Origin of the sequence: Flagellimonas alvinocaridis, from assembly GCF_965248585.1 — a bacterium.
In the GTDB taxonomy this organism is placed as follows: domain Bacteria; phylum Bacteroidota; class Bacteroidia; order Flavobacteriales; family Flavobacteriaceae; genus Flagellimonas; species Flagellimonas alvinocaridis.
Genome location: NZ_OZ252111.1, coordinates 2,800,944 through 2,858,614, shown reverse-complemented (window position 1 = coordinate 2,858,614; position 57,671 = coordinate 2,800,944). Strand labels below are relative to the sequence as shown.

Below are 57,671 nucleotides of genomic sequence, written 5' to 3'. Positions count from 1 at the left end.
TCACAGCTGAGTCTATTCCACCAGAAACACCAATTACAAAACCCTTGCATTTGGCATTAGTGGCATATTCCCTGAGCCAATTTACTATATGGTCTATTACCTTTTCTGTTTGCATATCGTACTAATTAGATTCAATAAATTACCTTTGTGCCCTGTAAATTTAAACCCTGCTACCTTAAAAATGAAGTGCTTGCCAAAATACTTTCTTTTTTGCCTTTTGTGTTGCTCCCTTTTTTTTACAGTTGGATGCAAGGAAACCGATAAAGAGGAAGCGGAAATTGCCAAAGTTCAGGTTGATCTTGAGGTTTTTCGGTTTGATCGTGAGTTTGCCGAAGCAAGCCCCGAAGATATTTCAAGGTTAAAATCCAAGTACCCTTACCTGTTCCCAGGTCAATTCTCGGATAGTTTGTGGATTGCCAAGTTGACCGATACCCTTCAGGTTGAATTGTCTGAAGAAGTGAATAAGGTATTTGGAGATTTTGAGCAAGAATCTGAAGCATTGCAATCGCTTTTCAAACATATTACGTATTATTTCCCCAATGTTAGGGTGCCTAAAGTAGTGACCCTTACTTCAGATGTACGCTACAATGATCGCATTATTCTTACCGATACACTTTTGTTGGTAGGATTGGACAATTATTTGGGACAGGACCATCATTTTTATGAAGGCATCCAACGCTACATTTCGGCAGGATTGGATAAACAGTACTTGGCCTCGGATGTAGCCAGTGCCTTTGCCAAGAAAGTGCTCAACTATCCCAGAAATAGAAGCTTTCTTTCGAGAATGGTGTATTATGGCAAGGAACTATATCTAAAGGATAGATTGCTTCCGACCAATACGGATGCACAAAAAATTGGATATACCCAAGACCAAATGGATTGGGCCACGGCCAATGAAGAACAGATGTGGCGGTATTTTGTAGAGCGCGAACTGCTCTATAGTACCGACTCCCAATTGGATAGAAAGTTTTTGGACCCGGCACCCTTTTCCAAATTTGGTCTAGAGCTGGACAATGAATCTCCAGGGCGATTGGGTCGCTACATGGGATGGCAGATTGTGAGGGCCTTTATGGAAAACAATTCTGTTGGTCTCCAACAACTTTTGGATATGCCGGCCGACGAACTATTGAAAAAATCAAATTACAAACCCAGAAAATAAATGGCAGTAGAACATACTTCGGAAATAAAATTAACGGTAGGATTGGATGAGAACAGGGTTCCCGAAGAGCTCAGATGGTCGGCACAGGATGGCGGTATAGAAAATGAGGAGGCCAAAGCCATGATGTTGTCCGTTTGGGACAGTAAGAACAAAGAGTCCTTAAAGATTGATCTTTGGACCAAGGATATGCCAGTGGATGAAATGAAGCTGTTTTTCCATCAAACCTTGATGACCATGGCGGATACCTTCATGAAAGCTACCCAAGATGAAAAAATGACGGCGACTATGAAGGACTTTTGTGATTATTTCGCCGAGAAAATGGAGCTGAAATAAGCACTATTCATCCAAAGGTTGATCATATCGGTTAAATTTTGCTTTTTCTTCTCCCAAAAGGTCAAGATGACGTTCCACCTTATCTTTTGTAGGTTTTTGTAGAAAAAGATAGAAAATCAAAAAGGCGGCAATAATCAAGTGGGCAAGGTTTTGGGTATTTTGGAAAATCACGATGCTGAACAAGGCAGGACCTTCCAGAAAAGCATATTTGATGATACTGGCAGTTTGAAACCGAGCCAGTTTTTGGCGTAGACCAAGGTCTTTTGGAATGCTGCCGATCATTTTCTTGAAAATAAAACCTCCCAGAAAAATACCGGTGATGGCTATGAGGGGAATGATAGCCAAAAACACATCTCCCGAATCTGAAAAATCCAAATGGGGATTTTGCACCTGGGTGTAAAAGAAGATGCCCAAAACTACTGGGCCGGCCATGATACCCATGTGCAAAAAGGATAAGGTTTTGATAAAGCTATTGGGGGTGATATAGGCGGCGGTGTTTTTCATAACTTGGTTTGTTGTATAAAGAAACACAAAATACCGACAAATGTGAAGACCTGCAATTTTTCAGGTGCATTGGAATCTAAACTATGAAAAGCGAAATGCCAAGACTTTTGTTAGTCTACAATGCCGATTCAGGCACCCGAAATGCCATTTTGGACAGCATACACAAGGTGTTCAGTCCGTCTACCTATGAGTGCAACCTCTGCGACATCACCTATGGCTTGGTTTCAGAGAATAGGGTCTGGAAAAAATTCCGAAAGGAGAGGGGTGGGCAACTGGAGTTTTTGCACAGGGATGAGTTCAAAAAGCTATATGCCAGTAAGTTTGGGGCCAAATTCACATTTCCCATTGTCTTATTGGAAAGCCATACGGATTTGGAAGTGTTTATTGCCACGGATGAACTGTACCAGCTTCAAACGGCCAGTGAGTTGGTCGCCTTGGTGGAGCAACGCATAAAAAACGCCCCTTTAAAGGGGCGTGGTTAAGTGGTCTTTTGAATTATCCTATGGTTTCAAGCACCATGGGAACTTCCATTAATAGCACTCTACTGTCCGTTAGGGCGGTAAGGTCAAAGGAATCGGTTTCCCATAGACCATAGCCATCCCGTTTTTCCAACTGCTGTCCATTGATTTCTACTTCACCTTCCAAAACAAAGACATACACACCGTTGCCTTTCTTTTTTAAGGTATAGGTGTCCGAGGTATTGGTTTCAAATTTGCCCAAATGGAACCAAGCGTCTTGGTGTGCCCAAACGCCATCATCTTCTGGGTTGGGTGAAAGCACTTGATAGAAAGCATTTTCCTTGGCAATATCCCGAATGGAAATTTGGTCATATCGGGGCTCTACATTCCGCTGGTTGGGAAACACCCAAATTTGAAGAAACTTCACGTCCCTGTCCTCATTCTTATTGTATTCGCTATGGAAGATACCGGTCCCGGCACTCATTATCTGGACATCACCCTCTTTTATGGTAGTGGTGTTCCCCATACTGTCCTTGTGTTCCAAGTCGCCTTCCAAGGGAATGGAAATGATTTCCATATTGTCATGGGGGTGGGTGCCGAAACCCTTTCCAGGCGCAACCTGATCATCGTTCAAAACGCGGAGTACCCCAAAATGCATCCGCTCTGGATTTTGGTAACTTGCAAAACTGAATGTATGGTGACTGTTTAGCCAGCCGTGGTCGGCGTGGCCTCTTGTGCCTGCTTTGTGTAATACGGTTTTCATATCATCTTGTTTTTGTTCCTGACAAAGGTCCCAAGAAATTAAGGTTTGGGGAATATGGGAATACGGGGAAGGCGTATTAAAATCCGACATTAGGCGGTCGGTTTGAATTTACTGGGCGAAACTCCCGTGCAGGTTTTAAAGAACGAACTGAAATTGCCCGGTTCGGAAAATCCCAGTTCATAGGCAATTTCCTTGTTGGAAAGGGAGGAGAAATACAGCATTCGTTTGGCTTCGGTCGTCAACCTGCTTTGAAGATGCTCTTTAGCCGTTTTGCCCGTGAGGGATTTAACCACCCGGTTGAGGTGGTCTGGGGTAATGTTCAAAGCATCGGCATACATGGAGGTATGGTGCCATTCCTTGAATTTTTGATTGACCAACTGCTTAAAACTTCGCAACAAGGTCCCACCAGATTCAAGGGTCTGGGTGTCCAACTGGTTTAGGGAGCATAAGTTATGGCATGAAATCAATAGTAATTTGAGCAGGGCGCCAATGGCTTCAAACCGGTAGGATCGGTTGCTTTCAAAATAGGAGAGCATTTCCATGGCAAAGCTGTCCAATTTTTCCATGGCCTGATCATCAATCTGCAGTGGAGGGGCGTTTCCAAACTCATGAAACAGGTTGATATCCTCAATAAAATCTACTAGAATGTGGTTCAATGCCAGGAAGTCTTCAGAAAAAACAATGGAAAAGCCTATGGATGGACTCTCTTCGGACAATTGGTGCACTTGCCCAGGGCTAATAAAGTAAACCTGATTTTTGGATAGTGTATGGGTCTTAAAGTCGACAATGTGATTGCCCGTGGCCTGCTTTACCACCAGAATGGTATAGAAATCATGCCGGTGTGGCGCATCGGATTTACCCTTTCGTTTGGAATAAATATCCTCCATTTTGGAGATGCCAAAGCTCAAAGTGCTATCGGATTGATTTACTTGACGGTACGTTTTTACAGTATCCATGAAACCCTGATATGGAGTGAAAATACTGCTTTTGGGAAAATTGAGGTCAATTCCTTGGAGCCAACTTATTGGTTTTTGAAAAAATCCTGATTGATTTCATCAATAAACACCAACAGTTCTTCACGTCCCATTCGACTGGAAGATGATGTGGTAAAATGTGGAGGGACTTCTTCCCATGCGCTATCCAGTAGCTTTTGAAGATAGGCATTGGCCTGTTTCTCTATCACATTGGGTTTGAGCTTGTCCGCTTTGGTGAAAATTATGGCAAAGGGAACCTGGTTGGTTCCAAGCCATTCCATAAACTCAAGGTCAATGGGTTGGGGGTCATGCCGAATGTCTACTAAAACAAAACCGCATACCAGTTGCTTTCTTTTCTGAAAATATTCGGTGATGTATTTTTGAAAGGTCTTTTTGTCCTTTTTGGAGACCCGTGCATAGCCATATCCGGGCAAATCCACCAAAAACCAATTACTATTGATTTTAAAGTGGTTGATAAGTTGGGTTTTTCCAGGTTTTCCGGAAGTTTTGGCCAAACCTTTGCGGTCTACCAACATGTTGATCAAGGATGATTTTCCAACATTGGAGCGTCCAATAAAGGCATATTCGGGCAACGGTTCATTGGGGCACTTGGCCACACTGGAGTTGCTCATGATAAATTCCGCAGAAGTAATTTTCATGCTTAGAAGTTACGCTTTTTCAACCAAGCCTCAAGAATGCGGTTAAAGTCCTCGGGATGTTCCATCATGGGGGCATGCCCACATTTTTCAATCCAAAACAGGTCGGAGTCGGGTAGTAGCTCATGGAATTCCTTGGCTACGTTGGGAGGGGTTACCGTATCGTTTTCACCCCAGATAATACAGGTGGGTGTGTCCATATGGGGAAGGTCCTTGGACATGTTGTGCCGAATGGCGCTTTTGGCAATGGCAAGGGTCTTTACCAATTTCATGCGGTCGTTCACCGTGGCAAACACTTCGTCCACAATTTCCTTGGTGGCTACTTCAGGGTCATAAAAGACATCCTGGGCCTTCTTTTTTATGAACTCGTAATCGCCACGTTTTGGGTAACCATCGCCCATGGCACTCTCATAGAGACCGGAACTACCAGTGATAACCAACGCCTTGACCATTTCAGGGTACATTTTGGTGTGCAATAATCCAATATGTCCCCCAAGGGAATTTCCCAATAAAATTACATCCTTAAGCTTTTTGAACTCGATAAACTCCTCCAAAAACTTGGCAAAGTTCTTTACCGTGGTTTTAAGCAGGGGCATTTCATAAATGGGAAGTTCGGGAATCAATACCTGATAGCCCTTTGACGGAAAATAGTCAGATACACCTTGGAAGTTGCTCAACCCCCCCATGAGACCATGTAGGATGATCATAGGGGTGCCTTCACCCATTTCTATGTATCGGTATTTGCCATCCTTGATTATATGCTCTTCCATCAATAGTCAGTTGGTCGAGGGGCAAATATAGGCATTTCATATAACACAAAATCCAGGTTATGTTATCTCTAAATCATGTTTTTTTAATTCAAGCACTAGCTGAAGACCTAAGGTGCATTTTTATTGGGAGTGCATTTGGGTGCAAATTGTGGGCTTTTAATCGAAAAGTGGGGAATTTATTAACAAAAGTGTCTTTAAGTGGAGAAATGTGGAAATAAAATCAATATATTTGAGTTGTATTAAGTAACCAATTGATTTCTAGTGACCCATATCATCGGACAACATGATTGTAAAGCAGATTCAAAAGGAAGGGTTTTACTGCCTATTTCCTTGAAGAATCAGCTATTGCCTGTTTTGAAGGATGGGTTTGTCATTAAGCGATCTGTTTTTCAGCAATGTTTGGAATTATATCCCAAGCAGGAATTTGATGTTTTGATGCAGAAAGTCATGAAGAAGAGCAAGATCAACCGTAAGTATGATGCCTTCGTGAGGAACTTCGTGGCGGGTATGAAAGAAGTGGCAATTGATGGGGATTCGGGAAGGTTGCAGATACCCAAAAATTTGGTGGACTACGCCGGAATTGAAAAAGAAGTTGTGCTCAATGCGGTTTTCGATAAGATAGAGATTTGGGATAAGGACAAGTATGAAAAAGTCTTGGCCGAAGGTGAGAAGGATTATGCCGATCTAGCGGAAGAGATCTTTGCAGACGATGAGTAGTCCGTACCATAATCCGGTGCTGTTGCACGAGTCGGTGGACGGATTGAACATAAAGCATGATGGAGTGTATGTGGATGTCACCTTTGGTGGCGGAGGACACTCCAAGGAAATATTGAAAAGACTGGGAGAGGAAGGGAAGTTGTTTGCATTTGATCAAGATGAGGATGCCCTGCAGAATGCCATTGATGATGAAAGGTTTCAATTGATCAATCAGAACTTTCGGTACCTCAAGCAGTTTTTAAAGTTCTATGGCATTCGGAAAGTTGATGGAATCTTGGCAGACTTCGGGGTTTCCTCCCATCAGTTTGATGAGGCTGAACGTGGTTTCTCCATTCGTTTCAATGCAGATTTGGATATGCGGATGAACCGGAACAGCGAGTTGTCGGCATACGAGGTGGTCAATACCTATTCCCCTGAAGATTTAGCATCGGTACTGTTTCAATATGGCGAATTGCGAAATGCAAAGGCCATTGCAAAAACTATTGAGGCATCCCGGTCTGTTGCGCCGATAAAGACCACGGATGAATTAAAAGGTGTCTTGAGTCGGTTTCTGCCCAAGATGAAAGAAAATAAAATCCTGGCCCAAATTTATCAGGCCATCCGGATTGAGGTCAACCAAGAAATAGAGGTGCTCAAGGAGTTTTTGTTGCAAGTGCCCGATGTGTTGGATAAAGGAGGAAGGTTGAGTATGATCAGTTATCACTCCTTGGAAGATAGATTGGTGAAACGCTTCATCAGAGCGGGAAAGTTTGAAGGAGAACCTGAAAAGGATTTTTATGGGAATATAGAGGTTCCCTTAAAAAAAGTGGGAGGACTCATTGTGCCATCAGCAGAAGAAATAGCAAGGAACAATAGGGCGAGAAGTGCAAAACTCCGCATAGCGGAAAGAATATAGGGGACACGATGAGAAAAGGTTTGTTGGACATATTAAAAGGAAAGTTCTTGGTAAGCGGTGATGCTCCCAAGAACTGGTTGTTTTTACTGTTTGCATCTTTTCTGGCTGCCTTGATGATTTCAAGTAGCCATAATGCTGATAAAAAGGTACTGGAAATAGCTGCTTTGAACGAAGAAGTGCGAAAGCTTCGGAGTGAATTTGTGGAAGGCCGCTCCCACGTACAACAATTAAAATTGGAGTCCACTTTAAGAAAAACCGTGGCGGAAAAAGGGCTTGTGCCCTCCGAGAACCCACCGAGAAAGATTAAAGTTAAATCAACAGAATAAGACCAGTGGCCATTACTGAAAAAAATATCATGAACAGATTGTACCTCGTTGCCGGGGGACTTTGTGTATTGGCCATTGCCGTGGTGGTGAAGTTGGTAGATATCCAAATGGTGAAAGGGGAGGAGTATAAAGAACTTGCTTTGAGCAAGACTGAAAAAATGTTCACCATAGAACCCAACCGAGGAAATCTATATTCAGAAGATGGGAGTCTGTTGGCGGCATCTGTGCCTAAATATGAGATTCGGTTTGATGCCAAAACAGTTTCTGAAGAGAATTTTCAGAACAATGTGGCTGCACTCTCCGACTCATTGGGAAAATTGTTCGATAGGCCATCTTCCTACTATAGGCAATTGTTCAGGAAGGCAAGGGCCAACGGCAACCGTTATAAATTGGTGGCCCGCAATGTAGATTATCTGGATTATGTACGCATAAAACAATTCCCTTTGTTCAAATTGGGGCCATACAAAGGTGGATTTGTGGAGACGCATCGAGTTGTTCGGGAGTATCCTTTGGGTAAAATGGCGGCCAGAAGTATTGGCTATGAAAGGGTGGATGAAAATGGATACTATACCCGTGTGGGACTGGATGGTGCTTTTGGAGAGCCGTATTTGAGAGGAAAAGAAGGCAAGCGTTTGAAACAAAAAATTGCCAAGGGTCAATGGAAACCCGTTGGTTTGGACAATATAGTGGAGCCTCAAGATGGATTGGATGTAGTTTCTACGATTGATATCAACATTCAGGATATTGCCCACCATGAACTTTTGGCCCAGTTGGAAAAATATAAAGCAGATCACGGTTGTGTGGTGGTTATGGAAACCAAAACGGGAGAAGTTAAGGCCATTTCAAACCTTGGTCGCACTTCCGAAGGGAAATATTACGAAAAACTAAATTATGCCATTGGAGAGTCCCATGAACCGGGCTCTACTTTTAAATTGATGTCCTTGGTGGCAGCTTTGGAGGACAAGGTCATAGATACCAGTACGGTAATCGATACGGAAAAAGGAAGGTATCGTATTTATGATGGGGTGGTAAGGGATTCCAAATGGGGAGGTTATGGTAAGATATCTACCGCCAAAGCCTTTGCTGTTTCATCAAACACCGCATTTGCCAAAATCATCAATGAAAATTACAAAGAGCAGCCCGAAAAGTTCGTGAACCGCCTAATGAATATGGGACTTCATAAAAAATTGGGAGTTCCCATCAAAGGGGAAGGTGCGCCAGTAATTAGATACCCTGGGGATAAAGGGTGGTCTGGAATTTCTTTGGGATGGATGTCCTACGGATATGAAGTATCCTTAACTCCTTTACAGACCTTGGCCTTTTATAATGCCATTGCAAATGACGGCGAAATGGTAAAACCAAGACTGATCAAGGAAGTAAGGGAAGGGAGCAAGGTGATCAAGAAGTTTGATAGACAAGTGTTGAATCCATCCATCTGTTCCGAAGAGACCGTGGTGAAAATGCAACAACTCATGAAGGATGTAGTCGAGAAAGATTATGGGACAGGGCATAAACTGTACTCCAAAAACTTTTCCATGGCAGGAAAGACGGGAACCTGTCAGAAAAACTATGAAGCCAAAGATCCAGATAAACTGGCCTATATCTCAACGTTTGCAGGGTATTTTCCGGCAGAAAATCCAAAATATTCCTGTATTGTGATCATTCACGAGCCCGATAAGAGTGTTGGGTATTATGGTGCAGATGTGTCAGGACCAGTGTTTAAGTCGATGGCACAAAAAATACATGCAATTTCTCCATTGGTAGATGAGGTGGATGAGAATATCCCAGATCATAAAATACTGGATGAAAAATACCAACAGTATTACGCCCAAGCACAAAAAAAATACAGCACCATACCCAATGTGAAGGGAATGAGTGGGATGGACGCAGTTTCCTTATTGGAAAATTTGGGACTGGAAGTGGAGGTGCATGGCAATGGAAAGGTAAAAGGGCAATCCATTGAGCAAGGAACAGATATCAAGCAAGTTAAAAAAATAGTACTCGAACTCTCATGAAGTTGTTGAAGGACATATTGTACGGGGTAAGCCTTTCAGCGGTAAGTGGCGACACCAACGTATTGGTGAACCAAATCCATTTTGACTCTAGGAAGGTAGAAATGGATGATGTCTTTGTGGCGGTTAGGGGAACCATTACAGATGGCCATGAGTATATCCAGAAAGCAGTTGATTCAGGAGCAAAAGCCATCGTGTGCGAGGAGCTTCCAGAGTTATTGATCAATGGGGTCACTTATAGTAAGGTGTCTGATTGCAACAGCGCATTGGCTATCATGGCTGCCAATTTTTTTGATAACCCTTCCAAGAACCTTAAGCTGGTCGGGGTAACGGGAACCAATGGAAAGACCACGGTGAGTACATTATTGTACAATCTGTTCAAGAAGGCAGGATATAAGGTCGGACTTATTTCCACGATCAAGGTTATGGTGGATGATACCGAGCATGCTACAAGCCACACTACACCAGATGTGATTACCATTAATAAGTATCTATCCCAAATGAATAGTATTGGTGTGGAGTTTTGTTTTATGGAAGTCAGCTCTCATGGTATCCATCAAAAAAGAGCTGAAGGACTCCATTTTGCAGGGGCCATTTTCACCAATCTTTCACATGATCATTTGGATTACCATAAAACCTTTGCGGAATATCGGGATACCAAGAAAAAATTGTTCGATGGCCTTCCAAAGAGTGCCTTCGCATTGGTGAATATTGATGATAAGAATGGATTGGTCATGTTGCAGAATACCAAGGCCAAAAAATATACCTACGCCTTAAAATCCTATGCAGATTATAGGGCCCAGATTTTGGAAAAACAATTCAATGGGCAGTTGTTAAAACTGGAAGACAATGAACTGTGGTCCAAATTAATAGGGGATTTCAATGCCTATAACCTGTTGGCCATTTATGCCACTGCGGATATTTTGGGCTTGGAAAGAATAGAAACCTTGCGCTTGATGAGCGAGTTGGAAAATGTGGATGGAAGGTTTCAATACTACATATCAAAAAATAAAATAACGGCAATTGTTGATTATGCCCATACTCCGGACGCACTAAAAAATGTGTTGGTTACGATCAATGCATTGAGGACTGGAAATGAAAACGTCATCACCGTAGTGGGGTGTGGTGGTGACCGTGATAAGTCTAAGCGTCCGGTTATGGGTCATATCGCATCCGAAATGAGCAATCAGGCCATTTTTACCTCGGACAATCCGAGAACGGAATCCCCAGAGGCCATCATTGCTGATATGGAAGCTGGGGTTGAGGCCCAGAACACCAAAAAAATATTGTCCATCGAAAACCGGAGACAGGCCATAAGAACGGCTTGCAAGCTTGCGGTGGCCAACGATATAATCCTTGTGGCCGGAAAAGGACACGAAACCTATCAGGAGACCAATGGTGTCCGGGTAGATTTTGATGATTTTAAAGAAGTTAAAGAGGCTTTGGATAGCCAAAATTAATTTGTAGTCCATGCTATATTATTTGTTCGAATACTTAGAGAAACAATACCAACTGCCAGGAGCAGGACTTTTTCAGTTCTACACTTTTCGTGCGGCCATGTCGGTCTTGCTCTCTCTTTTGATAGCAATGGTCTATGGAAAACGCATTATTCTGTTTCTTCAAAAACAACAAATTGGGGAGACCGTCCGTGATTTAGGATTGGAAGGCCAGAAGCAAAAGGCCGGAACACCAACCATGGGAGGGGTTATCATCATAATTTCAACCCTGCTTCCTGTGTTGCTGTTTGCCGATATCAAGAACATCTATATCATCCTATTGATTGTTACCACCGTTTGGATGGGCATTATTGGCTTTGTGGATGATTACATCAAAATATTCAAAAAAGACAAGAAGGGACTTAAGGGAAGATTCAAGGTCATAGGCCAAGTGGTGTTGGGATTGATTGTAGGTACGGTCCTTTATTTTCATCCCGGAGTGACCATTAAAGAAAAGGATACTACCCGAATCAATGAGAATTTTAGAGTAGAAAAGGTGTTTGGTGAAGAAACCAAGGCGGTCCGTACCAATGTCCCCTTTTTCAAGGATAACGAATTGGATTATGCGGATTTGATTACATGGGCGGGTGAAGGTATGGAACAATATGCCTGGATCATATTTATTCCAGTTGTGATTCTTATCGTTACGGCAGTGTCCAATGGAGCCAACCTAACTGATGGAATAGACGGGTTGGCGGCAGGGTCTTCGGCCATTATTGTGTTGACCCTAGGGATTTTTGCCTGGGTTTCGGGCAATGTGCAATTCTCCAATTACTTGGATATTTTCTATTTACCAAGGGCAGGGGAGTTGGTCGTGTTCATCGCGGCATTCGTAGGGGCCTTGGTAGGATTTCTATGGTACAATGCCTATCCGGCACAAGTATTTATGGGAGATACGGGAAGTCTCACGATTGGTGGGGTCATTGCCGTGATTGCTATCATCGTTAGAAAGGAACTATTGATTCCCATTTTGTGTGGAATCTTCTTTGCCGAATCCCTGTCGGTCATGTTGCAGGTGGGGTATTTCAAACATACGAAGCGAAAATACGGTGAGGGAAAACGCATATTTCTGATGGCGCCCTTGCACCATCACTATCAGAAAAAAATGTATCACGAGAGCAAAATAGTGACCCGGTTTTGGATCATTGGAATTTTGCTCGCTATAGTGACCATTGTCACCTTAAAGATTCGATAAATGGCTCGCTTGGTGATATTGGGAGGAGGAGAAAGTGGTGTGGGAACCGCCATTTTGGGAAAACAAAAAGGATTTGAAGTCTTTGTTTCGGATAAAGGCGAAATAAAGGAAAACTATAAAAAAGTTCTTGAACATTTTGAGATTGAATGGGAGTCGGGCCAGCATACCGAAGCCAAAATCCTGAATGCCGATATGGTCATGAAAAGCCCTGGGATTCCGGACAAGGTGCCCTTGGTGAAACAATTGGTGGCAAAAGGGATTCCGGTGATTTCGGAGATTGAATTCGCTTCGAAATATACGGATGCGACATTGATTGGCATTACGGGAAGCAATGGAAAGACCACTACCACCATGATGACCTACCATCTGTTGAAAGAAGGAGGATTGAACGTGGGTATGGCCGGAAATATTGGCGATAGCTATACCAAAATGGTGGCGGAAAAGAATTATGGCCAGTATGTGTTGGAAATCAGCAGTTTTCAACTGGATGGAATCGTGGACTTTAAACCCCACATTGCCGTGATCACCAATATTACCCCCGACCACTTGGACCGATATGACTATCAATTTGAAAATTATATCGCCTCCAAGTTCCGCATCGCCATGAATCAGGATGAAAAAGATTACCTGATTTATGATGCAGATGATGAAGTGATTGGGGATTGGCTCAAAAAGAACCCCGTTCGATCCAAATTGGTTCCATTTTCCTTAAAAAGGAAAGTAGAGGAAGGAGCTTGGTTGGAAGAGAATACGATACATATAAAATTAGAACATAAAACCTTGGAGATGAGTACAGATATTTTGGCCTTGGAAGGGCAACACAATGTAAAGAACACCATGGCCGCCAGTATGGCCGCCCTATTGGTGAAAGTGAGGAAGGAGACTATACGTCAGAGTATCCAGTCGTTCCAAGGGGTGCCCCACCGATTGGAGAAGGTGCTGAAAATCAACCACGTGGAGTATATCAACGACTCCAAGGCCACCAATGTAAACGCCACCTACTATGCCCTTGACGGCATAAAGCGGCCCATTGTTTGGATCGTAGGTGGAGTGGACAAGGGCAACGACTATTCTGAACTGATGCCGTTGGTCCGGGAAAAAGTGAAGGCCATTGTCTGTTTGGGAATGGATAACTCCAAGTTGAAGTCAGCTTTTGGCAATGTTATCGATCTTATGGTAGAGACCTATTCCATGGAAGAGGCCGTAAAGGTGGCCTATAAGATTGCCGAGCGCGGAGATGCCGTGTTACTGTCTCCGGCCTGTGCCAGTTTTGATCTGTTTGAAAACTATGAAGATCGAGGAAATCAATTCAAGGAAACTGTAAAAAACCTGTAAACCGTGAAAACCGTGTTCAAAAATTTGAAAGGAGATAAAGCCATTTGGGGTGTAGTGGCCCTGTTGGCCCTTTTCTCATTTTTGCCGGTTTATAGTGCCAGTACCAATTTGGTATATGTAAATGGCGATGGAACCACCTTTGGTCACTTGGTAAAGCATGCCGTGTTGTTGTTTTTGGGATTTGGTATTATTTATGGAGTGCATCGCGTGCCAACACACTATTTCAAAGGACTTTCCATTATCGCCATGCCTATTGTATTGATTCTGTTGGGCTACACGCTTACAGTGGAGACTGAAATTGGAGGGGTAACTGCAAATCGCTGGATTAAGATACCGTTCGTTGGGGTCAATTTCCAGACATCGACCTTGGCGTCGGTGGTGCTTATGATTTGGATTGCGAGATACTTAACTAAGATTAAGGACACCAAAATAACTTTTAAGGAAAGTATTCTACCCTTGTGGTTGCCCACAGCCTTGGTGGTATTGTTGATACTGCCCGAAAACTTTTCAACCGCGGCCATCATCTGTTTTTTGGTGCTGGTGCTGTGTTTTTTGGGCGGATATCCCCTAAAATATTTGTTTGCCATGGTAGGGGCAGGGATTGTACTGGCAGGAATGTTCCTTTTTGTACTGTTCAAAGCCCCAGAAGCGTTGCCTCAACGGGCAGGCACATGGAAATCCCGGATTGAGACTTTCATCCATCCTGAAAAGGCAGATAAAGATGATTTGCATCAGTTGACCTTGGCCCAGATTGCCATTGCAGAAGGCGGTGTAGTGGGCAAAGGCGCAGGGAAAAGCGTCATGAAGAACATGTTGTCTCAAAGTACTTCGGATTTCATTTTTGCCATCATTATTGAAGAATATGGACTGTTGGGAGGTGGAGCTTTGTTGTTTTTCTATTTGCTGCTATTGTTCAGGATAGTGGTGGTGGCCCATTCGGCCAAGACGGTGTTTTCAAAATTATTGGTGATTGGCGTTGGATTGCCCATTGTTTTTCAGGCCTTTATCAATATGGCCGTTGTGGTACAGTTGTTTCCAGTAACAGGTCAGCCGTTACCACTGATCAGCATGGGGGGTACTTCCATTTGGATGACCTGTATGGCGATCGGTATAGTGTTGAGCGCAAGCAACAAGAAAGAGAATTTAGAGGAGCAATCCTATGATATAGATGAGACCAATCCTTTAGAAGTATTGAGTGGACAGATATAGGTTTATACTTTCTGGAGGAGGAACGGGCGGCCACATTTATCCGGCCATAGCCATAGCCAATGAGCTAAAAAAAAGGCATCCCAATGCGGAATTTTTGTTCGTGGGTGCCAAGGATAAAATGGAAATGGAAAAAGTGCCGCAGGCCGGATACGAAATTAAAGGCTTGTGGATTAGTGGAATACAGAGGAAACTGACATTGAAGAATCTCATGTTTCCCTTTAAACTGATAAGTAGTTTGTTGACAGCACGCAAAATAGTGAAGCAATTTAAACCCCATGTGGCCATAGGTACTGGGGGGTTTGCGAGCGGACCATTGTTAAGAATGGCTGAAAGCTCAGGTGTTCCCTGTGTGTTGCAAGAACAGAATTCCTTCGCGGGGATCACCAACAAACTATTGGCTGGGAAGGCCAAAAAAATATGCGTGGCCTATGACGGTATGGAGCGGTTTTTTCCAAAGGAAAAGATTGTGAAGACCGGGAACCCCATCCGAATGGATTTGGTGGATTTAAAATCAACCAAAGATGAAGCTGGTACTTTCTTTGGATTGGACGCCCCGAAAAAAACGGTTTTGGTGCTGGGGGGCAGTTTAGGTGCGCGTCGCATCAATCAATTGATTGAAAAAGAACTCGGTTTCTTTGAAAAAAGAGGGTTGCAAGTGCTGTGGCAATGTGGGAAACTGTACTATGAGGAGTATAAAAAATACGATTCGGATACGGTGAAGGTGTTGGCTTTTGTCAATCGGATGGATTTGGCCTACACCATGGGAGATGTTATCATTTCCCGGGCGGGTGCCGGTTCAGTATCAGAGCTGTGCTTGGTAGGAAAACCGGTGGTCTTTATTCCATCGCCCAATGTGGCTGAGGACCATCAGACCCAAAATGCAAAGGCGTTGGCGGCAAAAGATGCGGCCATCATGCTCAAAGAGGATGAACTGGATAGCACATTTGAAAACGCATTCTCGGGTCTGTTGGATTCAGAAGAAATGCAGCTAAAACTGGGGATCAATATTAAAAAATTGGCCATGCCAAAGGCTACGGAAAATATTGTTGATGAAATTGAAAAGTTGTTGAAGAAGTGAGATTGCAATTGAAAGAACAAATAAATAAAGTATGTCACCTCGAGCGGAGTCGAGAGGTAATTGCTGTTCTCTACTGCGCTCGAACTGACAAATTTGAAAAATGAATGTAAAGGATATCCATAGCGTCTATTTTATCGGAATCGGAGGTATAGGTATGTCCGCCTTGGCCCGATATTTCCACTTTATTGGAAAGGATGTGGCCGGATACGATCGTACATCCACCCCTATTACCGACGGATTGGTGGAAAAAGGTATTCCTGTGCATTTTGAGGACAACGTAGAGGTTATCCCTGAAAACTTCAAGCAAAAAGGGACTCTTGTGGTGTATACCCCTGCGGTGCCCAAAAGTCATTCGGAGCTGCAGTTTTACAAAAACAATGGCTTTGAGATTAAAAAGCGCTCCGAAGTATTGGGAATCATTACCAAGGATACTTTTTGCCTAGCGGTTGCAGGTACACACGGAAAGACCACCACATCCTGCATTTTAGCTCATTTACTAAGGGAATGTGGCTTGCCCTTTACGGCATTTTTGGGAGGTGTTTCTGAAGACTTTGGCAGCAATTTTGTGTTGGACGGAACCGAATATTCTGTGGTGGAAGCCGATGAATTTGACCGTTCCTTTTTGCAATTGTTCCCCAATGTGGCCTGTATAACTTCCATGGATGCCGATCATTTGGATATTTATGGGACCAAGGAACAGCTGGAAGATTCTTTTAGGACATTCGCAGGTCAAATTAAAACGGGTGGAAGGCTCTTTGTCCGTCAAGGACTTCCTATGGAAGGAATTACCTACGGAATTGAAGATGGGTCGGATTATTGTATAGAGAATATCAGGACAGAACAAGGTAGTTATTTATTCAACTTGTTGACGCCTTCTGAAGTTATTGAGAACGTAACATTCAATAAACCGGGAAGGCACAATCTGCTCAATGCTTTGGCTGCTTTTGCCATGGCGGCACAGACAGGTTGTTTGCCACAACAGTTGGCCAAGGCATTGGAAAGTTTTAAGGGAGTGCAACGAAGATTTTCCTATCAGATAAAAGAAAAAGACTTTGTTTTTATAGATGATTATGCGCACCATCCCACAGAAATCGATGCTGTTCACCAAGCGATACGGGAAATGCACCCAGAAGAAAAGGTAACGGCGATATTTCAGCCACATCTTTTCTCAAGGACCAAGGACTTTGTGGATGATTTTGCGGCGAGTCTTTCCCAATTTGATGAGATTTTGTTGTTGGATATCTACCCTGCTCGTGAAGAACCTCTTCCTGGGGTAACTTCTGCTTGGCTGTTGGAAAAGATTGCGAATCCGAATAAAAAATTGATTTCAAAATCAAATTTGATTCATGAAATAAAAAAAAGTAAAACAAGGATTTTGGTTACCATTGGAGCAGGAGATATAGGATTGGAAGTGCCCAAGATCAAAAAAGAATTGGCCTATGCGAGTTAATTGGAATTACATAAAATTGGCATTCCTGTCTGTATCGGTAGTGGCCCTTTATGGTTTTGCCGATGCGCGCAGCAAAAAAAGAACGGTCAGCGATATTTCTATTAAGTTTTTGGGCGACAATAACTTATACCTTACGGAAGACGCAGTTAATAAATTGTTAATACAAAATTACGGTCCTGTAAAAAATAGGCCTAAAGAACAATTAGTTTTGAATACCATAGAGGAGGTAATTCTATCTGACGATATGGTGAAAAACGCCCAAGTCTATCTTACTGTGAACGGAGAGCTTATCTCTAAGATTGTTCAGCGTAAACCGATTGGTAGAGTGGAGGGAATCTCCAAATTTTATTTGGATGATTTGGGGAAACGCATGCCGCTCTCAAAGCATCATTCAGCAAGGGTGCCCATAATCACTGGTGAGATTACGGGAAAGACCCTAGAGGATGCCTATGTGATATTGAACTATATCAACGAAGACGATTTTCTCCGGAAAAATGTCATCGGAATACATATTGAGTCCGAAGGAAAATACCAATTAAGGTTTCGTATGGAAAACTTTGTGGTGAACCTTGGGGGAGTGGACAATCTGAACGAGAAGTTTAAAAATTTCATGGCTTTTTATGCCAAGGCGACCAAGGACAATTCCTTGGAAAATTATGCAATAGTGAGTTTAGAATTCAGCAATCAAGTGGTTTGTACCAAAATTTAAGATATGGCACAGGGTAATTATTCAGTTGGTTTGGACATTGGAACTACCAAGATCGTAGCAATCATTGGAAGGGAAAATGAGTATGGGAAAATTGAGGTTTTGGGTATGGGAAAATCCAAAAGCTTGGGAGTGCACCGGGGTGTGGTAAACAACATCACGCAGACCATTTCCTCAATTCAACAAGCCGTGGAGCAGGCAGAAGTCAATTCAGGAGTTAAAATCGGTTCGGTTGTGGCAGGAATTGCCGGGCAACATATCCGTAGCCTTCAACATAGCGATTACATTACACGACCAAATTCCGAAGAGGTCATCAATAATGATGATTTGGACAAGCTTTGCAACCAAGTTTACAAATTGGTTATGCTTCCTGGGGAAGAAATCATCCATGTATTGCCCCAAGAATATAAAGTGGACGGGCAATCTGAAATTAAAGAACCCCGAGGAATGTATGGTGGCCGTTTGGAGGCTAATTTCCATGTGGTGGTAGGTCAGGTGTCCTCCATCAAAAACATTGGAAGATGTATTAAAAGCTCAGGATTGGAATTGGGCAATATTACGTTGGAGCCTTTGGCTTCTGCAGAAGCTGTTCTGAGCCAAGAAGAAAAGGAAGCTGGTGTCGCACTATTGGATATAGGTGGTGGAACCACTGATTTGGCCATTTTTAAGGATGGGATTATCCGTCATACCTCTGTGATTCCTTTTGGTGGGAACGTTATCACTGAAGACATTAAGGAAGGCTGTTCCATAATAGAAAAACAGGCCGAGCTGTTAAAGATAAAGTTTGGTTCGGCATGGCCCGGAGAGAACAAGGACAACGAAATTGTTTCCATTCCAGGACTTCGCGGTCGCGAACCAAAGGAAATTACCCTGAAAAATCTTTCCAAGATTATCCATGCAAGGGTGGTTGAAATTATAGAACAAGTGTACGTGGAGATAAAAAACTACGGACACGAAGAACAAAAGAAAAAACTAATTGCCGGTATTGTGCTAACTGGAGGTGGAAGCCAGTTGAAGCACTTGAAGCAATTGGTGGAATATATAACGGGGATGGACACCCGAATCGGATATCCCAATGAGCATTTGGCCGGAGATTCCGATGAGGAAGTGGCAAGTCCACTATATGCCACAGCGGTAGGATTGTTGATGAAAGCACTGGAATCCAAGACAAGACCAGTTGAGGTTGAGATGGGAGAGGCCCACGAAGAGGAGAAGGTTTTGGTTGGACAAGAACAAATGGCGGGCACCGGAAATGTGTCATCGCACAAGGAACGAAAATCCATTTTTGATAAATGGTCCGAGAAATTAAAGGACTTTTTGGACAACGCAGAATAATAACCCCATAAAGAAACACAACTGTCATGAGTAAGAACACTGAATTTGACAACATCGCTTTTGATTTGCCCAAGAACAAGAGCAACGTAATCAAGGTAATTGGAGTTGGTGGAGGAGGCAGCAATGCCATCAACCACATGTTCCAGGCCGGTATCAACGGAGTGGATTTTGTAATCTGCAATACCGATTCCCAAGCGTTGCAGAACAGTTCCGTGCCCAATAAAATTCAATTGGGTGTGTCCCTTACAGAAGGACTTGGGGCTGGAGCCAACCCTGAAGTTGGGGAACAGGCTGCCTTAGAGAGTATGGAAGATATCAAGGGTATGTTGGAGCATACCACAAAAATGGCCTTTATCACTGCGGGAATGGGCGGAGGAACCGGTACTGGAGCTGCTCCCGTCATTGCCAAATTGGCCAAGGAAATGGATATACTTACCGTGGGCATTGTTACCATTCCCTTTCAGTTTGAAGGAGCCATGCGTAACAAACAAGCTCAATTGGGGATAGAAAAGTTACGGGCCAATGTGGATTCGTTGATTGTGATCAACAATAACAAACTTCGTGAAGTATACGGTAATCTTGGGTTTAAAGCCGGTTTTTCCAAAGCGGATGAAGTGTTGGCCACTGCGGCAAGGGGTATTGCAGAGGTTATAACACACCATTATACACAAAACATTGACCTTAGGGATGCCAAGACAGTGCTTTCCAACAGTGGGACCGCTATTATGGGGTCGGCCATGGCCGCCGGGTCTGGTAGGGCAAGCGAGGCCATTATGAAAGCCTTGGATTCACCCTTGTTGAACGATAACAAGATTACCGGGGCCAAGAATGTATTGTTGCTCATTGTTTCCGGCTCACAGGAAATCACCATTGATGAAATTGGGGAAATCAATGATCATATCCAAATTGAAGCCGGTCATGGAGCCAATATCATTATGGGTGTTGGTGAAGATGAGAATTTAGGTGATTCCATTGCCGTTACCGTCATTGCCACGGGATTTAATGTGGACCAACAGGATGATATTGTCAACACCGAGTCCAAGAAAGTATTCTATACCTTGGAGGATGAACAGATTGCAGAACAGGAGTTAACGCCTGAGGCTACATCGGTACAGGAGGTGAAGATTCTAAAAGCACCAATTGAACCAGAACCTACATTGGTGAAACATACTTTGGAAGTGGAAGAAGAAGAGGAGGTAAAGCCCAAAACTCAGGAAATGGACCTTATCCCAACAACAAGCTATATCAGAAACTTCAATGTGTTCTATGACGAAGTGGTCCCAGAAAATGTAGATGATGATTTTATCATCATTGAAGCAAAAAATATTATTAACGAAATAGAGGTTATAGATCCAGAAGTGGTGTCGCCAAAAGTCAAGGAAAAAGAAAGCGAAGACCAGTTTGCCCTAAGTTTCGACATGCCACTGAACAATCCCGTTCAAGAAGAAGACGAAAAAGAACATACCATTACGTTTGATTTGGGTGATGATGTAAAGGATATGGACGTAAATGAATATGTAGAGGTAAAACCTGTTCTGGAATACAAAAACCAAGGAGAGACAAGGTACAATTTGGAAGAATACATGGAATTGGAAACCAAGTTGACCGGAGCCAAATCCAAAGCTGAAACGCATGAGCCCAAGCTTATGGAAAACGAACTGGTTTTTGAAAAGAAAACCATTAAAGTAGAGGCCAAGGCCGAGGAAGACAACTCTGGTAATATAGATCCTTTTAACAGTTCTATCAGTGACCTTTTAAAAGACCGTGCGGACGAGCGTAGGAGAAAATTGAAGAATTTCAACTATAAGTTCCAAAACAACCGGAACAGTATAGATGAAATAGAGAAACAGCCCGCTTATAAAAGACAAGGGGTAGACCTGAACGATGTTCCAAAGGAACAAAAAGTATCTAGGACTACATTGGGTGAGGATAGCAACGATGATTTACAATTGCGTTCCAACAACTCATTTTTGCACGATAATGTTGATTAGTAGTGTTTAAAATTGAAATCCATTTTTAATGGAAATCATGAACCCGGAAGTTAATAGACTTTCGGGTTTATTTTTTATCTTCGCAGCCCAAAATAAGTTCAAATGGATTTGCAAGAAAAGGTGATGACAGAAATGAAGGCTGCAATGAAGGCCAAGGACACTGTTGCCCTGGAATCATTGCGAGCCATTAAATCGGCAATTTTGTTGGCAAAAACAGATAAAGGAGCTGGTTCCGAGCTTTCCGAAGAGGAAGAAGTGAAGTTGGTCCAAAAGTTGGTAAAGCAACGTAAGGACAGTGCAGCCATTTTTAAGGAAAAAGGTCGGGAAGATTTGGCTGAACCCGAGTTGGCACAAGCCGCCATTATTGAAAAGTTCTTGCCGGAACAACTTTCGGAAGAGGAAATAGAAAAAGTGGTGGTACAGACCATAGATTCCATTGGTGCTTCTGGAATGCAGGATATGGGCAAGGTAATGGGTATTGTTTCCAAGGAATTGGCCGGTCAGGCAGACGGAAAGACTATTTCAAACATTGTAAAAGCAAAATTAAGTTCATAATAACCAAGGCCGCGTAGTTCAACTGGATAGAATATCAGATTTCGGCTCTGAGGGTTGGGGGTTCGAATCCTCCCGCGGTCACTACTAACTACAAGTTTGAATTTGATAAGCCTGAGATAAAAGTCTCAGGCTTTTTTGTGTCTTAATATCGGGTCTTTTCAAGCATAACCGTACTCCCGCCATCCAATTGATTTAACCTAAACCGGGATACCACAAATTTCCCAAAAGGGTATTTTTTAAGTATATTTCGTAGGACATATAATCCCACTTAAAACGAAATATGAAGAGACGGAATTTTTTGTCCTCGGTTTCTGCCGGAACTAGCGGCATATTACTGGCAGGACCTATGGTTTCCAATGCCAAATCACCCAAGAAAGGTTATGCTTTTACAACAACTACAAAGGAGTTAAAGGCCGATGTGGTTATTGCCGGGGGTGGATTGGGGGGCTTTGCAGCCGCTTTGGCAGCTTGTAGAAACGGGCTCAAAGTTATTCTAACCGAAGAGACCGATTGGATAGGCGGTCAAGTATCCCAACAAGGAGTGCCCCCGGACGAACATAATTGGATAGAAACCCACGGAGCTCCTGCCTCTTATCGCGAATACCGAAATCGAATTAGGGATTATTATAAACGGAATTATCCACTTACGACCGATGCAAGAAATCGCCCCCATTTGAATCCGGGGGATGGTTCGGTTTCCCGAATTTGTCATGAACCTAGGGTAACTGTAGAGGTTTTGACAGAAATGCTATTACCTTTTATCAGTACAGGTAAACTCACACTTCTGACTGAACATAAAATCGAAGCGGCCGATGTCTCCGGGGATGAGGTAAAGTCCATTCAGGCTAAGAATCTGAAAAATGGAGATGCTTTGGTTCTTCATGCCCCTTATTTTATAGATGCCACCGAATGTGGTGACTTGCTTCCGCTCACGGGTACCGAGTATGTTACCGGAACGGAATCCAAAGGTCAGACTGGGGAATTGCACGCTCCAGAAGTGGCCAATCCCAAAAACAATCAAGCATTTACCTTGTGCTTTGCGATGGATTACCAACCCGGAGTCAACAATATTATCGATCGGCCAAAGGATTATGATTTTTGGAGCAACTATGAGCCTCAAATGGATACGCCTTGGGCTGGAAAATTACTGGAGTTGAATTATTCCGATCCCAGAACGTTGAAACCCAAAAATTTGGGGTTCCATCCCGAAGGAAAGAAAACCGGGGAAATGCTCAACCTTTGGTTGTATCGCAGACTCATTAGCAAAGCGAATTTTGTTCCGGGTACATATGACGGAGACATCACTGTTGTCAACTGGCCGCAAAACGACTACTTTATGGGTAATCTAATTGATGTAAGTGAGGAAGAATTTCAAAAACACGTGGATGGAGCGAGACAACTGAACCTTTCTTTGTTTTACTGGTTGCAGACAGAAGCTCCACGACCTGACGGAGGACAAGGATGGCCTGGTTTGCGACTTCGAGGGGATGTAATGGGAACCGAAGACGGCATGGCCAAATATCCCTACATCCGGGAAGCCAGAAGAATCAAAGCTGAGTTTACCGTATTGGAGGAGCAGGTTGGTGCTGAGAACCGCCGTATGGTGGCAGGGGATGAAGCAGGAAAAACCTCCGCAGATTTTTATGATGCCGTAGGGACCGGATACTATCATATTGATTTGCACCCCAGCAATCAGGGAGTCAATTATGTGGACTTTGGATCATTGCCATTCCAGATTCCTCTGGGTGCATTGCTTCCCCAACGGATGAACAACTTGCTTCCGGCCAATAAGAATATCGGTACCACCCACATTACCAATGGTTGCTTTCGATTGCATCCCGTGGAGTGGAGTATAGGAGAGGCAGTTGGAATGTTGGTGGCCTTTGCCCAACGGAAAAATGTACCTCCCCGAGCAGTTCGCGAACAGAAAAATCTACTTGGTGAATTCCAAGACTGGATTAGGACACAGGGCCTTGAAACCCATTGGCCCAAGGGTTGATGGGGAGAAGTAAATGGTAAGAGCGGAGCCGGGCACTTTTACGGATGGGCGCCCTTATAAACAATTTCAAAGGCACAATCAAATTAGTCCAATGGAAGTTTGGTGTCCACTAGTGTTAGTAAATTAAGAAAGCTTTTTTGTGAAAATTGGAGTAGGCGGTTGAGATATGTAGTTGAAAAAAATAAACGAAGAATTTAAATATATGGATCGTAGAAAATTTATAAAGGGCACAACCATATCCTGCATGGCTTTTTCCTTGCCAAACATGGCATGGTCCGCTTTTAAAGATGCATCAGACCCTATAAGAATTGGTTTAATTACCGACTTGCATCAAGATATCATGCACGATGGATTGCAAAGGATGCAAGCTTTTGTTGAAGAAGTAAGGATACTACAGCCCGATGCCATTATGCAATTGGGAGATTTTGCCTATCCCGGCGAAAAGAACAAAGAGGTGATTCAACTTTTTAACAATGCCCACGAGCAAGCACTCCATGTTATCGGCAACCACGATACCGATGCGGGATATACCACGGACCAATGTCTTTCTTACTGGGGCATGCCGGCACGGTACTATACCAAAGAGGTGGAAGGCATCCATTTCATTGTTTTGGATGGTAATGAGAAAGGGTCGCCCACGCATCAGGGAGGGTATGCATCCTATATTGGAAAGGAACAGCAGGCATGGTTGGTAGAGCAGTTGAAAACCTTGAATGGTCCTGTGGTCATTGTTTCACATCAGCCACTACTAGGGCCTGCAGAAATTGACAATGCCGATGAAATCCAAAACATTCTTACTGCTGCCAAAGAAAAGATTTTATTTGCGATTAATGGACATACCCACATTGATATGCTTTTGGAAAAAGAGGGGATACCTTACGTACATTTGAACTCTGCTTCCTATTTGTGGGTAGGGAAAGATTACAGGCACCAAAGCTATTCTGAAGAAATACATGAAGCGTATCCCTGGATTTCATATACCTGCCCGTACAAAGACTCCTTATTTGCTTTTATGACCATAGATCCCAAGACAGGTACGGTTACGATAAAGGGGAAAACAAGCGAATGGCAGGGAGAATCACCACAAGAATTGGAAGTAGGCAACTATCCAACCCTTACCATGGGCAAAGAGATTGTTCCAAGTATCAGTAATAGGAAAATCCAAAAATAGAGGATAAAATAAATATTGATTCTTTTCTTTTTTCAAGGGAAATCGTTGGAAGAGTACTACTTATTTACAGAAATTTCAATAAAAGTTTCACCATCTTCATGATATTGTGTAGTTTTAAAACAAAGATTAAATAAGTTATTTTCTTTTGAATACATTATTTTAATGCTTTAAAATCTACGAAATCTTTCAATTTTATAATTTGAGTAAACCCTTTTCTAAAATGAAGTACAGTATTTGGTATTGCCTGATTGCCATGTTAATAGTTGCCTGCGGCGAAAAATCCACTGCTCTGGGAGAGTTTCACATTTTACCTTCTCCGGATTCCTTTGAAATTTCAGGAGTAAGCGATATAGCTCCCGAAAGTGTACAAACCTATTGGAAAACTTTCGACACAGAATTGCAAATTGATGGGCAGCTTGGTTTAATGCAACAAAATGATGGAGCTGATGTAACCATCAGCATAAATGAAAATTTGGAAACAGGAGCAGAGGGTTATAGCCTTACCATTGATGAAAAAAATATTCAGATTGAAGCAAAGGATGAAGCCGGTGCTTTTTATGGAATGAAGACATTGGAGCAACTGATTCAGGATGCCAAAGATCAAAATGTCAACTTGCCTATCTGTAAAATCATTGATACGCCCAAGTTGGCCTATAGGCCAATTCATTTGGATGTGAAACATCATCTTGAAAAGTATGATTACTATTTAAAATTAATTGATGAACTGGCAAGCTATAAAATCAATGCCATCATCATTGAGATAGAGGACAAACTTAAATATACCAGAAGACCTACAGTGGCATCGGAAGATGCCCTGACAAAAGAACAGTGGAAAGAAATCAGTGATTATGCCTTTAAGCGCAATATTAAGATCAGTCCATTGGTGCAAGGGTTGGGTCATGCATCGTTTATTCTTAAACATGAAGAGTTTGAACACTTAAGGGACAAACCTGAAAGTGATTGGGCATTCAATCCTTTGTTGGATGAAACCTATGAAGTCCAGTTTGATTTGTACCGTGATGCCCTGGAAGCATTCCCATATGGTAAATACTTGCATTTGGGAGGAGATGAAGTACATACCACGGGAGGAAACAGTGGTAGGTCAAGTTTGGACCTTCAGTTGGAATGGTTGGACAAGGTTTCCCAATTTGCCGAGGAACAGAGCCGTATCCCGATTATGTGGGATGATATGTTGTTCAAGGAAGTGGGTTTATATGGCACCATGCATTCAGATGAATATACCAAGGAACAGGTAGATAGTCTTTGGACTGTTAAAGAGACCGAATTGAACCAGTTTTTGGATGATTTTCCAAGAAACACCATCTATATGAGATGGAACTATATGTCTCCTGAGATATATGGTAACAAACGGGCCATGAAATGGTTTGAAGATAATGGACTAAAGGCGATTGGAGCCACAGCAGGCCAAACAAGATGGGTTTTAATGCCGCAGAATGAAAGTAACATTGGGAATATACGCAGTTTTGCCCTAAGCTCCATCGATAATGGATTGAACGGATTATTATTGACGCTTTGGGATGATGATTCGCCCCACTTTGAATTATACAAGAGGGGCATATTGGCATTTGCGGAATATGCATGGGCCGGGGACAACCTTACAAAACAGGAGTTCAAAGATGTCTTTCGTTTTCGATATTTTGGTGATACGGCCATGAATGGGAGGTTCGCTTTTATAGATAAGTTGGAAGACCCAGTGGCCAAGTGGAAAAATATTTTGCTCAAAGGGAATCAACGCAATTACTTAAAAACCATGGAATCTCCCATGGAGAAAGGAGTCATGGATTTGCCAGAAGTAAACAACCCTGGAGAATGGACCAAAGCCAATGCAGAAAGAATAACCAATGCAAAGGAAATCTCCACCATGGCAAAAGAGGTGCGAGGGATTTTGGATTCACTTGTTCAAGTTGCCGATCGGAATACGTATACCTTGGAGGTTTACAAAGAGGTTGTCGATTTGGTGGCCTTTTCGGCAAATCTGGTGGTGGAACTGGCAAAGGTGGATGTGTTACTATCTGTTGAAGAAAGAAAAAAAGGTTTACAGGATGTTTTGGCCCAACGGGATGTTTTTATGGAATTGCGTAAAGAGTTTGAAAATGTATATGGTAAGACAAGAATATTGCATAAACCTGAAAACTATATTTTGGACCAAGACCATCATGTGCATTTGGCCAACCAATCCTTGAATTTCGATTGGCAGTTTTTGGCGGAAATCAAGTTCTTCGAAAAGCTGGAGGCTTACATAAAGTCGATGGAATAAGTTTTTTACATCATCAAGAAAAAAGAGCCCCTTTAGGGGCTCTTTCGTATTAAAACCATTCTCTTAACTGGCTTAAAGCACAACAGTCTTCCCGGGAATTGGAATGGAATATCTTCCTTCTGAATTGGGTTTGGTTGGGGGTTCGGAATTCCAAGTCATTTCTTCGGGGACCAATCTTAGTTCAGAATTGATGGCATCGTCCCAGTTGATTACTTTTCCACTATAGGTGGCCATCCGTCCTAAAATGGCGCTCATGGAACTTTTGGCCCCATATTCGGCGTTATTGATAACGCCCTTGTTTCGGATGGAAGCAAAAAGTTGGTTGTGTTCCTCTTGGTAGGGATTGTGTCCTTCCGAGTTGGAAATGGTCTGGATTTCATTTCCAGATAGATCATAGAGCTTTGCGGTTCCGGCATCACTGGTGTTCACAGAGCCCTTGGTTCCCTGAAAAACTTCACCTACCCTGTTCATGGTATTGGGCTGATGGCGACATTGGCTGGCTACAACGGCTCCGCTGGGATAAGTGAACTCCACAAAATGATGATCAAAGATTTCACCGTGATCTATACCGTTTCGTACCAATCTACCTCCCATGCCCTGTGCAGAAATAGGATACTCTCCTATAAACCAATTGGCCACGTCAATATTATGGATGTGCTGCTCCAAAATATGGTCGCCACACAACCAATTAAAATAATACCAATTGCGCATCTGGTACTCCAATTCGCTTTGTCCAGCTTCCCGAGGGCGTACCCACACACCTGCACTGTTCCAATAAACTTGACCGGATACAATTTTGCCAATATCCCCAGCCTTTATCTTGGCCAAGGTATTCAAATAATTTTCTTGGTACCTGCGCTGAAGTCCAACCACAACGTTGAGTTTTTTTTCTTCGGCCAATTTTGCGGTCTCCAATACTTTTCTAATCCCTGGGGCATCAGTGGCCACAGGCTTTTCCATAAAAACGTGCTTGCCATTTTCTATGGCATAGGCAAAGTGGTAGGGTCTAAAACCTGGAGGTGTGGCCAAAATGACTACATCGGCCAAGTCAATGGCTTTTTTATAGGCATCGAACCCATAGAACTTATTACTTTCTTTTACGTTTACCTTGCCAGTACCCTGATATTTTTCGCTTAAGCTGCCAAGGCTACTGTTCAATCGGTCTTCAAAGGCATCGGCCATGGCAACCAGTTCAATATGATCATCGGCTTCCAAGGCTTGGTTGGCAGCTCCGGTACCTCTACCGCCACAGCCCACTAAGGCAAGTTTCAATTTTTTTTCATTGAACACATTGGCCATGGCCCCAATTTCCATGGTTGGCAATAGCAATCCGGTGGAGAGTAGGGCGGTTCCCTTTACAAAATCCCTTCTGGATTCTTGGCTGGTCTTTTTAGTTTTCATTTCTCTGGTGTTTTATTCGAATGATTCGTTAATTTTTATTAATCCAATAATTGGTTTGATCTTCCGATGACGGAGGCGTCATGGAGCGTACAATTCTAAACCCTACAAATGGAGCATCGGTATGCCACCATTTGCTTCTTGGAAATTGGGGGTCGCGCTGTTTCCACAAAGGTTTTGATGCTTGGCGTGAAGCACTTCTCAAACTTACGGCTTCATCTTTAAAAGATCCTCCTCTAACCACTACAGGGTATTCAGATTTTGTGGGTTGAACATGAATTCCCTTTTCTTGATAGGCGTCAGGATTATATTGATCTAACGTCCATTCGGCCACATTGCCATAAATATCGTACAATCCCCAAGGATTTGGCTTTTTTTCGCCCACCGGATGATATGAGTCTTCGCTATTTTCCGAATACCATGCATATTCCTGCAAATCTTCACCTTCAAAGAAATAGGGGTCATTGCTTCCGGCCCTAGCTGCGTATTCCCATTCTGCTTCCGTGGGAAGCCTATAGAAGTGCCCGGTTTTGGCGGATAACCATTCGCAGAACTTGGAGGCGGCCAATTGGGTTACATTCCCCACAGGAAGACCTGACCCTGTGCCCATGCCCAAGCTCATATCCACATAAGGGATGGTCGCACCGGTTACCCCATCTACCTCTATATCAATATCTTTTCCTTTGTTTTTCACCTCAATATGATCTATGCTGCGCTGTAGGAAAAGATTGTACAATTCCCATGTCACTTCAAATTTCGACATCCAAAAGCCATCAATCTCCACCTTTTTTTGTGGACCTTCATCCGCTTGCCTTCCTATTTCTCCTTCTGGGCTCCCCAATAGGAATGTACCTTCAGGAATGGCAACCATATCTATGCTCAGTTCGGTTCCCTCAAGTTCCTGCGTGTATGGCTTTAAATTTTGTGAATGACCTATTTTAATGCAAACAACCAGCAGCACTGGTATAAAATATTTTTTTACACTCATTTATTCTTGCTTCAAAAAGTATCACTGACCTTATATGCTTCAATTACGGCCAATTCTCCTTCCTTACCTTGTTTGGAATTGCCGTGTTCCATGCCCAAAACTCCTTTGAATCCTTTGGAATGGATATGTTTGAAGACATTTTTGTAATTGATTTCCCCAGTAGTAGGCTCATTTCTTCCTGGATTGTCACCCACTTGGAAATATGCAATTTCATTCCAACAGGCATCAATGTTGGGGATGAGGTTTCCTTCTTGGATTTGCTGATGGTAGATATCAAAAAGAATCTTACAAGATGGACTGTTCACCGATTTACAAACGGCATAGGCCTGAGGACTTTCAGATAGGAACAAACCTGGATGGTCCCTAAAGTTTAAGGGCTCCAAGACCATTGTCAAGCCATGGGGCTCCAAAATATCCGAAGCTCTTTTCAGGGCTTCTACTACGTTGGTGGTCTGATAAGCCATATTCAAACGGGGAGCTATATGTCCCGGTACCACCGTCATCCATTTGGCATTTACCCGCTTGGCCACCTCAACGCTTTCTTGAATTTCCTTTAGGAATTTTTCTAATAGAGCTGGGTCGCCATTGGCTAGATTGGGTTCTTTCCAATAAATTTCATGAGCTACAAAAACGCCCATGGTCATATTACGTTTGGCCATAGTGCTGGCCATCTTTTCCTGGGTTTGAATAGACCTCCCCTTCATTCCATTGTCTTCAAAGGCAGTAAACCCTTGGTCGGCCATAAAGTTGAGTTGATCTATGGGGTCATCCCCTGCATGGTTCTTGAACATGCCCAAGTGGGGAGCATATTTTAGCTTAAAATTGGTTTGTAATGGCAAAGCACTGGATTTTTCAGCTGCTAGCCCAAGACCAGTTGCTCCTAATCCCAATGCAGTGGTGGCCATCAGTTTTTGCTTTACAAATTTTCTTCTGTTCATTGTATCTATTTCTAGGTGTTTGGTTGGTTTTGACTTCAACAGGTTTAAAGGTAAAAAACACCTGTTAAAGTAGGCTTATTTGAATTCTATGGCTAATACAAAATTTGCCCACAACGTTGTTTTTTTTGCATCCAAATTGTTTTTGGACGGTATTAGGCAAATAGAATATCTGTTCTTAGTAAAAACCTAAGGGTATAAAAAAGGAAAGCCGACCTAAATAGGTCGGCAATCCCGTGACTATACTAACTCAAAACAAATCATTACCCATCCATTGTTTACAATGGATTTGCATTTTATCCAAGATGATCACTTGGTAAGGTTCTTATTTTTGGTTCAATGTTAAGGCTACCTCTTTAACGATTTCATCACTTACATAAACCAGCTGTGGTGTATTTCCTGTGTCCCAGACATTACCATCAATGGTCACTGTTGCCCCTACATAGTAATTGCCGGCTTCCAGCCCGGTAAAGGAAAAATCACCTTCACTACTGGTGGTGGTACTTTCTACCAAAGAGGCACTTTCATTGTAGAGTTTTACTGTGATTCCCGAAACAACATTCCCACCGTCGGCACTTGCGTTACCAATAATAGAGGCGCTGTCATCTTTGCTACAGGAAATAAATATGGTCAAGGAGAATACTAATAACAATATTCTTTTCATTTCTTTTAAGTTAAAGGGTTAATAATCTTATTCCAAAACATTTTTCCACTTCGTTTGACGACCAGTAAACCAAATAGGGAGGTTGTAATCGTCATGCTGACTGATTCTTGACCAATTCTCAGGGTCAGTTGCCTGAATACTTGGGTCATACAAGAACCTTTCCTTCCATTGGAATACCTCATACGGAGACCCTGGGTTATCACCTAGGTAACTGATCAAACGACGGGCAGCTGTATACGGTGTTTCAAAATTGAACATGTTATAGTGCAACTGCAATTGGTTGAAGATGGACCTTACTTTTTCCTCGTCGGTCAATCCGTCAAAACGTTGCGCTTCATATTCGGCATATGCACTTTCGTTATATTCTACTTCCGGACGGTCACGATCTATCCTGGACTGGTCCATATTACTTGGGAAAGATGGTGTTGTCTGCTTGGAGTAGGCGTTTGCCGTATTCATTTGATACCAATACCTACAGGACAGCTCGATAGCTTTTTTGTAGTGTTCACGCGCACTACCGGTAACAGAACCGAGTCCCCTTACGGCAGCTTCCGCCAATGAAAGTTCGGTTTCCACTGCGTGAAGGGTAGGATAGCGTATATCAAAGTTAAACTGTGGACGTACATTGTATTCTGAGATCATGTTTCTATCAGAACCGATTACCCAACCAATGTCCAGATATTGACCACAAAAGGTTCTAAAAGCATCCAAAAGAAATGCCTCTCTCTTTGTTAGGTCTGCTGTGGCTTCATCATTTAATTTGATGGTGTGCTCGTTTCCAGCGGCGCCAAAAGTGATTTCGGTCACTGCCAAATCCGTCATGATGGGATGGTTGATATAGTACCCTCTCATGGCTTTACTGAAATAGCTATTGGGATCACTTCCATCATCAAAACTTGTCTCTGCACCTACATATCTGCCCAAAATGTCTTTGGAGAACAAATAGGCAACCCTTGGGTCTACCGTGCCGTTTGCCAAACCTTCTTCCGAGTTATCGCTGTCAAAGTAATAAAGGGTCTCTCCGTTTACCACGATACTTTTCTCTTCTGGAATGCAGTGCATTACATCATGCAAGAATCTTTTTGGGGCACGGGCCTCATCGGCACGCTCCCTGAAAGCTCTTGTAATACCCAGTTCCACCTGAAGACGGTAAGGCTCCACGATGGCTATGTCAGCCAATCCAGCTACATCGGTAGCCTGATCAAGCATAGGTTTTCCACTCAATTCCGAAATTACCGTTGAGGTAATATTGGGCATCACTTCGCTGATGTTCATGGCCCAACGGAGCCTCAATGAGTTGATGTACTTTCTCCATTGGGTAATATCACCGCTGAAGATTACATCCTGTTGTTGAAAAGAGGTTTGTGTGGCATCGTCCAGTGTTAAATTGGCCAAATATTCTTCAATCTCCTTCAACTCTTCAATGATGATAGGATAGATTTCCTCCTGACCCAAATATTCGGCCTTTTCACCATCCAAAGCCCCAGCAGAACCGGTTTGGAAATAAGGAACCTCGTCATAAAGATCTATAGCCCTTTGGTAGCCATAGGCTTTCAATACATGCAATAATCTCATGTAAAGTACGTCTGACTGGGTTCTTTGGTCTTCCGGAATCTTGTTGAATTCCTTTTGTCCCCATAGTACCTGCTTGATCCATGGACTGTTGATGTTGTTGAACACCGTTCTATTGAATGAATTGGAACCCCAATCATTTTCCACATCATATAGGGTATAGGCAAATCCGTAAGCATTGGTGGTGTAATACAATTGAACACCAGTTCCCATAATACGTGACCCACTCCTTAATTGGTGATAAGCGGATCCATAATCTCCCCGAAGCAAAAAGCCGCGGGTCAATTGTGAGGTAAAATAACCTGCTATGATACTAACACCTGCCTTGTCCGCTTGGGTTTTGGAAAAGCCATCGGGATCTTGGTAAAGTTCCTCCAGTTCACTTTGACATCCGTTTGCCCCAAATACTAGAAGCAGGGAAAGTAGGGTTTTAATTACTGAATTTTTCATAGTTATGTTTTTTGATTAAAGCTTAGCCTTTATTGACAATCCTATTGAACGTTGCGATGGCAGTGCCGTAGTTCCGTAAGAACCCTGTGCCCATCCTGTACCGTTTGTGGATTCTGGGATGGTGTTGGGGGCGGCCTTATAGATGTAGGCAACGTTGTTCGCGAAAACGGAAAGTACTACATCTCGTAACCCTATTTTATCTGAAAGGTCTGGGAGTCTGTAATCCAAAGCAATGTTCCGCAAGGCTATATAATCGCTTTTAAACAGTCTGTCTTCAGGGAAGAAACCGTTTGAAAAGTAAGAAGATCCATAATATTCTTCGGCAGATACCACTTGGGTATTAGGTGTGCCGTCTGCACGGACACCGTTCAATAGAACACCATCGTTGTATGTTGCTCCACTGGGGTTGGTGCCGGCCACTTTTTGACCTTCACCGTTCAAGTAGTAGGGAATACCTCCACTCGCAGCATCACGGTAAGCCAAACTTTCGTTGAGCACCCCTGCGGCCATCATATAGGTTTCCGCTTCGTTGATGAAAGTGGCTCCAAAGGAGTAATCCATGTTCACTACCAGTCCGAAGTTTTTGTAGTTGAACCTAGTGAATAATCCACCGGTCACATCTGGCAACAACTTTCCAACCTTCTTGTTGCTTCGGGTTGAATAGGCATAGCGTTGACCGTTGCTGTCCACAACAAGCTCCCCGTTGTTGGGGTCACTATCGTCAGATGGGTTGATATAGCGGTAGTTTCCACTCTGCTGGACAATAAGTCCATATTCGCCACCCACTTCGGCAACGGCATTTAAACCATTTCTGCTCCAAAGAGACAAAGAAGTAATGTCCCCATCAAGTCTTCTTACTTTGGTCTTGCTCGATGCGAAGGTCATATCCACATCCCACTGAAAATCCTTGCCCATAACGGGTTTGGTTCTTAGGGCAAGTTCCCATCCTTTGTTTTCCACATCACCAGCGTTGATTCGGATGTTATCTACACCCAATCCAGGAGGTGCTGCCACCTTCATGATCTGATCATAGGTATTGGCGTGGTAATAGGAGAAATCAATCCCCAATCTCCTGCCTCTGAAGAAGTATCCTTCAAGACCTACTTCGTATTCGCGTTTACGCTCTGGTTTTAGGTTGGGAACAAAGTTGTCATCAATAGGGGGAAGGTCGTTTGGCGGAGTCAAGATAAATCCACCTCCAGATGCAGAGACCCCAAGGTTTACGTTACTGAAATACAACGGACCTGGTCTACCCACATCGGCCCAAGAGGTTCTAACCTTTAAGAACTGAATGGCCTCGGGAAGGTCAAATGAGTTGGAAGCGATCCAAGTGGCACTTGCTCCAGGATAGAAATAACTGTTGTTTCCGGGAGGCAAGATAGAAGACCAATCCTGACGGGCTTGGGCCTCTACGTAAATTTGATCATCCCAATCCACTTGGAATGATCCCAAGAGGCTATAAAGGATATCTTCTCCATTGTCATAAACATATTGTGGCTGTACTCCAGAAGGAAGGTTTGAGAAAGAGAAGAAGTTAGGGATTACAAATCCACCAATTTTCTCGGCTCCTTTAGTCTCAAAATAGTTACTTCTGATGACACCACCCACAAATCCATTGAAGCCAAAGTCGTTCCAAGTGTAGTCGTAGTTAAAGGTGGCCTGTCCGTAGGTCTTCCTAATGACCCTATTGGTATCCCTAAATACAGAGCCACTGTTTGGACCAATCAAATCAGGGTCTTGCAGTTTCCCTTTGTACATATTGCGTTCAGTGGTGTAATCCAATCCACCTAAAATGGAAGCACTCAGATTATCGTTGAAGGTCAAATCCAAGGTAAGGGATTGTAGACTGTGCAAACGACTAAAATCTGAAACGTTTTGGGTCCAGTCCCACAAAGTGTTTACCACAGATGATCTACCATTTGAAATAAAGTTGCTTCGTCTTTCTGGGTTGGCAAAATAATTAAAGCCGTTGTCGGTCACCAAATAGCTTCGCAATAGATCAACATCGATATCACTGGAATAAGCACCCAAGCTTGAAGTGGCCCCTTGTGCATCGAAAGACCCCTCGTAAGACGAGTTTAGGTTGCTTGTAGTGAACAGGTTGCTGACATACTTCAAGGAGATATTATCATTTATGTCATAAGAGGTATTAAGACTGAAAGTATTCTTGGTGTACTTAGCTCCTGGATAAATGGGGGTATACCTCATATTGGTATAGGAAAAACGGATGGATCCTTTTTCTCCTCCTGAACTTAGCGACACATTGGCCGTTTGTTGTGAACCTGTTCTGAACAATTGGTCATAAACAGATTTGTTGTTGGCCACCCATGGTCTTCGGGAACCATCCCACCAGTTTAAGACTACATTGGGGTCGTACTTGGGCCCGAAGGCAGAGCCTGCCACATCCAAGGTTCTTTCATTGTTTTCATCCAAGAAATATCCTTGGTCATCGGTTTGGGAGGTGCTTGCGCTTCTACCTGTTCCGTATTGGTTTTGCAATTCGGGCATGAAAGCACTTTCTTCCATGGTTGTGGTAAAAGAAGCAGAGATTCCCAATCCGCGGTGTCTGGAACCGCTCTTGGTAGTGATCAGGATTACCCCGTTGGCCCCTTCACTTCCGTAAAGTACGGATGCTTTTGCGCCTTTTAGAATTTCAAAGGATTGAATGTCGTCCGGGTTAATGTCGTTGATACCCGTACCATTGTCCCTTCCTGTCCTTGCATTGGCAGTGATGTTGGTGTTTTCATCGTGTATGGGAATACCATCTACTACGATCAAAGGACGGGTGGTTGAGTTTTCATCAAAAGATACCGCATTACGGATATTGATTTTCATACCTCCCGAAGGACCTGTAGCTGTTGAGGCAACGGTTACCCCTGAAGCGGTTCCGTATAGGGATTGCAGGGCATTCACGGGAGTACCACTGGCCAAAATCCGTTCTTCGCCCACTTTGGCCACAGAGTAACCAAGCGCTTTGGCATCTTTTCTGATTCCGAGTGCGGTAACAACAACTTCATCCAATTCACCAACATCTTCCTGCAAAGTGGTGTTGATAGTGGAATTGTTGCCCACTGGGACTTCCACGGAAATAAATCCTAGATAAGAGAATACCAATATTGCCGAGTTATCGGATACGGTAATGCTGTAGTTACCGTCAAAGTCAGTAGAAGTTCCGTTGCCGGTCCCTTTTTCCACGACGTTGACCCCTGGCAAGGGCTGTCCACTGTCATCTACAACAGATCCGGAAACGGATCTCTGGACTACAGTGACAGGTGCTGGTGTTACTTCCCTAGTGGGTCGAATATCTTTTTTAAGGACAATCTGCTTGTCCAAAATTGAATAGATGACATCACTATTTCGGAAGATTCTATCAAGGATGGTTTCAACTCTTTCATTTTTTACTTTGATTGAAACAATCCTTCCCAATTTCACTTCTTGGGTGTCGGCCAAGAATTTAAACTCAGTGTTACGCTCAATCTCGTCGAGTACTGTTTCTACACTGACTTGCTTTAGATTTAGCGATATTTTCGTTGTTTGGGAGTATGAACTGGCTTGGATCTTGAACAACGAAACTATCAGCAAAAATGTGGTGAGTTTCATTTTGAGGTCAAATTTCGGGATGTACTTTGCAGACACACCCGAATTAGTTGTTTTTTTCATACTTTTAAAAACGTTATTGTGGTTTTACTTTAGTTAGATCACTTTGTACTAATCGGAGGATGTTCGCCCATTCTCCGATTTTGTGATTTTTTGGAATTGTTAGTTTGTTAGTTTTTAGTCATTTAGTGTAAAGGGTTTAGTTAATAATTATCTGATTGTCAGCTATTTCGTAATCTATCGAGTAGTTTTCTTTAAAGGCCTTCATTACCTGTTCTATGGTTTCAATGTCAAATGAGGCATTGTAAAACTTTTCATCCAAAGCTTTGTTGTTGTTGATTATGGTGACATTATAGCGTCGCTCCAACTTTTTTCGGATATTTTTAAAAGGGATGTTCTTGAATATTATCCTTCCATTGATCCACGAGGTATAAATGTCCGTTTCTACTTCCTCAATGGTCATTGTTGCGTTTTCTTTGTTCCAGGACGCCTTTTGATTGGGTACTATCATAAAGGAGTTTTCCTCTGTCTTGGCACTGTTGCTGGACAATTTTACGGAGCCCTCCACCAAAACGGTAGAGATGTCATCATCTTCTGGATAGGATGAAACATTGAATTTTGTACCCAAGACTTCTACTTGCACATTGTTTGCAATCACCTGAAAAGGGCGGGCTTCATCCTTGGTTACATCAAAAAAGGCTTCTCCCCATATTTGAACAACTCTTTTGGTGGTTTCAACAAATTGTACAGGATACTTAATGGTACTTCCGGCGTTGAGTTTTATAGAGGTGCCATCGGACAATACTAAATCGAATTTTTTACCTAAAGGAACCGTTAGTTCATTATAAACTAATTCTTTCGGTTCTTTTTTGGCTTTCCCGTAGGTTATGGTATTACCAGATTGGACACCCACAACATTTCCATGGGAGTCCATAATGTCTTTATTGTCATTTTCGGTGATGACACTTGTATTGCCATTCTCCAATTTAAGAACAATGGAATCATCGCCTTTTTGGTTGTGTAATCCATTATTGGGAGTCCCATACATTTCATTGAAGAAATAAAAAGCTCCAGTGATTAAAACAATACTGGCTGCGTATCTAAAAAGGGGGATATATGAAAACCTTCGGTTAATGTATGTACTGCTTTTATCTTTTTTAATGTTCTGAAGAATTCCCGTTAGAATGCTGTTTTTAAGTTCCTCGGAATTACCGAGCTCCAAAGGCCAACTGTCTTCTTGGGCAGCTTGAAAACTCTCCAAGTAATTCAATAGCATTTGTTCTTCTTCAGGAGTGGTGTTGCCATCCTGATATCTCTTCAAAAGGGATAAAAAATTCTTTTTGTCCATTGCGACGATACAGGCCCGGTAGTGACCCTTTTTTTATATAGTGTAAATAAAAGGAGGTATCCCCTATTCCAAAATGGGACTTTTTTTATTTTTTATGTATAAAGCTGAAAAAGAGACTTTTGTGTCGTTTGGTTTTTAAAAGAAAAGAAACCATATGAAGAAGAGATAACTTCCCACTGAACTCCGTAAGGCTTTTAATGCCTTGGAAATATGGTTTTCAACTGTCTTTGTGGAGATGTCCAAAAATTGTGAGATCTCTGCATGACTCAATTGTTCCTCCCTACTTAGGGTATAGACTTCCCTACATTTTTTTGGCAACCTTTCCACGGTTGTACCTATTCTTTGGACGAGCTCTTGGTAAAGATATTCAGACTCAGGAGAGCTGTGGTACAATCGTTGATCAAGGTTTTCAAATAGGTGGCTGCCAAGATTTTTCTCCTTTTGTCGAATTTGCGCAAATATTTGGTAGCGAGCACTGGAAAATAGATAGGCTTTAAATGTAGATGTGATATTGAGCTTTTCCCTTCTGTTCCATAAATCCATGAACAAATCCTGTACAATGTCCTTACAAATTTCCTTATCCCTAAGAACATTGTAGGTATATAGATAAACAGGGTTCCAGTATTTTTCATAGAGTTCGGTCAATGCACTTTCATCGTTGTTTTGCAAACGGTGCAACAAAGCCTTATCTGTATGTAGGAATAGTGGACCCATTATTGGGGAAACTTAAATTGCTAAAAATTAATTTTTAATGAAACAATTTGTTTGACTAAAAGTAAATAAAATTTAATGTGGAATTTGCTTTTTTTTAACAGAATGTAGTACTTTTTTTGCCCTTTTTTCCTTTTGATATGTTTTTTAGAATAAAACGTTATTGTTTTTACCCATTTTAGGTGAATTTAGAGTAACCTGGTTTTGTGAAAAATATGTTAAAACATAATCTTGGCCAATGTTGAAACTAGGGTTCAATAGCTATGGAATGTGCAATCAGGAATTTAACCTACTATTTCTATTGTTGGGTCTGTTTGGATATGCGTTGTTTTAGCTTGGATTCGTTGTTTAGAAAAAGCTCAATTACATACCTGCCATCTTCAAAGTCAACCATGTCTATGGTAAAAGTGGTATCCTTTACTTGGCTAAAAGGGATGGTTTTCTTCACGTCGCCATCCTTTAAGATGTGTATTTCTCCGTCTGTGGGTTGCTGTAGCTGAACAAAAAGCTGCGTCTTGTCTTGTATTCTTCTAGGATGGAGTTTTAAAAGGCTTTGTTCAACCTCATCATCCAATTTGGGGTTTTCCTTCACTGAGAAATCAAATTGCTCACCAATGCCACAATCACTTTCAAATCGATGTAGTATCCTACCGGTCGTATCAGATAATTGTAAATAACCAAAACCTTGCTGTGGCATAAACCAGAATTCCAATCCATTATGGGCAGAATCTTCCAAGGTCATTCTATATGTCCCCAAGGTAAGGTCCAAAGTGTCTTTGTAAAGCATATCTTTTTGAACCGTTTGTGGGTCAATTTCATAAATTACCTTGTTAGCCCCGTTCAAAATTCGAATCATGTTTTCCTCTGGGGTATTGTTGGATTTATAAGTCACCACTACTTGTTTGGGCATTTCTTTGGGTGAGTTGAAACTGGACTCATTTTTATTGTCCGAAAGCCATTCATCTTTTTGACCATTAGGTTTTTTTAATTCGGCATAAAAGCTGTTCCCACCAAAATTAAAATCGATGGACCCCGGAAGCGTAACTAGGGTTTCTTCATAGAAATCCAAGTTCCCAGCCCACTCTAGGGTTTTTTCAGCAAAGCCTTGCGTACCATACACAATGGTTAGGGAAGTCAAAGGCTCACTGCCCAAGTTTTTGATGACAATTTTTGGTTCGGCAATCGAGGGGTTGAAGCGGTTCAACTCAGGAGCTGAACTAGGTACCAAAATTTGGTCCAGGGATACATCAAATTTTTTGGTGGGTTTTCCATATTGAAAAAGTAGTGCACTGATGCTCTCATTGGCCTGTATGTTCTCGGTGGCCGTATAGGGTTCCATTTCAAAATCAATGGTGTGGGAAGTATCAGTGACTGGAAAATCAATAATATCTGGAGCCTGAAGGTCTCCAGGGCACCAATAGGCACGGTCAAATATCCAAGTTCCTCCTTGCGGATATAAATTGTTGTCCGCACACTCTTTCCACATGTCCCTTCGGTCAATGCTCTCTCCATCCAGCAATACTTCCCGCCATCTGCTACAGAACTCGCTACACCCTTTTGGATGATCATAGCCGTGACCGGTATGCAATATCCGAAGCCTACTGAAAGCAGTGCCTTCCTCCATCTCGATCTTTTGAGGGGTAAGCGATTCTTCAATGGGGTTTTCAGGATCGCCATATTTAAAGTTGCCATCGTATACTTTTTTATAGGCAATGGGTTGTGCCACGGGATCTCCAAGTTCCATATGAAAACTCACATTGAGGTCCCAGCCCACAGTGGTAGCTTCATATCCTGTGTGGTTGTATTCAATTTCAACACTGTCCCTTAGAATATTTGCAAAATCGGTTACATCAATACGCCAATGCCAACGCCAATCCTTTTTGAAATTACTGCCATAAGGCGTCAACATTTTACCAATTTCCAGATCCAAGGTATCCCCTTTGATTCCGCCGACACGTTTTATTCTTATGGGATCCAGATAATCCCAATGAGCAATATTGATGGAATCAGGATGCCCTAATGCCACTTCCATGAAGATGCGCCGTACAGATTCTTCTTTGCTTGGAAAAACTCCCCAGGCAGAAAACGGGTTGTTTCCTTTATTGGGATTGCACACTATGGTCATATGGTCATGGGTAGTCACTGTATGAATGCTTTTTTCACTTGGGGCATTTTGGCATCCTGTCATAAGGAGAACAATCAAAAATAGTGAGGGAGTAAGGTTGAACTTCATTTGGCTGTTTTTAGAGATTGTAGGTATTCTTAAGGCGCAAAAATATATTTTTTGATACGACATGACCTAAATTCAACAAAAAATGAAAAATATGTGATGGCGGTTTGAAGAATAAAATCGTAGTGGAAATCCATTAAATCAATAAGGATAATGCCCATTGTACTTGGTATTCGACAGAGTGTACTTTACACAAAATTAAAAGTGTTTTGTACGGTTATAAATAGTTTTTATTTTAGTAGGCAACAGTTAGCAATATCTCATGAAACCAACAAACCAAGCCCAGCAGTTCTTCTTTCTATCCCTATTATCTATACTGATATTTTCTTGTAAGGAGGAACCCAAAGAAATTACTCAGAATGATCAGAAACCGAATATCATATATATTTTGGCCGATGATTTGGGATATGGAGAATTGGGTGTCTATGGTCAGGAAAAAATTGAAACCCCCAACATTGATGCCCTTGCTAAAAATGGTATGTTGTTTACGCAACATTATACCGGGGCCCCGGTATGTGCCCCGGCACGTTACATGTTGCTTACAGGAAAACATGCAGGGCATGCCTATATTAGGGGAAATGACGAATGGCGTGAACGGGGCAAGGTTTGGGACTATAAGGAAGCTATTAAAGACTCCACACTGGAAGGACAACGACCTATACCGGATTCTACCTTGCTATTTCCACAATTGCTTCAGAAACAGGGGTATACTACCGGTCTTGTTGGAAAATGGGGCCTCGGGGCTCCGCATACCAACGCCATTCCCACTAAAATGGGATTCGATTATTTCTTTGGGTACAACTGTCAAAGGCAGGCACACACCTACTATCCAGTTCATTTGTATGAAAATGAGAATAGGGTATATCTCAACAACGATACTATTCCACCCAATACCAAACTTGAAGAAGGCGCCGACCCTCATGATCCAGAAAGCTACAAGAATTATAATCTGAATGATTACGCCCCGGAGTTTATGTATGAAAAAATGATGGGCTTCCTTCAAAAAAATAAGGAAAACCCATTTTTCTTCTATTGGGCAACCCCTATTCCCCATAATCCTATCCAAGCGCCTCAACGATGGGTAGACCACTACAGGGAAAAGTTTGGTGAAGAAGAACCTTACTTGGGGCAGAACGGTTATTTTCCCCATCAAAATCCGAAGGCAGGCTATGCCGCGATGATTTCCTATTTGGATGAAAATGTGGGGAAATTAGTGGCGTATTTAAAAGCAGAAGGACTTTACGAAAATACCCTGATCATTTTCTCCTCGGATAATGGAGTTACCTTCACGGGAGGAACCGATGGGGCTTATTTTAACAGCTCAGGCCCGTTTGGTGAGGCGTATGGACAAGGCAAGGGTTTTGTCTACGAAGGCGGTATACGGGTTCCCATGATAGCCTCATGGCCTGCAAAAATCAAGGCGGGGACCACATCGGATCATATTTCGGCCCATTATGATGTCATGGCCACTTTGGCCGATGTTGTAGGCTATGAAGCCCCAAAAGACACCGATGGAATCAGTTTTTTGCCCACTTTGCTCGGAACCGAGGGGCAGCAACAGCACGATTTCTTATTCTGGGAATTTCCTGAATATGGCGGACAAGTGGCCATCAGAATGGGAAAATGGAAAGTAGTGCGCCAACATTTAAAAGACAAGGAAGCTCCCACTTTAGAACTGTATGATCTGGAACAAGACCCAGCGGAGAGCAATAATATTGCAAGAGACCATCCCGAAATTCTCCAGAAAGCGGCGCAAATCTTTGATCAAGAGCATACCAATGCGGAAACAGAACGGTTTAGAATTCCTTTGATAGAAAACGACTTATTGGCCGAACAAGAGTAAAAGGCTTGCATAAGGAAGTCTAGCTATTTCAAAAAACCATAAAATGAGAACAAAGCTCATGTTTATGTGGGCTAAAAATAGTCCCACCCACACTTCATTTTTTTAAATAGGCTAGATTTGGATTGGAGAGGACTTCTGCCTGTATTTTGGACGGGGTTCTCTGAAACTCCGTGGGGTTCATTCCCGTGAATTTTTTAAAGGCGGTGTAAAAAGTGGAGGGGGTATTAAAACCCGCTTCGTAGGCCAAGGCCTCAATTTTTACATTTTTTCCCCTTCCATTGGACAAGGCGGCGGCCACTTGTTGTATCCTGCAGTAGTTGATGAGTTCAGGAAAGGTCATTCCGTATTCCTGTTTAATGATTCGGGAAATTAGGTAAGCAGGGTGATTTAATTTTTTGGCAAACTTATCCAAGGTAAGTGAAGGTTCCTGATAGATTTTTTGGGTGTTGAGTTCGGATTTGATACGATTGATAAGGGAAGAATCTACCGCAATACTTTTCTTTTTTGAAGGAAAGAGCACAGGATTGTTCAGCAGAAAGACCAAAAGCCCAAAAACCATGATCGCGGCAACCACTGCCCCCATGGCGTAGTTATACATAGTGTCCGTGTAAAATTGAAAAAGAAAGATGCCTCCAAAACATCCCACAGTGAGAATCAAAAGGGAATTCCATTTATGGAAAACGGCTTTGCTTTCGCCATACTGACGAAACTTGAACCAAGCGGCCAATACATAGATGAAAAGGCCGCAGGTGGTATAGAGATAGTAGAAGCTGGCCACAGGGTTTTGGGACAAGGCAATATGGACCATACCTATAAGTGCAGGTATAAAATGAAGTAAGTCCTTTGGTGCCAATTTTTGGGTTTCAACATCAAAATACTTAAAGTATAACCATAGAAGAGGGCCAATACACGAAAGGCCCAAATATCCAATGGCCACGGCGAGATTGGGAATCTCTCCCGAAAAAAACAAAATGGATTTTACAATCCGTAGGGAAAGGGCCATAAAGAGAAAACCCAAAAACTTTAGTTTAAAACGCTGTTCGTTTCGCACAAAAAGGAGGTAAAAAGAAATCAAGAAGCCCAAGGCTATGGCAATACCCGAAAAGAAGGCCAAAAAAAGAAAATCTTTCATAAAAAACATCTTCGGAATTCGAAAATCAGGAATCAAAAAGCCCAAAATCGAACTAAGCTTGCACAATATAAGTCATTCAATGGGTTAATGGCAAGCCAATTAATGTTAACGATTATAAAGTTGAAAATGAAAAATATAATGCTAAGACTTTTTGTATGTGCCCTGTTACTAAGTGCACCTTTGGGGGCATTTGCCCAATTCCACACCTTAAAAATACCGCAGACCAGTAACCAGGTCAGCGAAACCCAACAATTGGCCGTGACCGATATTACCATAAGCTACGGTAGCCCATCTGTAAACGGTAGGGATGTATGGAATAATCCCAACATTATCCCCCAAAAAGGGGAGCCCATTGCTTGGCGTGCAGGGGCCAACATGAACACCACCATCAGTTTCAGTACGGATGTGCTCATTGAAGGACAGTCCCTTAAAGCGGGAACCTATGGATTTCATATTGTTCCGGATGGAAACAATTTTGAACTCCTGTTCGCCCATAACCATAACCAATGGGGAAGCTACTATTTGGATAGGGAAAATGATGTTACCCTAGCAGTGAATGTCAATGGAGTGGCCTGTGAATTTTCTGAAAAATTGGATTATGAGTTTTTGGATTGGACACCAAATTCGGTTACTATCGGATTGGAATGGGGAGACAAGCGCATTCCATTTAACGTGTCCGTGGATTTGGAAACCACCGTGGTGGAAAGTTTTAGAAGCGAGCTCAGGGGAATAAATACCTATCATTGGCAGGCCTGGAACGATGCCGCCCGATGGTGCTTGGACCACAATACCAACTTGGAAGAGGCCTTGCAGTGGGTCAATAGGTCCATTAATGGTGGATTCAATGGCTTTGCGGCAGACAAAAACCTGACCAATATGTCCACCAAAGCATTGCTTTTGGAGCAATTGGGTAGATCGGATGAGGTATCTGCAGTCTTGGATGAGGCTTCTGGAATGGTGGACAATGCCATGGAGGCCAATAGTACTTCCATGCTGATGTTGCGGTTGAATCAACCGAAAAAGGCATTGGATTTTGTCAGTTCCAAGATCAAGGAATATCCAGAAGCTTGGTTCCTGAAAATCAATAAAGGGATAAGCCACTATTTTTTGAACGATCCCAAACGGGCCGTAAAGGAATTGGAATCGGTTTTACCTGAAACTCCACAGCAATTTCAGCCAAGGGTACAAGAAATTATAGGTGAGGTGCAGTCTGGCACATATCAATTACCCTTTTAAAAAATCATTCCAGGATATTCAAACTTTTTATACCTATTGGTAGATGATTTTCGGTACTATTTTTCTTTTTTGTGAAAGGAAGTCCCATTTCTAAGGACTAAGAAGAGCAACTGGGTTGGTCTTTCCACAATGGAACCAGCATTTTTGTAACCTTCAACACAATCAACATGAAAAAAATAGTAGTGGTACTGTTCCTTTTGATGGGAACTTTCCTTCAGGCACAGTCTGTGGATTACAATGTTAAAAAGGGGTATGCCGCCAATGGATATGACGTTGTGGCATACTTTGATGGGAAGGCCAAAGAGGGCCTCAAAAAATTCTCCACTGAGTTTGATGGGGTACAATTCAAGTTTCACAATCAGGAAAATTTGGACAAGTTCAAGGCAATGCCCAATAACTATCTTCCTGAGTATGGAGGATATTGCGCCTATGCAGTGGCCGTATCCGGAAAGAAAGTGAATGTGGATCCCAAAACGTTCGAAATTAGGGACAACAAGTTGTATCTGTTCTATAATTCCGGAAACACCAATACCTTGAAACTCTGGCAGAATGAATCTCCGGATAAACTAAAAACAAAGGCGGACAAGAACTGGGAAAAAATAAAGAATCGGTAACTTTTTGGATATAAGGTAGTCTAAACTAGATAGGTAATTTGTTTTTGCTGGGTCTAGAATAGTACTTTAGGGTATTGTTTTACAGCCCGTTGGCCATTTCTGTTGCATGAAACACTATTTAAAAGTTGCTTTTTCAGGTCTTCTCATTAGTTTTTTAGGGGCATTGCCTTTAGGAACACTAAACCTAACGGCTTTTGATATTGCTGCTTCCCAGGGAACGTATTCGGCCCTATGGTTTTGCCTTGCCGTAATTTTGGTGGAACTTGTAGTGGTGCGGTTAACCCTGTATGGGACTGAAAGACTGCAAATGGATGGAAAAGTCATGGATTACCTTCTTCCGTTCGGGGTTTTATTATTGATGTATTTGTCTGTTTCCCATTTTATGGATTTGGCCAAAATCAGCGAAGTGGATTCTAAAATAGATGTATTGCCCCAATTGAAGTCCACCTTCATGCTCGGATTTTTGCTCAGTGCCTTGAATCCCCTTCAAATACCATTTTGGATGACTTGGAACAAGGTGTTGGAAAACAAAGGCATTTTAAGAGCAAACCTAAAGTACTATTCCTTTTACATCTCAGGAATCGGTGTTGGCACCATGATCGGACTGGGTGTTTTTGTCCTAGCCGGAAAATATATTCTTACAAATTATAATGATTACAGCAGGGTGACCAATCTCCTCATGGGATTGCTATACCTTGGATTTTCTTTCTATCTTATGTACCTGTTCATCAAAAAACGATTAAACTATAAAACACAATGAGTATGTTCAAATCTTCTGTGGACACCATTGAGCAGTTCAAACAAATCCTTCAGCAAATCCCGGGGGAATGTTACTCAAAATCGTGCACTGTTCTATTTAACTCAACTATCGGTCAGCATACAAGACACATCATTGAACTTTATCTATGCTTGCTGAAAGGGTATGATCAGGCCGATGTATCCTATGACCGTAGAGAACGAAATCAACGTATTGAACTAGAATTGTCTTATGCGATTGAGCAGTTAGACTTGATTCAGAGACAATTGGAACGACCCAATAAGTCCATAAAGGTTACTTATGATTTATGTGGGGCAGAAACCTGTTTGGATTCCAATTACTTCAGGGAGGTCATGTACAACTTGGAACATACGATCCATCATCATGCACTCATTAAAGTGGGGATACAACATTTTACTAAAATGGAGCTTCCAGAGTCGTTTGGCGTGGCTCCTTCAACCATACAACACAAACAGGCATGTGCACAGTAAGTTTCATCTCAGAACGGGGTAAATATTTTATCACTTCCAATCGTGATGAGCATGTGTCACGCCCCTTGGCTTTTGAACCCAAGGAAGAGATGATTGGTTCCTTGAAGGTTGTATTTCCTAAGGACCCTAAGGCAGGGGGGACCTGGTTTGCTCTCAATGAATTGGGACATGTGGCCGTTTTGCTCAATGGGGCTTTTGTTCGGCATCAGACACAAGGGCCCTATGCCAAGAGTAGGGGATTGGTATTGTTGGATGTGATAGCTTCCGCCGAGCCAGAGTTACTGTTGCAAAAAATGGATTTATACCAGATAGAACCCTTCACCCTGGTGTTGCTCAATGGAAATCTATTGGAATTTCGATGGGATGGGAGCCAGAAATATTTTAGGCCATTGGACAAGTCTAAAAACCATATTTGGTCATCTGCAACGCTATATAATGATGAGGTGATAGCCCATAGGGCCAAAATGTTCGAGGATTTTTTGAAAGACCAAGACCATATTGAAGCCTCTGATGTGGTGGATTTCCATTCCAACAACCACGAAGATTTTGAAAACGGCTTTATCATTGATCGTGAAACCGGGCTCAAAACCTTCAGTGTTACCCAAGTAGTCATTGATCAGGAAGATATGTTATTACGTCATTTTGACCTTCTCGATGACAAATTCTATGAATTGCCCTTTTCATCCACATCCATATTACCCGTAAAATGAGCAGCTTTAAACTAAAATGGTACAAGCTAACCCATTGGGAGTACTGGCCGTTATGGGCCATTTACTACCCATTGTTTCCGGTTTGGCTGTATTATTCCATCAAGGCGCGTTCCTTTTTCTTTTTCAATGCCGCAAATCCGGCCATGAAGAATGGGGGTATGGCCATGGAATCCAAAATGGAGATCTATAAGATGATCCCGCAACAGTTTATCCCCAAAACCGTATTTGTTGGTAAAAATGAATCTTCCAAGCTGGCTCTGGAAAGAATTTTGGCATCGGATATTGGCTTTCCCTTCATTGCCAAACCAGATATAGGGATGAAGGCCTTTGGGGTGGATAAAATCTACAATAAGGACGAATTTAAAAACTATCTTAAGCGTACCCCATCCCATTTTTTGGTGCAAGAACTCATTCCGTATACCAAGGAAGTGGGTATTTTTTATGTGCGTATACCGGGTTCGGAAAAGGGGAGGGTCACAGGCATTGTGTCCAAAGAATTTCTTTCCGTCATTGGAAATGGAACCAATACCATCGAAGAATTGATCAAAAAGGAGTATCGGAGCCATTTGCAGCTAAAGGCTTTGGAAAAGAAGTTTGGGGAAACTTTAAAAACAGTATTAAAAAAAGGTGAGGAATTTATTCTGGTGCCTTATGGAAGCCATACTCGGGGCGCAAAATTTGTGGACATTACCCATAAATTAAATGATGGCCTAGAGAAAGTCGTAAACAGCATCTGTTCCCAAATGAGAGAGTTCCACTATGGTCGGTTGGATGTGCTGTACAATTCTTTTGAAGAGCTTAGCCAAGGCAAAAAATTTAGTGTGATTGAAATCAATGGGGCAGGGGGAGAGGCTACCCATATTTACGATCCCAAGCATTCCCTGTTTTTCGCATGGCGCGAAATTGCCAAGCATTGGGGTTATATGAATGAAGTAAGCATTCTCAATCACAAAAAGGGGCATTCCTATTTAAGCTTCAAAGACGGTAGGGCCATGCTTAGAGATCATGAGGCTTTGGAATCAAAGCTAAAAGTGATATCATTATAAGATTTAGGACTTATATGCCTTCAGGGCTTGCCTGAAAAAAGCAGATGTCGTTGCTTCCGTTATATCGGAAGCGGGTAAAATGGCTCCATTAAACCCATTGTTTTTCCATGTGCCTTGGGCGAGTGGCTTAAAGGCCCACGTTCGCAACTGGGTATTACCTCGATAACCACTGATATAAAAATAGAAGTCGTTCTCCATACTATCCGGAATGGCTAGTCCCAATCCCACTGATTTTCCTGAACCATCATGGAGATGGGCAAAAGCACCCGTATCAAAATGATGGGGCCATACACGCACTTCAGATTCCAAATTTTCATCCTTCAAGAATGTGGTAAGTACTTTTTGGGCCAAGCTCCGCAAACGGATGAGTTCTTCAACTTCACTATTACTGTAAAGTTCAAATACCTCCTCCTCAGCCATGGTATAAGGCAAGCTGTAATGAAGATTGTATCGGTAGGGTTTTTCAAGCTCTGAGGCTTCTGCCATTTTGGAGAGCCATTCCACCACCTCTGTATGGGTCTTTCCCTTTAGGGAAAGTGACTGTGTTGTACTGGACTTCCAGTCAAGGGAAAAAGTGCCATAATTTAACCCCAATTGCGTGCCAGAAGTATTCAGAGGCCAAGTGAGCAAACTTTTATCGGCCACTGAAAACCCTAAATTCGTATGGCTGTCATCCTTCTTGTGGGGTAAAAAACTTTTGCTAGCGGTAGCTAGGTACTGAGCTGCTAAATGGAACTGTTTGATCATTTTCATGGCAACCAAAGTGTGTTCCCTGAAAATACAAAATTTTATACGTTTTTAGGATTCTTTGCCAGTCAACTGCATCTTTTGTTTGATGGCCTTTACAATAATTGGTGCATGGATGCGACTATTTTCAATAAACCATTTGTGGGTTTCCATACCACCACAGATTACTCCAGCCAAAAACAATCCAGGAACATTGGTCTCCATGGTTTCTGGGTCATAAGAGGGTAGTTTTTTGCCATCTTCTGAAAGCTGGATGCCCAGTTTTTCCAAAAAATCAAAATTGGGCATGTACCCGGTCAGGGCCAGCACAAAATCATTGGTCAAGGTAACTTCACCTTGGGGGGTATTTATAACGACTTCACTTTCCGTGATTTCTTTCACGGTGGAGTTGTAATACGCTTTTATGCTGCCTTCCTCAATGCGATTGACGATATCGGGACGCACCCAGTATTTTACCCGTTGCCCCACTTCGGGACCTCGAATGATCAAGGTGACCTCGGCGCCTTTCCGCCAACATTCCAGAGCGGCATCAATGGCGGAATTGCTTGCTCCCACCACGGCCAATTTTTGACTGGCATAAAAATGAGGGTCTTTGTAATAGTGGGAAACTTTGGGCAAATCCTCTCCCGGAACGTTAATTTTGTTGGGCAGGTCGTAAAAACCAGTGGCCACAATAACGTTTTTGGCCTTGTAGGTGTCCTTGTCCGTTTTTATGTTGAAGGAAGTTGTCTTTTGCTCCACATCCAATACTTTTTCAAAAAGATGGATATTGAGTTGGTTGGAGGTCACAATTCTTCGGTAGTATTCCAAGGCTTCATTGCGTTTGGGCTTGGCTTCTTTGCTGATGAAGGGGATGTCGTCTATTTCCAGTTTCTCTGATGAGGAAAAAAACTGCATGTTTATCGGATAGTTGAACAGGGAATTTACAATGGGCCCTTTTTCAATGATCACATAGGTGAGTCCTTGTTTTTTGGCTTCAAGACCACAAGCTATACCAATGGGGCCGCCTCCAATAATGACAACATCAAAATCCTGCATTATGCAATTTTTTCTTTCAATCCCTTGATGGTTTGGGTGGGATTCTCACTTTTAAAGACAAAGCTGCCCGCCACCAAAATGTCCGCTCCGGCATCCACCAGTTTTTTGGCATTGGCATCATTTACACCCCCATCAATCTCGATAAGGGCATTGGAGTTTTTCCGTTCAATGAGTGCCTTGAGGTCTTTTACCTTCTGATAGGTATTCTCGATAAAGCTCTGCCCACCAAAACCGGGGTTCACGCTCATCACAATGACAATGTCGATATCTTGGATGATATCCTCCAGTAAACTTACGGGTGTATGCGGATTTAAGGCTACACCGGCTTTCATGCCCTCGGCCTTTATCGCCTGAAGGGTTCTGTGCAGGTGGGGGCAGGCCTCATAATGTACGGTCAAATGATGTACTTCCAGTTTCGCAAAGGTTTTGATGTAGCGATCGGGGTCAACGATCATCAGGTGTACATCCAATGGTTTTTGGGCATGTTTGGCCATGGCCTGTACCACGGGCATTCCAAATGAAATATTGGGAACGAACACACCGTCCATGATGTCCAAGTGAAACCAATCGGCATCACTTTGGTTCACCATTTCAATATCGCGTTGTAAATTGGCAAAATCTGATGCCAATAGGGAGGGAGCAACTAATTTTTTCTGCATTTGATCGTTAAAAGCTGATACAAAAATAAGCAAATGATCTGGCTTTATGGGATCAAACACTCATTTGCTACAGCCAATAGGTGACCTTCAGTACCATGGACCTGTTTTTGATGCCCAGACCTTCGGTGTCATGGTTCTCGTTGTATATCAGGAATATATCGGACATGGGGCTGTAGCGCCACTGCAATCTGGAAAATGCACTGAAGTTATTGTCCCGGGAATTGTACTGGACCACATTGGTGAGAAAAAGCTTGTTGGAGAAGCTTATGTTTCCATTGAATCGGGCCAAATGCAGATTCTTTTTCCCATACCCCTCGGCCAAGCGGATGTCGTTATAGTCATAGGTGAGGCCAAAGGTGCCCCAAGGCCTAAACCGTAACGAACCCTGTAACATGGCTCCTAGGCGGGTGCCGTTAAAGAATTGGCCATACCCTACATTGGTGTTCCATACAACGGTTTTGCGAACATCGGAGCTGTACTGTACATCAAATCGAGCAAAGGAATAATTGCCCACGGGAATGGGAGTGAATTCATCCCCGATCAATTCGGTGGGGAAGAGCAAGTCTACTTTCTGGTATCGACCTATCAAGTTGAGTTTAGCAGTATTCCGATATTCAAAATCGTAGGCAAGATTGTTCTCAAGCTCATTAAAGCTAGCATCGGAATTGAGATAGAGATTGTTCCAGGTCCGTAGTCCATGATAATTTAATTTACTATTCTCCCCTTCAGGAAAGAAAAGATAACGTACCCAAGGATTGAATAGGGTATAACCAAGTCTTACGGTTTCCTCGGTCAAGGCATTATAGTTTTCCAACCGAGGATTAACCCCAAGCTCTGTGATATAGTTTTCGCCCACAATATTGAGTAGCCATCCTGTTCTGAACCGTTTGGTCAGATAGTTTCCCGTAAAACCATAAAAATGGGTGTCCTCCAAGTTTTCTGGGGTCAGGGAAGTATGGTACATGAAGGTGTTGTTGAGCTTGCCGCTCTCGGAAATATAACTGAACTCCAACCCTGCATTTCTGGAATACTCCATCTCCGAAGTGGTACTGGTGGCCTGCCTGTTGATGAACAAAGCCTTGATGGCGGAACGCTGTAATACTTTTTGTTGAAAGGCTGCCACACTATAATTCTGTGCCGCAAATTCATCCGTGCGCCGGGTCTGCACATTCATGACCCCAACCCGTAGGTTCTGGGTGATGTTCCCGGTTAGCCTGCCTCCAAAATCAATAGGAATGGCTTTGCCTTCCATGATACCGATTCTCCGGGAGAAGAAAGGTTTAATATCGTATGTGCCAAAATTGGAGAAGATGTCATTGTTCTCCAGAAAGAAGTTACGCTGCTCCGGTAAAAAAATATCAAAGCGGGTAATGTTGGTCACCTGTTGGTCCACATCGGCATTGGAAAAATCAGGGAATAGGGTAAGATCTAGATTCAAACTACTGGTCAAGGCCACTTTTACCTCACCACCAAGGTCATTGTTGAGCTCGGCCTCTTGTTGTTCACTGTCCTCAAAATCACGTATTGAAGAACTGGTGACATAGGGATTCAAAATAAAGGTTCCCTTAGCTTTTTCGGGACTTTGGTCCCATTCCAAGGTTCCCATATAGTTGATGCTCACGCCATTGAAGTTTACGGGAAACTGGGTCCAAGTGGTATAGGCGTTGTTCTGTTTGTCTCCACGTATAAAATTAATGCCCCAATCCCGTTGGTTGGGGTTGTAGCGCAATGTTTTCAAGGGAATGGCTATTTCTGCGACCCAGTAGTCAGCGTACTGTGCGGTTTTAGAGGACCATTTATTGTCCCAATTCGGGGACATCCATGTTTGTCCATCCTCAATGACCAAACTGCCCTCCAGCTCGGATCCCCCAGCGGTAACCCCGAACAGCAATCCACTTTGTTTGGTGTTTACGGGATCTAGGACCACCGAAAAATTATCGCTTCCCCAATAATCATCGTCATTGTCGCGTACCAGTGATTGTACAATTCGCGCACCAGAATCATAGCATTTGGCCATGATATAGACATTTTCATGGTCATACGTAACCCGTACTTCAGTTTGATTCTGGGCCTGCCCCTCATCATTGGGCCAATGATTGAAAAAATTGGTTGCTAGTTGATGGTGCTCCCACTCTTTTTCCCCAATCGTTCCATCCAACGCAATGGGCTCCGTAGCTTTTCGAATTTGATATTTGAATAAAGCCCTTGTATTACCACCGCCATTTTGGGATACGGTTACAAGTGGGACCAATGACAATAAGGATGCGGCCCAGAATCTTTTCATGAACTGCTCGTTTTTTAATGATGGTTTCAAAGAACAGTAACCCTAACATCATTGTCAAGCAATTTTGGGGAATGTCAAAGCAATACACGTAAATGTCGTTTGGAGGGAGTTTGGTGCCGAAAACGTATCAAAGTTATACGTATAGGTTGCGCGAAAAGCATTCACGGCTGATTTAAGGAATACTTAACAACGAAGATGCCAAAATAAGTGCTTGATTAATCCAATTCTTTTTGAAGAAGGTCCAAAACATGCGATCGATAATTTCTGCCAATGGGAAGTTCCTTTCCATTGATTTCCACCATGATGCTATTAAAAGCGGATACCTTATCCACGGCAATCATGAATGAACGATGGATACGTACAAACCGTTCCTTGGGCAGTTTGTCTGCAAGATGACCAATCCTTTGGGAGGTCGTTATTTCATTGTTGGATGTATGAAGGATAACCTTATCGTTCAAGCTTTCCAAATAGGTAATATGGGAAAGGTCCAATTTAATGACCTTTCGTTGTGTTTTGATGTATAATTGCTCTGGTTCATCAACCGTTTTTGTTTCGGGAGGATGTTGTTCTGTTTTGGAAGTGGGTTGACCGGTCAAGAACTTGTTTGCTTTTGCAATGGTTTTCATAAACCTACCCATGGAAATGGGTTTTAGGAGATAATCAATGGCATCCAGTTCAAATGCCTTGATGGCAAATTCGCGATAGGCGGTGGTGAAGACGACCAACGGGGCCGGGTTGAGGGACTCCAAAAGCTCAAGGCCATTTATTTTGGGCATTTTAATATCCAAAAAAACCAAATCGATGTTCCCCTTTTGAAGATGACAAAACGCATCAACCGCATTGGCACATACCGCTACCACTTCCAGTTGGTCTATCTGCTCGGTTAGCTTCACCAATACCTTTCTGGCCAAGGGCTCATCATCAACAATTATGCATCTGATTTTTCTATCCATAGGCAGTTTGCGCGTTAATACCACTGAGGTCTATGTTCAAACTTACCAAAAAACGGTCAGGTTCTTCCTGAATATCCAGTTGATGCTTATCGGGAAAGAAAAGGACCAGTCTTCTTTTTACATTTTTTAGGCCGATGTTTTTATCGGTATCCAATCCATTGTCCTCCTCAATGGAAGATTTACTGTTTTCTACCACAAAATGAAGTTGTTGGTTGACGAGTTTCAATTCAATGGAAATATAAGAGTCGTCAATCAGTGTATCTGCCCCATGTTTAAAGGCATTTTCAACAAAGGGGAGCAACAAAAGGGGAGGGATAAACGTCTCGCTGCTATCATTTTCAATATGGGTGGAAATGGTAAGTTTGTCTCCATATCGCAATTGCTCCAGAGCCACGAGGTTCATCAACTCTTCCCATTCTTTTACCACGGTGATGAACCGGTCGCTGCATTCGTACAACATATAGTCCAAGAATTTGGACAGTCCCAGAACGGCATCCGGGGTTTTGGAGGATTTCTCCAATGAAAGGGAATAAATACTGTTTAATGTGTTAAAGAGAAAATGGGGATGTATCTGCGCTTTTAGAAATTTAAGCTCGGTTTCCATTTTTTCCTTTACCAACGCTTGGTTGATTTGTTCTTTCTGATAGTAAAAACGCTGCAGTTTAATGGCCATAGCCACAAAAACGGGAGTGTAAACGGCAATGAGGGAGTTTAATATCTTTGGGAGGTACAAAACTGGGGTTTTCCAATGTTCCTCTTCTGGGTAGAACCAGTGGTAGAGATACCTCCAGTTCATATAGCGGTCTATCAGAGCCATGGCCAAAGCCAAAATTATGGATAGCCCAATGTACATGGCCATGCGTTTTGGATATAGGTATTTGGGCATCAGGTAATATAGCGTAATGTATGTGGGGATAATTTTCCATGGCAGCAAAAACAGCAATTGCTGAAATTGGTCCCAATAATTATCCTCGTAACTACCCCATAGAACGGTATAGAACAAAATGTAGCCCAACCAAAAAAGAATGTGGTAATAGATTCTGTTCTGAGCGCTGAGTATCCTCTCGATCATATCTCGATTCATTTCCTCTTGGGCATTTTCAAGGAAACTTGCCTTTGAGGTCAACAATTTTGAAGATGAAAGTACAAAATAGGATTCATTACAAGCCCAAATTCCCGTGGACAACCACTTTTTTGCCGTAAATACCCTTAGTTTGACCAAAAGCCATAAATGAAAAAACTCCGGTAATCAGCCGGAGTTTATTCATCAATCAAAAAACGAACAGTCATGATAAACTGTTGTAGGTTTACAAATTACAACTTTCTTGCCAAAAAACAAATTTAAGGTTTGTTTAACTGTAATTTGTTGATATAATCTTGCGTTTTATCCTAAATATGTCTTCAAAATCTTACTTCTGGAGGTGTGTTTCAAGCGTCGGATAGCTTTTTCTTTGATCTGACGAACCCTTTCCCTGGTAAGGTCAAAAGTCTCTCCAATTTCTTCCAAGGTCATCGAGTGCTGTCCAGCCAAACCAAAGTAAAGCCTTATAACATCGGCTTCTCTGGGTGTTAGGGTCTCCAAGGCGCGTTCAATTTCAGTGCGAAGTGATTCGTGTAACAACTCCTTATCGGGGTTTGGCGACTCACCACTACGGAGTACATCATATAGGTTGGAATCCTCACCGTCAATCAATGGGGCATCCATGGATACGTGACGACCGGAATTTTTTAAGGATTGCTTTACATCTTCCACCGTCATGTCCAATTCTTTGGCAATTTCCTCGGCAGATGGGGTACGCTCATGGGCTTGCTCCAAGAACGCAAAAGTCTTGTTGATTTTATTGATGGATCCAATTTTGTTCAAGGGCAAACGTACAATACGTGATTGCTCCGCCAAAGCTTGTAGGATGGACTGACGAATCCACCAAACTGCATAGGAAATAAATTTGAATCCACGGGTTTCATCAAAACGTTGAGCGGCCTTGATCAATCCCAAATTTCCTTCATTGATCAAATCAGGTAGGGTCAATCCTTGGTTTTGATACTGTTTTGCAACAGAAACCACGAATCTAAGGTTAGCTTTGGTTAATTTTTCCAAGGCCACTTGGTCTCCCGCTTTTATACGTTGTGCCAGTTCCACCTCTTCATCGGCAGTGATCAAATCCACCTTGCCAATTTCCTGTAAATACTTGTCCAACGATGCGGTTTCCCTATTGGTAACCTGCTTTGTAATCTTTAACTGTCTCATCTAAAATTTCTCCTTCAAATTAAATTTGTGAACCGAAGCTCATTAAGTTATACGTAGAAAAAGAGTAAAAGTTACATTTTGATGCATTTTTTTTGTAAAACATTTCTTAATAATGCAAAAACCCCGGAAATCCCGGGGTTTTTATTCTTATAAAGGATGGGGTATTAATCCCTTCTCGGTTTTCTGTCGCGATCACCACCTCTGCGGTCACCACCTCTACGATCACCGCCTCTGCGATCACCACCTCTATCGTTTCGCGGTGGTCTTTCGGTATATCCTTCAGGTTTTGGAAGCAAAGCTTTTCTAGAAACCTTCTCTTTTCTGGTCTTGGGGTCGATACCGAAATATTTTACATCGATAACATCTCCAAGGTTGATGACATCGGTAACCTTATCAGTACGTTCCCATGCCAATTCAGATACGTGCAGCAATACTTCGTTGCCAGGGGCATCGGTATATTCCACAACGGCTCCAAAATCCAACAACTTGATGACCTTGACCTCATAAATGCTGCCCACTTCAGGCTTGAACATAAGCGCATCTATTTTGGCCAATACCATGTTGATGCCATCTTGATCGGTACCCAAGATTTCCACAATACCTTCTTCGGTATCAGGGTCTTCGTTGATCACGATGGTAGTTTTGGATTTCTTCT

General features: G+C 42.6%; 51 protein-coding genes and 1 tRNA gene (2 of these 52 cut by a window edge). 28 read left to right on the top strand and 24 right to left on the bottom strand.

The genetic code is table 11. From position 1 onward, the window contains the following. Positions 1-115, bottom strand: the beginning of a protein-coding gene (gene nadE, locus ACP14V_RS12855; protein ID WP_272608328.1) for an NAD(+) synthase. 674 nt of this gene lie to the left of the window's left edge; the window shows 115 of its 789 coding nt (coding positions 1-115); its start codon is at positions 113-115; its stop codon lies beyond the left edge, outside the window. Positions 116-181: 66 nt separating this feature from the next. On the opposite strand from nadE, the gene gldB reads away from it, so the two are divergent. Both gldB and gldC read left to right on the top strand, forming a co-directional pair. Continuing rightward, entirely contained in the window at positions 182-1,159 is a 978-nt protein-coding gene (gldB, locus tag ACP14V_RS12850; RefSeq protein WP_272608326.1) for a gliding motility lipoprotein GldB, read from the top strand. Beyond that, positions 1,160-1,492: a gliding motility protein GldC gene (gene gldC / locus ACP14V_RS12845; protein WP_136566487.1), complete on the top strand. Its 333-nt coding sequence runs from the start codon at positions 1,160-1,162 to the stop codon at positions 1,490-1,492. Between the two features lie 3 nt (positions 1,493-1,495). On the opposite strand, the gene ACP14V_RS12840 is transcribed toward gldC, so the two are convergent. Then, a complete protein-coding gene (locus ACP14V_RS12840; RefSeq protein ID WP_272608323.1) occupies positions 1,496-1,996 on the bottom strand; it encodes a hypothetical protein in 501 nt (166 codons plus the stop codon). A 95-nt stretch (positions 1,997-2,091) separates the two neighbouring features. Here ACP14V_RS12840 and ACP14V_RS12835 point away from each other — a divergent pair, with 95 nt between their 5' ends. After that, positions 2,092-2,478 carry a GTPase gene (locus ACP14V_RS12835; RefSeq protein ID WP_272608321.1) on the top strand — a complete coding sequence of 129 codons (387 nt, stop codon included), beginning with the start codon at positions 2,092-2,094 and terminating at the stop codon, positions 2,476-2,478. Positions 2,479-2,491: 13 nt separating this feature from the next. Here ACP14V_RS12835 and ACP14V_RS12830 read toward each other — a convergent pair whose 3' ends face one another. The 4 genes from ACP14V_RS12830 to ACP14V_RS12815 all read right to left on the bottom strand — a co-directional run bounded on the left by ACP14V_RS12830 (position 2,492) and on the right by ACP14V_RS12815 (position 5,617). Continuing rightward, entirely contained in the window at positions 2,492-3,217 is a 726-nt protein-coding gene (locus ACP14V_RS12830) for a pirin family protein (RefSeq protein ID WP_272608319.1), read from the bottom strand. Positions 3,218-3,306: 89 nt separating this feature from the next. Then, positions 3,307-4,173 carry an AraC family transcriptional regulator gene (locus tag ACP14V_RS12825; RefSeq protein ID WP_272608317.1) on the bottom strand — a complete coding sequence of 289 codons (867 nt, stop codon included), beginning with the start codon at positions 4,171-4,173 and terminating at the stop codon, positions 3,307-3,309. 65 nt (positions 4,174-4,238) lie between these two features. Further along, entirely contained in the window at positions 4,239-4,850 is a 612-nt protein-coding gene (gene yihA / locus ACP14V_RS12820; protein ID WP_272608315.1) for a ribosome biogenesis GTP-binding protein YihA/YsxC, read from the bottom strand. A gap of 2 nt (positions 4,851-4,852) precedes the next feature. Further along, complete coding sequence (locus ACP14V_RS12815; RefSeq protein ID WP_136566483.1) at positions 4,853-5,617, bottom strand: alpha/beta fold hydrolase; 765 nt, start codon at positions 5,615-5,617, stop codon at positions 4,853-4,855. A 261-nt stretch (positions 5,618-5,878) separates the two neighbouring features. On the opposite strand from ACP14V_RS12815, the gene mraZ reads away from it, so the two are divergent. The 18 genes from mraZ to ACP14V_RS12725 all read left to right on the top strand — a co-directional run bounded on the left by mraZ (position 5,879) and on the right by ACP14V_RS12725 (position 27,365). Beyond that, on the top strand, positions 5,879-6,334 hold the full coding sequence (mraZ, locus tag ACP14V_RS12810; RefSeq protein WP_136566482.1) for a division/cell wall cluster transcriptional repressor MraZ: 456 nt from the start codon (positions 5,879-5,881) through the stop codon (positions 6,332-6,334). After that, a complete protein-coding gene (gene rsmH, locus ACP14V_RS12805) occupies positions 6,327-7,229 on the top strand; it encodes a 16S rRNA (cytosine(1402)-N(4))-methyltransferase RsmH (protein WP_272608313.1) in 903 nt (300 codons plus the stop codon). Before mraZ ends, rsmH begins: the two co-directional genes overlap by 8 nt. A gap of 8 nt (positions 7,230-7,237) precedes the next feature. Then, positions 7,238-7,555 (top strand): FtsL-like putative cell division protein, encoded by a 318-nt coding sequence (locus ACP14V_RS12800; RefSeq protein WP_136566480.1) that lies wholly within the window; start codon positions 7,238-7,240, stop codon positions 7,553-7,555. A 5-nt stretch (positions 7,556-7,560) separates the two neighbouring features. After that, positions 7,561-9,570 carry a penicillin-binding protein gene (locus ACP14V_RS12795; RefSeq protein WP_272608311.1) on the top strand — a complete coding sequence of 670 codons (2,010 nt, stop codon included), beginning with the start codon at positions 7,561-7,563 and terminating at the stop codon, positions 9,568-9,570. Next, positions 9,567-11,027, top strand: a complete 1,461-nt coding sequence (locus ACP14V_RS12790; protein WP_272608310.1) for a UDP-N-acetylmuramoyl-L-alanyl-D-glutamate--2,6-diaminopimelate ligase — start codon at positions 9,567-9,569, stop codon at positions 11,025-11,027. Before ACP14V_RS12795 ends, ACP14V_RS12790 begins: the two co-directional genes overlap by 4 nt. Positions 11,028-11,037: 10 nt before the next feature. Then, entirely contained in the window at positions 11,038-12,258 is a 1,221-nt protein-coding gene (gene mraY, locus ACP14V_RS12785; RefSeq protein WP_272608309.1) for a phospho-N-acetylmuramoyl-pentapeptide-transferase, read from the top strand. Continuing rightward, a complete protein-coding gene (gene murD, locus ACP14V_RS12780) occupies positions 12,259-13,593 on the top strand; it encodes a UDP-N-acetylmuramoyl-L-alanine--D-glutamate ligase (protein ID WP_272608308.1) in 1,335 nt (444 codons plus the stop codon). A gap of 3 nt (positions 13,594-13,596) precedes the next feature. After that, positions 13,597-14,802: an FtsW/RodA/SpoVE family cell cycle protein gene (locus ACP14V_RS12775; RefSeq protein WP_272608306.1), complete on the top strand. Its 1,206-nt coding sequence runs from the start codon at positions 13,597-13,599 to the stop codon at positions 14,800-14,802. Continuing rightward, positions 14,789-15,880, top strand: a complete 1,092-nt coding sequence (gene murG, locus ACP14V_RS12770; RefSeq protein WP_272608305.1) for an undecaprenyldiphospho-muramoylpentapeptide beta-N-acetylglucosaminyltransferase — start codon at positions 14,789-14,791, stop codon at positions 15,878-15,880. The genes ACP14V_RS12775 and murG overlap by 14 nt, the downstream gene beginning before the upstream one ends. Positions 15,881-15,980: 100 nt before the next feature. Next, on the top strand, positions 15,981-17,330 hold the full coding sequence (murC, locus tag ACP14V_RS12765; RefSeq protein ID WP_272608303.1) for a UDP-N-acetylmuramate--L-alanine ligase: 1,350 nt from the start codon (positions 15,981-15,983) through the stop codon (positions 17,328-17,330). Beyond that, complete coding sequence (locus ACP14V_RS12760; protein ID WP_136566472.1) at positions 17,320-18,039, top strand: cell division protein FtsQ/DivIB; 720 nt, start codon at positions 17,320-17,322, stop codon at positions 18,037-18,039. Before murC ends, ACP14V_RS12760 begins: the two co-directional genes overlap by 11 nt. A gap of 3 nt (positions 18,040-18,042) precedes the next feature. Further along, on the top strand, positions 18,043-19,371 hold the full coding sequence (ftsA, locus tag ACP14V_RS12755) for a cell division protein FtsA (RefSeq protein WP_272608301.1): 1,329 nt from the start codon (positions 18,043-18,045) through the stop codon (positions 19,369-19,371). A 26-nt stretch (positions 19,372-19,397) separates the two neighbouring features. Next, entirely contained in the window at positions 19,398-21,362 is a 1,965-nt protein-coding gene (ftsZ, locus tag ACP14V_RS12750; RefSeq protein WP_136566470.1) for a cell division protein FtsZ, read from the top strand. Between the two features lie 102 nt (positions 21,363-21,464). Continuing rightward, positions 21,465-21,917 carry a GatB/YqeY domain-containing protein gene (locus ACP14V_RS12745; RefSeq protein ID WP_136566469.1) on the top strand — a complete coding sequence of 151 codons (453 nt, stop codon included), beginning with the start codon at positions 21,465-21,467 and terminating at the stop codon, positions 21,915-21,917. Between the two features lie 7 nt (positions 21,918-21,924). Continuing rightward, a tRNA-Arg gene (locus ACP14V_RS12740) sits at positions 21,925-21,998 on the top strand. A 199-nt stretch (positions 21,999-22,197) separates the two neighbouring features. After that, positions 22,198-23,916, top strand: a complete 1,719-nt coding sequence (locus ACP14V_RS12735; RefSeq protein ID WP_272608298.1) for an FAD-dependent oxidoreductase — start codon at positions 22,198-22,200, stop codon at positions 23,914-23,916. 202 nt (positions 23,917-24,118) lie between these two features. Further along, the gene (locus tag ACP14V_RS12730; protein WP_272608296.1) at positions 24,119-25,087 is read left to right on the top strand and encodes a metallophosphoesterase family protein; all 969 of its coding nucleotides are present in this window, start codon (positions 24,119-24,121) and stop codon (positions 25,085-25,087) included. 220 nt (positions 25,088-25,307) lie between these two features. Then, the gene (locus ACP14V_RS12725) at positions 25,308-27,365 is read left to right on the top strand and encodes a glycoside hydrolase family 20 zincin-like fold domain-containing protein (protein ID WP_272608294.1); all 2,058 of its coding nucleotides are present in this window, start codon (positions 25,308-25,310) and stop codon (positions 27,363-27,365) included. 72 nt (positions 27,366-27,437) lie between these two features. On the opposite strand, the gene ACP14V_RS12720 is transcribed toward ACP14V_RS12725, so the two are convergent. The 9 genes from ACP14V_RS12720 to ACP14V_RS12680 all read right to left on the bottom strand — a co-directional run bounded on the left by ACP14V_RS12720 (position 27,438) and on the right by ACP14V_RS12680 (position 41,261). After that, entirely contained in the window at positions 27,438-28,766 is a 1,329-nt protein-coding gene (locus tag ACP14V_RS12720) for a Gfo/Idh/MocA family protein (RefSeq protein WP_272608293.1), read from the bottom strand. Between the two features lie 28 nt (positions 28,767-28,794). Beyond that, entirely contained in the window at positions 28,795-29,751 is a 957-nt protein-coding gene (locus ACP14V_RS12715; RefSeq protein WP_272608292.1) for a formylglycine-generating enzyme family protein, read from the bottom strand. Between the two features lie 11 nt (positions 29,752-29,762). Further along, complete coding sequence (locus ACP14V_RS12710) at positions 29,763-30,689, bottom strand: hydroxypyruvate isomerase family protein (RefSeq protein WP_136566463.1); 927 nt, start codon at positions 30,687-30,689, stop codon at positions 29,763-29,765. Between the two features lie 322 nt (positions 30,690-31,011). Next, positions 31,012-31,350 (bottom strand): SdrD B-like domain-containing protein, encoded by a 339-nt coding sequence (locus ACP14V_RS12705; protein ID WP_136566462.1) that lies wholly within the window; start codon positions 31,348-31,350, stop codon positions 31,012-31,014. Positions 31,351-31,377: 27 nt separating this feature from the next. Then, on the bottom strand, positions 31,378-33,372 hold the full coding sequence (locus ACP14V_RS12700; protein ID WP_136566461.1) for a SusD/RagB family nutrient-binding outer membrane lipoprotein: 1,995 nt from the start codon (positions 33,370-33,372) through the stop codon (positions 31,378-31,380). A gap of 15 nt (positions 33,373-33,387) precedes the next feature. Further along, a complete protein-coding gene (locus tag ACP14V_RS12695) occupies positions 33,388-36,972 on the bottom strand; it encodes a SusC/RagA family TonB-linked outer membrane protein (RefSeq protein WP_424987453.1) in 3,585 nt (1,194 codons plus the stop codon). A gap of 196 nt (positions 36,973-37,168) precedes the next feature. After that, positions 37,169-38,290 carry a FecR family protein gene (locus ACP14V_RS12690; RefSeq protein ID WP_272608286.1) on the bottom strand — a complete coding sequence of 374 codons (1,122 nt, stop codon included), beginning with the start codon at positions 38,288-38,290 and terminating at the stop codon, positions 37,169-37,171. Between the two features lie 162 nt (positions 38,291-38,452). Further along, on the bottom strand, positions 38,453-39,031 hold the full coding sequence (locus tag ACP14V_RS12685; RefSeq protein ID WP_272608284.1) for an RNA polymerase sigma factor: 579 nt from the start codon (positions 39,029-39,031) through the stop codon (positions 38,453-38,455). Between the two features lie 295 nt (positions 39,032-39,326). After that, entirely contained in the window at positions 39,327-41,261 is a 1,935-nt protein-coding gene (locus tag ACP14V_RS12680; protein ID WP_272608282.1) for a peptide-N-glycosidase F-related protein, read from the bottom strand. A gap of 259 nt (positions 41,262-41,520) precedes the next feature. On the opposite strand from ACP14V_RS12680, the gene ACP14V_RS12675 reads away from it, so the two are divergent. Beyond that, positions 41,521-43,101 (top strand): arylsulfatase, encoded by a 1,581-nt coding sequence (locus ACP14V_RS12675; protein WP_272608281.1) that lies wholly within the window; start codon positions 41,521-41,523, stop codon positions 43,099-43,101. 94 nt (positions 43,102-43,195) lie between these two features. Here the strand turns inward: ACP14V_RS12675 and ACP14V_RS12670 are convergent, their stop codons facing one another. Beyond that, positions 43,196-44,233: a helix-turn-helix transcriptional regulator gene (locus ACP14V_RS12670; RefSeq protein WP_272608279.1), complete on the bottom strand. Its 1,038-nt coding sequence runs from the start codon at positions 44,231-44,233 to the stop codon at positions 43,196-43,198. A 138-nt stretch (positions 44,234-44,371) separates the two neighbouring features. Between ACP14V_RS12670 and ACP14V_RS12665 the strand changes: the two genes are divergently transcribed. From ACP14V_RS12665 to ACP14V_RS12640, 6 genes are all read left to right on the top strand, one after another. Continuing rightward, positions 44,372-45,469 (top strand): DUF2911 domain-containing protein, encoded by a 1,098-nt coding sequence (locus ACP14V_RS12665; RefSeq protein WP_272608277.1) that lies wholly within the window; start codon positions 44,372-44,374, stop codon positions 45,467-45,469. A gap of 167 nt (positions 45,470-45,636) precedes the next feature. Then, positions 45,637-46,083 (top strand): YHS domain-containing (seleno)protein, encoded by a 447-nt coding sequence (locus tag ACP14V_RS12660; RefSeq protein ID WP_136566454.1) that lies wholly within the window; start codon positions 45,637-45,639, stop codon positions 46,081-46,083. A gap of 106 nt (positions 46,084-46,189) precedes the next feature. After that, a complete protein-coding gene (locus tag ACP14V_RS12655) occupies positions 46,190-46,843 on the top strand; it encodes a LysE family translocator (RefSeq protein WP_272608273.1) in 654 nt (217 codons plus the stop codon). A 2-nt stretch (positions 46,844-46,845) separates the two neighbouring features. After that, complete coding sequence (locus tag ACP14V_RS12650) at positions 46,846-47,331, top strand: DinB family protein (RefSeq protein WP_136566452.1); 486 nt, start codon at positions 46,846-46,848, stop codon at positions 47,329-47,331. After that, the gene (locus ACP14V_RS12645) at positions 47,319-48,041 is read left to right on the top strand and encodes an NRDE family protein (RefSeq protein WP_272608272.1); all 723 of its coding nucleotides are present in this window, start codon (positions 47,319-47,321) and stop codon (positions 48,039-48,041) included. Before ACP14V_RS12650 ends, ACP14V_RS12645 begins: the two co-directional genes overlap by 13 nt. Continuing rightward, positions 48,038-49,087, top strand: a complete 1,050-nt coding sequence (locus tag ACP14V_RS12640) for a D-alanine--D-alanine ligase (protein WP_272608270.1) — start codon at positions 48,038-48,040, stop codon at positions 49,085-49,087. Before ACP14V_RS12645 ends, ACP14V_RS12640 begins: the two co-directional genes overlap by 4 nt. Positions 49,088-49,090: 3 nt before the next feature. Here the strand turns inward: ACP14V_RS12640 and ACP14V_RS12635 are convergent, their stop codons facing one another. The 8 genes from ACP14V_RS12635 to ACP14V_RS12600 form a co-directional block, all read right to left on the bottom strand. After that, complete coding sequence (locus ACP14V_RS12635) at positions 49,091-49,840, bottom strand: hypothetical protein (RefSeq protein ID WP_272608268.1); 750 nt, start codon at positions 49,838-49,840, stop codon at positions 49,091-49,093. A 45-nt stretch (positions 49,841-49,885) separates the two neighbouring features. Continuing rightward, positions 49,886-50,872 carry a YpdA family putative bacillithiol disulfide reductase gene (locus tag ACP14V_RS12630; protein ID WP_272608267.1) on the bottom strand — a complete coding sequence of 329 codons (987 nt, stop codon included), beginning with the start codon at positions 50,870-50,872 and terminating at the stop codon, positions 49,886-49,888. Next, on the bottom strand, positions 50,872-51,531 hold the full coding sequence (gene rpe / locus ACP14V_RS12625) for a ribulose-phosphate 3-epimerase (protein WP_272608265.1): 660 nt from the start codon (positions 51,529-51,531) through the stop codon (positions 50,872-50,874). Before rpe ends, ACP14V_RS12630 begins: the two co-directional genes overlap by 1 nt. Before the next feature lie 67 nt (positions 51,532-51,598). Then, positions 51,599-53,815 (bottom strand): DUF5916 domain-containing protein, encoded by a 2,217-nt coding sequence (locus ACP14V_RS12620; RefSeq protein WP_272608263.1) that lies wholly within the window; start codon positions 53,813-53,815, stop codon positions 51,599-51,601. Between the two features lie 215 nt (positions 53,816-54,030). Continuing rightward, positions 54,031-54,768: a LytR/AlgR family response regulator transcription factor gene (locus ACP14V_RS12615; RefSeq protein ID WP_272608262.1), complete on the bottom strand. Its 738-nt coding sequence runs from the start codon at positions 54,766-54,768 to the stop codon at positions 54,031-54,033. Further along, positions 54,761-55,990 carry a sensor histidine kinase gene (locus ACP14V_RS12610; RefSeq protein WP_272608261.1) on the bottom strand — a complete coding sequence of 410 codons (1,230 nt, stop codon included), beginning with the start codon at positions 55,988-55,990 and terminating at the stop codon, positions 54,761-54,763. Before ACP14V_RS12610 ends, ACP14V_RS12615 begins: the two co-directional genes overlap by 8 nt. Before the next feature lie 162 nt (positions 55,991-56,152). Next, positions 56,153-57,016, bottom strand: a complete 864-nt coding sequence (locus tag ACP14V_RS12605; protein WP_072878578.1) for a sigma-70 family RNA polymerase sigma factor — start codon at positions 57,014-57,016, stop codon at positions 56,153-56,155. 164 nt (positions 57,017-57,180) lie between these two features. After that, positions 57,181-57,671 carry the final stretch of a polyribonucleotide nucleotidyltransferase gene (locus ACP14V_RS12600; protein WP_272608260.1) on the bottom strand. It continues 1,747 nt past the right edge of the window, so 491 of the gene's 2,238 nt are visible here — the last part of the coding sequence; its start codon lies off the right edge, out of view — the gene reads right to left on this strand; the stop codon is at positions 57,181-57,183.

Coding starts and splice junctions, on each gene's coding strand:
- gldB (WP_272608326.1), top strand. CDS start 182: ATGAAGTGCTTGCCAAAATACTTTCTTTTTTGCCTTTTGTGTTGCTCC.
- gldC (WP_136566487.1), top strand. CDS start 1,160: ATGGCAGTAGAACATACTTCGGAAATAAAATTAACGGTAGGATTGGAT.
- ACP14V_RS12840 (WP_272608323.1), bottom strand. CDS start 1,996: ATGAAAAACACCGCCGCCTATATCACCCCCAATAGCTTTATCAAAACC.
- ACP14V_RS12835 (WP_272608321.1), top strand. CDS start 2,092: ATGCCAAGACTTTTGTTAGTCTACAATGCCGATTCAGGCACCCGAAAT.
- ACP14V_RS12830 (WP_272608319.1), bottom strand. CDS start 3,217: ATGAAAACCGTATTACACAAAGCAGGCACAAGAGGCCACGCCGACCAC.
- ACP14V_RS12825 (WP_272608317.1), bottom strand. CDS start 4,173: ATGGATACTGTAAAAACGTACCGTCAAGTAAATCAATCCGATAGCACT.
- yihA (WP_272608315.1), bottom strand. CDS start 4,850: ATGAAAATTACTTCTGCGGAATTTATCATGAGCAACTCCAGTGTGGCC.
- ACP14V_RS12815 (WP_136566483.1), bottom strand. CDS start 5,617: ATGGAAGAGCATATAATCAAGGATGGCAAATACCGATACATAGAAATG.
- rsmH (WP_272608313.1), top strand. CDS start 6,327: ATGAGTAGTCCGTACCATAATCCGGTGCTGTTGCACGAGTCGGTGGAC.
- ACP14V_RS12800 (WP_136566480.1), top strand. CDS start 7,238: ATGAGAAAAGGTTTGTTGGACATATTAAAAGGAAAGTTCTTGGTAAGC.
- ACP14V_RS12790 (WP_272608310.1), top strand. CDS start 9,567: ATGAAGTTGTTGAAGGACATATTGTACGGGGTAAGCCTTTCAGCGGTA.
- mraY (WP_272608309.1), top strand. CDS start 11,038: ATGCTATATTATTTGTTCGAATACTTAGAGAAACAATACCAACTGCCA.
- murD (WP_272608308.1), top strand. CDS start 12,259: ATGGCTCGCTTGGTGATATTGGGAGGAGGAGAAAGTGGTGTGGGAACC.
- murC (WP_272608303.1), top strand. CDS start 15,981: ATGAATGTAAAGGATATCCATAGCGTCTATTTTATCGGAATCGGAGGT.
- ACP14V_RS12760 (WP_136566472.1), top strand. CDS start 17,320: ATGCGAGTTAATTGGAATTACATAAAATTGGCATTCCTGTCTGTATCG.
- ftsA (WP_272608301.1), top strand. CDS start 18,043: ATGGCACAGGGTAATTATTCAGTTGGTTTGGACATTGGAACTACCAAG.
- ftsZ (WP_136566470.1), top strand. CDS start 19,398: ATGAGTAAGAACACTGAATTTGACAACATCGCTTTTGATTTGCCCAAG.
- ACP14V_RS12745 (WP_136566469.1), top strand. CDS start 21,465: ATGGATTTGCAAGAAAAGGTGATGACAGAAATGAAGGCTGCAATGAAG.
- ACP14V_RS12735 (WP_272608298.1), top strand. CDS start 22,198: ATGAAGAGACGGAATTTTTTGTCCTCGGTTTCTGCCGGAACTAGCGGC.
- ACP14V_RS12730 (WP_272608296.1), top strand. CDS start 24,119: ATGGATCGTAGAAAATTTATAAAGGGCACAACCATATCCTGCATGGCT.
- ACP14V_RS12725 (WP_272608294.1), top strand. CDS start 25,308: ATGAAGTACAGTATTTGGTATTGCCTGATTGCCATGTTAATAGTTGCC.
- ACP14V_RS12720 (WP_272608293.1), bottom strand. CDS start 28,766: ATGAAAACTAAAAAGACCAGCCAAGAATCCAGAAGGGATTTTGTAAAG.
- ACP14V_RS12715 (WP_272608292.1), bottom strand. CDS start 29,751: ATGAGTGTAAAAAAATATTTTATACCAGTGCTGCTGGTTGTTTGCATT.
- ACP14V_RS12710 (WP_136566463.1), bottom strand. CDS start 30,689: ATGAACAGAAGAAAATTTGTAAAGCAAAAACTGATGGCCACCACTGCA.
- ACP14V_RS12705 (WP_136566462.1), bottom strand. CDS start 31,350: ATGAAAAGAATATTGTTATTAGTATTCTCCTTGACCATATTTATTTCC.
- ACP14V_RS12700 (WP_136566461.1), bottom strand. CDS start 33,372: ATGAAAAATTCAGTAATTAAAACCCTACTTTCCCTGCTTCTAGTATTT.
- ACP14V_RS12695 (WP_424987453.1), bottom strand. CDS start 36,972: ATGAAACTCACCACATTTTTGCTGATAGTTTCGTTGTTCAAGATCCAA.
- ACP14V_RS12685 (WP_272608284.1), bottom strand. CDS start 39,031: ATGGGTCCACTATTCCTACATACAGATAAGGCTTTGTTGCACCGTTTG.
- ACP14V_RS12680 (WP_272608282.1), bottom strand. CDS start 41,261: ATGAAGTTCAACCTTACTCCCTCACTATTTTTGATTGTTCTCCTTATG.
- ACP14V_RS12675 (WP_272608281.1), top strand. CDS start 41,521: ATGAAACCAACAAACCAAGCCCAGCAGTTCTTCTTTCTATCCCTATTA.
- ACP14V_RS12670 (WP_272608279.1), bottom strand. CDS start 44,233: ATGAAAGATTTTCTTTTTTTGGCCTTCTTTTCGGGTATTGCCATAGCC.
- ACP14V_RS12665 (WP_272608277.1), top strand. CDS start 44,372: ATGCTAAGACTTTTTGTATGTGCCCTGTTACTAAGTGCACCTTTGGGG.
- ACP14V_RS12660 (WP_136566454.1), top strand. CDS start 45,637: ATGAAAAAAATAGTAGTGGTACTGTTCCTTTTGATGGGAACTTTCCTT.
- ACP14V_RS12655 (WP_272608273.1), top strand. CDS start 46,190: ATGAAACACTATTTAAAAGTTGCTTTTTCAGGTCTTCTCATTAGTTTT.
- ACP14V_RS12650 (WP_136566452.1), top strand. CDS start 46,846: ATGTTCAAATCTTCTGTGGACACCATTGAGCAGTTCAAACAAATCCTT.
- ACP14V_RS12645 (WP_272608272.1), top strand. CDS start 47,319: ATGTGCACAGTAAGTTTCATCTCAGAACGGGGTAAATATTTTATCACT.
- ACP14V_RS12640 (WP_272608270.1), top strand. CDS start 48,038: ATGAGCAGCTTTAAACTAAAATGGTACAAGCTAACCCATTGGGAGTAC.
- ACP14V_RS12635 (WP_272608268.1), bottom strand. CDS start 49,840: ATGAAAATGATCAAACAGTTCCATTTAGCAGCTCAGTACCTAGCTACC.
- ACP14V_RS12630 (WP_272608267.1), bottom strand. CDS start 50,872: ATGCAGGATTTTGATGTTGTCATTATTGGAGGCGGCCCCATTGGTATA.
- rpe (WP_272608265.1), bottom strand. CDS start 51,531: ATGCAGAAAAAATTAGTTGCTCCCTCCCTATTGGCATCAGATTTTGCC.
- ACP14V_RS12620 (WP_272608263.1), bottom strand. CDS start 53,815: ATGAAAAGATTCTGGGCCGCATCCTTATTGTCATTGGTCCCACTTGTA.
- ACP14V_RS12615 (WP_272608262.1), bottom strand. CDS start 54,768: ATGGATAGAAAAATCAGATGCATAATTGTTGATGATGAGCCCTTGGCC.
- ACP14V_RS12605 (WP_072878578.1), bottom strand. CDS start 57,016: ATGAGACAGTTAAAGATTACAAAGCAGGTTACCAATAGGGAAACCGCA.